This is a genomic window from Aeromonas sp. R7-4 (assembly GCF_040908055.1).
In the GTDB taxonomy this organism is placed as follows: Bacteria; Pseudomonadota; Gammaproteobacteria; order Enterobacterales; family Aeromonadaceae; genus Aeromonas; species Aeromonas sanarellii.
This window is the reverse complement of the sequence record NZ_JBFODA010000022.1, coordinates 114,016-170,756: the sequence shown is the minus strand read 5'-3', so window position 1 is coordinate 170,756 and position 56,741 is coordinate 114,016. Positions and strand designations below refer to the sequence as shown.

54 protein-coding genes and 1 tRNA gene (2 of these 55 only partly in view) are annotated in these 56,741 nt (G+C 62.9%); 29 read left to right on the top strand and 26 right to left on the bottom strand.

Annotated features, from left to right (window positions below; all coding sequences use genetic code 11):
* The 25 genes from mepA to nuoN form a co-directional block, all read left to right on the top strand.
* A protein-coding gene (mepA, locus tag AB5Y72_RS04580) for a penicillin-insensitive murein endopeptidase (RefSeq protein WP_069785143.1) crosses the window boundary here: on the top strand, positions 1-555 show its 3' portion. It extends 189 nt beyond the left edge of the window; 555 of the gene's 744 nt are visible here — the last part of the coding sequence; its start codon lies off the left edge, out of view; it ends in the stop codon at positions 553-555.
* Between the two features lie 42 nt (positions 556-597).
* Positions 598-1,203 (top strand): LemA family protein, encoded by a 606-nt coding sequence (locus tag AB5Y72_RS04575; RefSeq protein ID WP_010675022.1) that lies wholly within the window; start codon positions 598-600, stop codon positions 1,201-1,203.
* Positions 1,200-1,934, top strand: coding sequence for a YgcG family protein (locus AB5Y72_RS04570; protein ID WP_202041369.1), 735 nt, complete (start codon positions 1,200-1,202; stop codon positions 1,932-1,934). Before AB5Y72_RS04575 ends, AB5Y72_RS04570 begins: the two co-directional genes overlap by 4 nt.
* Positions 1,935-1,956: 22 nt before the next feature.
* Positions 1,957-2,574 carry a TPM domain-containing protein gene (locus tag AB5Y72_RS04565; RefSeq protein ID WP_010675024.1) on the top strand — a complete coding sequence of 206 codons (618 nt, stop codon included), beginning with the start codon at positions 1,957-1,959 and terminating at the stop codon, positions 2,572-2,574.
* A 145-nt stretch (positions 2,575-2,719) separates the two neighbouring features.
* Positions 2,720-2,807, top strand: a tRNA-Ser gene (locus AB5Y72_RS04560).
* A 137-nt stretch (positions 2,808-2,944) separates the two neighbouring features.
* Positions 2,945-4,648, top strand: coding sequence for a site-specific integrase (locus AB5Y72_RS04555; protein ID WP_268427704.1), 1,704 nt, complete (start codon positions 2,945-2,947; stop codon positions 4,646-4,648).
* Between the two features lie 30 nt (positions 4,649-4,678).
* A complete protein-coding gene (locus tag AB5Y72_RS04550) occupies positions 4,679-5,617 on the top strand; it encodes a hypothetical protein (RefSeq protein WP_268427703.1) in 939 nt (312 codons plus the stop codon).
* Between the two features lie 378 nt (positions 5,618-5,995).
* Complete coding sequence (locus tag AB5Y72_RS04545) at positions 5,996-6,133, top strand: hypothetical protein (protein ID WP_010674054.1); 138 nt, start codon at positions 5,996-5,998, stop codon at positions 6,131-6,133.
* Positions 6,134-6,244: 111 nt separating this feature from the next.
* Positions 6,245-6,787, top strand: a complete 543-nt coding sequence (locus AB5Y72_RS04540; RefSeq protein WP_104456100.1) for a recombinase family protein — start codon at positions 6,245-6,247, stop codon at positions 6,785-6,787.
* 20 nt (positions 6,788-6,807) lie between these two features.
* Complete coding sequence (locus AB5Y72_RS04535) at positions 6,808-7,317, top strand: hypothetical protein (RefSeq protein WP_049047471.1); 510 nt, start codon at positions 6,808-6,810, stop codon at positions 7,315-7,317.
* Positions 7,318-7,959: 642 nt separating this feature from the next.
* Positions 7,960-8,718, top strand: a complete 759-nt coding sequence (locus tag AB5Y72_RS04530; RefSeq protein ID WP_042076558.1) for a flagellar motor protein — start codon at positions 7,960-7,962, stop codon at positions 8,716-8,718.
* Complete coding sequence (locus tag AB5Y72_RS04525; RefSeq protein ID WP_042076559.1) at positions 8,693-9,571, top strand: flagellar motor protein MotB; 879 nt, start codon at positions 8,693-8,695, stop codon at positions 9,569-9,571. The genes AB5Y72_RS04530 and AB5Y72_RS04525 overlap by 26 nt, the downstream gene beginning before the upstream one ends.
* 260 nt (positions 9,572-9,831) lie before the next feature.
* Complete coding sequence (locus AB5Y72_RS04520; RefSeq protein WP_042076561.1) at positions 9,832-10,236, top strand: NADH-quinone oxidoreductase subunit A; 405 nt, start codon at positions 9,832-9,834, stop codon at positions 10,234-10,236.
* A gap of 29 nt (positions 10,237-10,265) precedes the next feature.
* Positions 10,266-10,940, top strand: a complete 675-nt coding sequence (locus AB5Y72_RS04515; RefSeq protein WP_042076564.1) for an NADH-quinone oxidoreductase subunit B family protein — start codon at positions 10,266-10,268, stop codon at positions 10,938-10,940.
* A gap of 38 nt (positions 10,941-10,978) precedes the next feature.
* The gene (nuoC, locus tag AB5Y72_RS04510) at positions 10,979-12,748 is read left to right on the top strand and encodes an NADH-quinone oxidoreductase subunit C/D (protein WP_209428957.1); all 1,770 of its coding nucleotides are present in this window, start codon (positions 10,979-10,981) and stop codon (positions 12,746-12,748) included.
* A 72-nt stretch (positions 12,749-12,820) separates the two neighbouring features.
* Complete coding sequence (gene nuoE / locus AB5Y72_RS04505; protein ID WP_084202673.1) at positions 12,821-13,360, top strand: NADH-quinone oxidoreductase subunit NuoE; 540 nt, start codon at positions 12,821-12,823, stop codon at positions 13,358-13,360.
* On the top strand, positions 13,357-14,742 hold the full coding sequence (gene nuoF, locus AB5Y72_RS04500; RefSeq protein ID WP_325782942.1) for an NADH-quinone oxidoreductase subunit NuoF: 1,386 nt from the start codon (positions 13,357-13,359) through the stop codon (positions 14,740-14,742). The genes nuoE and nuoF overlap by 4 nt, the downstream gene beginning before the upstream one ends.
* A gap of 57 nt (positions 14,743-14,799) precedes the next feature.
* Positions 14,800-17,529: an NADH-quinone oxidoreductase subunit NuoG gene (gene nuoG, locus AB5Y72_RS04495; RefSeq protein WP_325782943.1), complete on the top strand. Its 2,730-nt coding sequence runs from the start codon at positions 14,800-14,802 to the stop codon at positions 17,527-17,529.
* Positions 17,526-18,491 (top strand): NADH-quinone oxidoreductase subunit NuoH, encoded by a 966-nt coding sequence (gene nuoH / locus AB5Y72_RS04490; protein WP_042076569.1) that lies wholly within the window; start codon positions 17,526-17,528, stop codon positions 18,489-18,491. Before nuoG ends, nuoH begins: the two co-directional genes overlap by 4 nt.
* 10 nt (positions 18,492-18,501) lie before the next feature.
* On the top strand, positions 18,502-19,044 hold the full coding sequence (gene nuoI, locus AB5Y72_RS04485; protein ID WP_042076570.1) for an NADH-quinone oxidoreductase subunit NuoI: 543 nt from the start codon (positions 18,502-18,504) through the stop codon (positions 19,042-19,044).
* 9 nt (positions 19,045-19,053) lie between these two features.
* Positions 19,054-19,593, top strand: coding sequence for an NADH-quinone oxidoreductase subunit J (gene nuoJ, locus AB5Y72_RS04480; RefSeq protein ID WP_042076572.1), 540 nt, complete (start codon positions 19,054-19,056; stop codon positions 19,591-19,593).
* A gap of 79 nt (positions 19,594-19,672) precedes the next feature.
* Positions 19,673-19,981, top strand: coding sequence for an NADH-quinone oxidoreductase subunit NuoK (gene nuoK / locus AB5Y72_RS04475; protein WP_010675036.1), 309 nt, complete (start codon positions 19,673-19,675; stop codon positions 19,979-19,981).
* Complete coding sequence (gene nuoL / locus AB5Y72_RS04470; protein WP_325782944.1) at positions 19,978-21,825, top strand: NADH-quinone oxidoreductase subunit L; 1,848 nt, start codon at positions 19,978-19,980, stop codon at positions 21,823-21,825. Before nuoK ends, nuoL begins: the two co-directional genes overlap by 4 nt.
* Before the next feature lie 73 nt (positions 21,826-21,898).
* Positions 21,899-23,416: an NADH-quinone oxidoreductase subunit M gene (nuoM, locus tag AB5Y72_RS04465; protein WP_325782945.1), complete on the top strand. Its 1,518-nt coding sequence runs from the start codon at positions 21,899-21,901 to the stop codon at positions 23,414-23,416.
* Between the two features lie 43 nt (positions 23,417-23,459).
* The gene (gene nuoN, locus AB5Y72_RS04460; RefSeq protein ID WP_042076576.1) at positions 23,460-24,923 is read left to right on the top strand and encodes an NADH-quinone oxidoreductase subunit NuoN; all 1,464 of its coding nucleotides are present in this window, start codon (positions 23,460-23,462) and stop codon (positions 24,921-24,923) included.
* Positions 24,924-25,181: 258 nt separating this feature from the next.
* Here the strand turns inward: nuoN and purL are convergent, their stop codons facing one another.
* Positions 25,182-29,075 carry a phosphoribosylformylglycinamidine synthase gene (gene purL, locus AB5Y72_RS04455; RefSeq protein ID WP_325782946.1) on the bottom strand — a complete coding sequence of 1,298 codons (3,894 nt, stop codon included), beginning with the start codon at positions 29,073-29,075 and terminating at the stop codon, positions 25,182-25,184.
* 149 nt (positions 29,076-29,224) lie between these two features.
* On the opposite strand from purL, the gene mltF reads away from it, so the two are divergent.
* Positions 29,225-30,718: a membrane-bound lytic murein transglycosylase MltF gene (gene mltF / locus AB5Y72_RS04450; protein ID WP_042076583.1), complete on the top strand. Its 1,494-nt coding sequence runs from the start codon at positions 29,225-29,227 to the stop codon at positions 30,716-30,718.
* A gap of 323 nt (positions 30,719-31,041) precedes the next feature.
* Here mltF and AB5Y72_RS04445 read toward each other — a convergent pair whose 3' ends face one another.
* From AB5Y72_RS04445 to trmJ, 20 genes are all read right to left on the bottom strand, one after another.
* Positions 31,042-31,272 (bottom strand): zinc ribbon domain-containing protein, encoded by a 231-nt coding sequence (locus AB5Y72_RS04445; protein WP_325782947.1) that lies wholly within the window; start codon positions 31,270-31,272, stop codon positions 31,042-31,044.
* A gap of 106 nt (positions 31,273-31,378) precedes the next feature.
* Entirely contained in the window at positions 31,379-32,875 is a 1,497-nt protein-coding gene (der, locus tag AB5Y72_RS04440) for a ribosome biogenesis GTPase Der (protein ID WP_209792664.1), read from the bottom strand.
* 74 nt (positions 32,876-32,949) lie between these two features.
* The gene (bamB, locus tag AB5Y72_RS04435; protein ID WP_325782948.1) at positions 32,950-34,134 is read right to left on the bottom strand and encodes an outer membrane protein assembly factor BamB; all 1,185 of its coding nucleotides are present in this window, start codon (positions 34,132-34,134) and stop codon (positions 32,950-32,952) included.
* Entirely contained in the window at positions 34,127-34,777 is a 651-nt protein-coding gene (locus AB5Y72_RS04430) for a YfgM family protein (protein ID WP_368198633.1), read from the bottom strand. The genes bamB and AB5Y72_RS04430 overlap by 8 nt, the downstream gene beginning before the upstream one ends.
* Positions 34,778-34,780: 3 nt before the next feature.
* Positions 34,781-36,058, bottom strand: a complete 1,278-nt coding sequence (hisS, locus tag AB5Y72_RS04425) for a histidine--tRNA ligase (protein ID WP_042076595.1) — start codon at positions 36,056-36,058, stop codon at positions 34,781-34,783.
* Positions 36,059-36,196: 138 nt separating this feature from the next.
* Complete coding sequence (gene ispG, locus AB5Y72_RS04420; protein WP_042076598.1) at positions 36,197-37,312, bottom strand: flavodoxin-dependent (E)-4-hydroxy-3-methylbut-2-enyl-diphosphate synthase; 1,116 nt, start codon at positions 37,310-37,312, stop codon at positions 36,197-36,199.
* 10 nt (positions 37,313-37,322) lie between these two features.
* Positions 37,323-38,252: a RodZ domain-containing protein gene (locus AB5Y72_RS04415; protein ID WP_209792669.1), complete on the bottom strand. Its 930-nt coding sequence runs from the start codon at positions 38,250-38,252 to the stop codon at positions 37,323-37,325.
* Complete coding sequence (gene tapF, locus AB5Y72_RS04410; protein ID WP_216990447.1) at positions 38,242-39,033, bottom strand: PilW family type IVa pilus biogenesis/stability lipoprotein TapF; 792 nt, start codon at positions 39,031-39,033, stop codon at positions 38,242-38,244. The genes AB5Y72_RS04415 and tapF overlap by 11 nt, the downstream gene beginning before the upstream one ends.
* Before the next feature lie 11 nt (positions 39,034-39,044).
* The gene (locus AB5Y72_RS04405; protein WP_042076601.1) at positions 39,045-40,148 is read right to left on the bottom strand and encodes a bifunctional tRNA (adenosine(37)-C2)-methyltransferase TrmG/ribosomal RNA large subunit methyltransferase RlmN; all 1,104 of its coding nucleotides are present in this window, start codon (positions 40,146-40,148) and stop codon (positions 39,045-39,047) included.
* A 166-nt stretch (positions 40,149-40,314) separates the two neighbouring features.
* Positions 40,315-40,743, bottom strand: coding sequence for a nucleoside-diphosphate kinase (gene ndk, locus AB5Y72_RS04400; RefSeq protein WP_042076603.1), 429 nt, complete (start codon positions 40,741-40,743; stop codon positions 40,315-40,317).
* A 268-nt stretch (positions 40,744-41,011) separates the two neighbouring features.
* Positions 41,012-42,304: an aminopeptidase PepB gene (pepB, locus tag AB5Y72_RS04395; protein WP_325782950.1), complete on the bottom strand. Its 1,293-nt coding sequence runs from the start codon at positions 42,302-42,304 to the stop codon at positions 41,012-41,014.
* Positions 42,305-42,404: 100 nt separating this feature from the next.
* Positions 42,405-43,709 carry an aminopeptidase PepB gene (gene pepB / locus AB5Y72_RS04390; RefSeq protein WP_368198632.1) on the bottom strand — a complete coding sequence of 435 codons (1,305 nt, stop codon included), beginning with the start codon at positions 43,707-43,709 and terminating at the stop codon, positions 42,405-42,407.
* Positions 43,710-43,865: 156 nt separating this feature from the next.
* Entirely contained in the window at positions 43,866-44,204 is a 339-nt protein-coding gene (fdx, locus tag AB5Y72_RS04385) for an ISC system 2Fe-2S type ferredoxin (RefSeq protein WP_042076608.1), read from the bottom strand.
* A 1-nt stretch (position 44,205) separates the two neighbouring features.
* The gene (gene hscA, locus AB5Y72_RS04380) at positions 44,206-46,053 is read right to left on the bottom strand and encodes a Fe-S protein assembly chaperone HscA (protein WP_325782952.1); all 1,848 of its coding nucleotides are present in this window, start codon (positions 46,051-46,053) and stop codon (positions 44,206-44,208) included.
* Positions 46,054-46,081: 28 nt separating this feature from the next.
* Complete coding sequence (gene hscB / locus AB5Y72_RS04375; protein WP_042076613.1) at positions 46,082-46,600, bottom strand: co-chaperone HscB; 519 nt, start codon at positions 46,598-46,600, stop codon at positions 46,082-46,084.
* 133 nt (positions 46,601-46,733) lie between these two features.
* Complete coding sequence (iscA, locus tag AB5Y72_RS04370) at positions 46,734-47,057, bottom strand: iron-sulfur cluster assembly protein IscA (RefSeq protein ID WP_042076614.1); 324 nt, start codon at positions 47,055-47,057, stop codon at positions 46,734-46,736.
* Between the two features lie 14 nt (positions 47,058-47,071).
* Positions 47,072-47,455, bottom strand: a complete 384-nt coding sequence (gene iscU, locus AB5Y72_RS04365) for a Fe-S cluster assembly scaffold IscU (RefSeq protein WP_010675059.1) — start codon at positions 47,453-47,455, stop codon at positions 47,072-47,074.
* A 53-nt stretch (positions 47,456-47,508) separates the two neighbouring features.
* Positions 47,509-48,723: an IscS subfamily cysteine desulfurase gene (locus AB5Y72_RS04360; protein WP_325782953.1), complete on the bottom strand. Its 1,215-nt coding sequence runs from the start codon at positions 48,721-48,723 to the stop codon at positions 47,509-47,511.
* A gap of 52 nt (positions 48,724-48,775) precedes the next feature.
* Positions 48,776-49,279: a Fe-S cluster assembly transcriptional regulator IscR gene (iscR, locus tag AB5Y72_RS04355; protein ID WP_025327241.1), complete on the bottom strand. Its 504-nt coding sequence runs from the start codon at positions 49,277-49,279 to the stop codon at positions 48,776-48,778.
* A gap of 94 nt (positions 49,280-49,373) precedes the next feature.
* Positions 49,374-50,108, bottom strand: a complete 735-nt coding sequence (gene trmJ / locus AB5Y72_RS04350; protein WP_325782954.1) for a tRNA (cytosine(32)/uridine(32)-2'-O)-methyltransferase TrmJ — start codon at positions 50,106-50,108, stop codon at positions 49,374-49,376.
* Between the two features lie 181 nt (positions 50,109-50,289).
* Here trmJ and AB5Y72_RS04345 point away from each other — a divergent pair, with 181 nt between their 5' ends.
* Complete coding sequence (locus AB5Y72_RS04345) at positions 50,290-50,700, top strand: hypothetical protein (protein ID WP_042076619.1); 411 nt, start codon at positions 50,290-50,292, stop codon at positions 50,698-50,700.
* Here AB5Y72_RS04345 and AB5Y72_RS04340 read toward each other — a convergent pair.
* Positions 50,671-51,216 (bottom strand): SCP2 domain-containing protein, encoded by a 546-nt coding sequence (locus tag AB5Y72_RS04340; protein ID WP_368198631.1) that lies wholly within the window; start codon positions 51,214-51,216, stop codon positions 50,671-50,673. The genes AB5Y72_RS04345 and AB5Y72_RS04340 overlap by 30 nt on opposite strands.
* A gap of 164 nt (positions 51,217-51,380) precedes the next feature.
* Between AB5Y72_RS04340 and AB5Y72_RS04335 the strand changes: the two genes are divergently transcribed.
* Positions 51,381-52,376 carry a peptidase U32 family protein gene (locus AB5Y72_RS04335; RefSeq protein ID WP_325782956.1) on the top strand — a complete coding sequence of 332 codons (996 nt, stop codon included), beginning with the start codon at positions 51,381-51,383 and terminating at the stop codon, positions 52,374-52,376.
* Between the two features lie 12 nt (positions 52,377-52,388).
* Positions 52,389-53,261 carry a U32 family peptidase gene (locus AB5Y72_RS04330; RefSeq protein ID WP_325782957.1) on the top strand — a complete coding sequence of 291 codons (873 nt, stop codon included), beginning with the start codon at positions 52,389-52,391 and terminating at the stop codon, positions 53,259-53,261.
* A gap of 70 nt (positions 53,262-53,331) precedes the next feature.
* Here the strand turns inward: AB5Y72_RS04330 and nlpI are convergent, their stop codons facing one another.
* The 4 genes from nlpI to secD all read right to left on the bottom strand — a co-directional run.
* Positions 53,332-54,264, bottom strand: coding sequence for a lipoprotein NlpI (gene nlpI / locus AB5Y72_RS04325; protein WP_280136285.1), 933 nt, complete (start codon positions 54,262-54,264; stop codon positions 53,332-53,334).
* A 90-nt stretch (positions 54,265-54,354) separates the two neighbouring features.
* Positions 54,355-54,723 (bottom strand): rhodanese-like domain-containing protein, encoded by a 369-nt coding sequence (locus AB5Y72_RS04320; RefSeq protein ID WP_042076660.1) that lies wholly within the window; start codon positions 54,721-54,723, stop codon positions 54,355-54,357.
* Positions 54,724-54,828: 105 nt separating this feature from the next.
* Positions 54,829-55,776, bottom strand: coding sequence for a protein translocase subunit SecF (gene secF / locus AB5Y72_RS04315; protein ID WP_042076626.1), 948 nt, complete (start codon positions 55,774-55,776; stop codon positions 54,829-54,831).
* Positions 55,777-55,785: 9 nt separating this feature from the next.
* A protein-coding gene (gene secD, locus AB5Y72_RS04310; RefSeq protein ID WP_042076627.1) for a protein translocase subunit SecD crosses the window boundary here: on the bottom strand, positions 55,786-56,741 show its 3' portion. The gene runs 898 nt beyond the window's last position; the window shows 956 of its 1,854 coding nt (coding positions 899-1,854); its start codon lies off the right edge, out of view; it ends in the stop codon at positions 55,786-55,788.

Sequence of the window (56,741 nt, the reverse complement as noted above, 5' to 3'; positions counted from 1 at the left end):
AACCAGACCAGACTGGCCGGCATGCCGGATCTCTATATCGCCGACCTCGCCATGATGCACGGGGGGCCCTTTACCTCAGGTCATCGCAGCCACCAGACCGGCCTGGATGCCGACATCTGGTTCAGGATGGCTGACAGGCCCATCAGCCGCTGGGAGCAGGATGCCCCCAGGGAGTGGGCGCTGATCGACGAACCCAGCTACCGGATGCTACCCGGCCGATTCGGTCCCAGGCAGCTCAATCTGCTGCGCCTTGCGGCTGATCGCCCCGAGGTGGCGCGCATCTTCGTCAACCCCGTCATCAAGGCCGAGGTGTGCAAACAGGCACCCGGTGAAGCCTGGGTCGGCAAGCTGCGCCCCTGGGTCGGCCACTTCAGCCACTTTCACGTCCGCCTGCGCTGCCCGGCAAACAGTCCGGACTGCCAGTCCCAGGCTCCCATTCCCCCCGGCAATGGCTGTGGGGAGGAGCTGGCCTCCTGGCTCAAGGACAAACCCCAGCTGCCCAAGGTGTCGATGAGCTACCGCGCCCCCCTCTTACCCAGGCGTTGTGAGGGCTGACCACAAGCTGTTATGGTGAACCTATTTCCGAGAGAAATATCAATGGAGAACAACAAGATGGCCACTTCACTCTGGCAGCGTGGTACCCGTGCCCTGCTGACCCTGACCCTGCTGCTGGGTTTGACCGGCTGCGGCATGAACACCATTCCGACCCTGGATGAGCAGGTCAAGGCGAGCTGGGGACAGGTCGAGAACCAGTACCAGCGCAGGGCCGATCTCATTCCCAACCTGGTGGCCACCGTCAAGGGGTACGCCAGCCACGAGCAGGAGACCCTCAAGGCTGTCACCGATGCCCGTGCCCGAGTCGGCAGCGTGCAGGTGAGTGACCCCTCCCAGCTCAAGGCGTTCGAGGCGGCTCAGGAGCAACTCTCCAGCGCCCTCTCCCGGCTGATGGTGGTGGTCGAGCGCTACCCGGATCTGAAAGCCGATCAGCAGTTCCTGACCCTGCAGGCCCAGTTGGAAGGCACCGAGAATCGCATCGCGGTGGCCAGACGGGATTACATCGAAGCAGTACGCCAGTTCAATACCGAGATCCGTACCTTCCCCGGGGTCATCTGGTCCAAGCTGCTCTACTCCGATCTGGAAGCCAAACCCACCTTCAGCGCCAAACCCGGTGCCGATGAGGCGCCCAAGGTCAGCTTCCAATGAACGTGATGAGACGCTGGCTGGCGCTCTGTCTGCTGCTCTGTGCCACGGCGCTGCATGCCGCCCCCGATTTCCCGGCCCTGACCGGGCGGGTGGTGGACGAGGCCAATCTGATGTCCCGCAAGCAGGCCCACCAGCTCGCACAGCAACTGGCCGTCTTCGAGAAGCGCAGCGGCGTCCAGCTGGTGGTGGTCTCCATCGACACGCTGGCGGGGGATACCATCGAAGAGTACGGCTACCAGCTCGGTCGCCACTGGGGCATCGGCCAAAAAGGCAAGAACAACGGCGTTCTGCTGATCATCGCCCAGGACGAGCGCAAGGTGCGCATCGAGGTGGGTTATGGCCTGGAAGGTGCCCTGCCCGACGCCATCGCCGCCAATATCATCCAGACCCGGATCCTGCCCGCCTTCAAGCGCGGTGACATGGTGGCCGGCATCCTCGCCGGCAGCCAGGGCATCATGCAGGCCCTGGCCGGGGAGTATCAGCCCGTGGACAACACCAGCAAGGCCGACAAGCAGGGAGGTCCCTGGCTCTTCATCCTGGTGGTGATTGCGATGATCGTGCTGCACAACCTGCGCGGCGGCGGCGGTGGGCCGGGAGGACGTCGCCGGGCCGCCTACATGGCCGGTGGATTCGGTGCCGGCTCCTTTGGCGGCCGCACTGGCGGTGGTAGTGGCGGTTTCAGTGGTGGCGGCGGCAGCTTTGGCGGCGGCGGTGCATCTGGCGGTTGGTAATCAGGGAAAAAGAGACAACAAGATGATTTCGAAACAGTTTTTCCACACCTTGCAGGCCAGGGTTCGACAGGCCGAGCAGGCCACGGATGCCGAACTGGTCACCGTGCTGGCCCCGGCCAGCGATGGCTATCGCTATATCCCGACCCTGTGGGCCGCCCTGCTGGCCATGCTCACCCCCCTGCTGGTCTTCCAGCTCGGCTTCTGGCTTGGCTGGTACGAGATCCTGCTGGTGCAGTGGTCGGTCTGGTTGCTGCTGAGCCTGCTGTTCCACTGGACACCCATCAAGATGCGGCTCATTCCCAACAAGGTACGCCGTCACCGGGCCGCCCTGATGGCCCGCCTGCAGTTTGTCGAGCAGGGACTTCACCGCACCCGGGACCGGCTCGGGGTGCTCATCTTCGTCTCGGTGGCGGAGCACTATGTGGAGATCCTGGTAGACGACGGGATCGCCCAGCACATCGACAACACCCAGTGGCAGCAGATCATCGACGACTTCGTGGTTCGGGTACGCAACAAGGAGGTCGAGCAGGGGTTTCTGGAGTGCGTGGAGCGCACCAGCGCCATTCTGACCGACGCCTTCCCCGCCACCCGGGATCAGAACGAGCTGCCTGACAGCCTGATCATTCTCGACAAGCCCTGAATGGGCTTAAAAAACCGGCATTCTGTTCAAGGGATAGGCATTCGATAAAGATGATGAAAAATAAGGGGAAAAATGATTGACCCCAATCCCGCTTTCCCCTACATTACGCCCCGTTCCGGCGCAACGGCGCTGTGAGCGAAAATTTGGTGAGGTGTCCGAGTGGCTGAAGGAGCACGCCTGGAAAGTGTGTATACGGCAACGTATCGAGGGTTCGAATCCCTCCCTCACCGCCACATTGATAACCCCTGCTTTCGAGCGGGGGTTTTTCTTTATAGGTCAAAAACTTCCTGATTTCATAGCGATTTTGTGATCAACCCTTCCATCCCGACACTTCCGAGGTGGTACAAAAAGGTGGTACAAAATGAGGTCTATGAGCAATCTAATCCAAGACCGTCATGGCACGTGGTATGCCCGTGTTGTCATCCCCAAAGCACTCCGCCCTGTTATCAACAAGGGTGAGATCAAGCGTTCCCTGAATACCAAAAGTAAGCCCCATGCCCTTCGGGCTGCCCTACCTGTGCTGGATGAGCTACATCGCTTACTAGAGGCCGCCAAGATTGATCTAGTAGTGCAGCCCCTCGACCTATCCAACGCGGCGGACTGTTGGTACAACTCGATGATAGAGTGTCTTGACGAACCGGATGTACGTGCTCGTTTCATCCCCCTACAGGATGCAGGTTCTACCATCGAGCCAGCAGATATCTTGCAGACCTTACTGGCCGATGTTGAAAGACGCCAACCGGGTATCTCTAACAAGGACAGAGCCGCAAGGCTCACCCGTTTCCTCACGTGGATGAAGCCTTACACTGACGAGGCTCTTCGTGCATCAGGCCTCTGCCTGTTCGTCGGGTCGGCCAACTATCAGGCTCTCGCTCTGCTTCTTGCGGGTAAATTCCTACAGCTGTCGGTGGCCGTCCAGCAGAATACCCGCACTAACGCCATGCAGAGACGCATCGGCCAACCTGAGATCCCCCTCGTACCAACTGGAGTCACCACCGCCCCGCTCATGGGGACGCGTGGACTTCGCCTGTCAGCCTTGTTTGAACGCTACAAGACCACTGTCCGGCGGCGAGAACCGAAGAAGGCCGAGGGACGCATCCTTGAGTATCAGGTGGCCGTTGATCGGTTTGTCGAACTGCTAGGCGATAAAGGTATCGAGGAGATCCATAAGAGGGACGTTGCCGAGTTCCGTAATCTAATGGAACAACTGCCAACCCGTCCCAAGCAAGATGTGTCGGCCATGCCGTTACGACAGCAGATTGCCTATGCCCAAGAGCACAACCTGCCTTGCCTGTCGGCTGCCACGGTCAAAAAGCTGGGACGAGCCTTGTCAGCCGTGTTAGGGCTTGCGGTTGAAGATGGACTGTTAGAGTACAATCCGGCTCACGGGCTCACTTATGCAGATACGGCGGTCAACCCACTGGCCGAACCGGAACGCCCGTACACCGCGACCGAGCTGGCGACCGTGTTCGGTTCCCCCTTGTTTGTGAGACGTACCCAGCATACCCGATTCGGGGAGGCTCACTACTGGGTGCCGCTGATGCTCTACTATACGGGGGCTCGAGCCGAGGAGATTTGTCAGCTCTACGTGGCAGACTTGATGCAGCAGGATGGCGTCTGGTCCTTCCGAGTGGCGGAGTTGCGGGAAGATCAGAGTGTGAAGAACCGCAGCAGTAACCGGGACATTCCGGTGCATCCCCATCTGCTAGCACTTGGTCTACTGGACTATGTTCGCACCTTACCTGCTGATGGCCGCCTGTTCCCCCTGTTGCATCCCTCTGGCCCCAAGCAGAACTACCATGTGCGGCTGGGTGTGTGGTGGCAGCGCTACTTACGTGAAAAGCTCAACATCGTGCGAGAAGATATTCAGCCGTTCCATAGCTTCCGGCACACCTTTATCAATTTCATGCGGGATGCAGGGGCTCGTGAGGATATCCAGAACGCCATCACGGGTCACAGCCAACACGGCGAGAGGACAGCGACAGGGCGAAATTATGGAACCTATACGTTGAGCCAAAAGCTAGCTGCTGTTGAAGCCATCCCATTGGCCCCCATCCCGGCTGATGCCGGATAAAAGGAAGCAAAGAGGCCGTAGGAGGCTGCATTGAACGTTACAGACATTTTTATCGGGCCTCCTGCACAAGGGCTTATCGATCCACGGGGTACGCTCTCGCAGATACCCGGCTTCAATGGGCGGTACAGTCAGTACGTCAGGCGGGCAATCAGCAACATCCGGCAGGTACAGGGACTTGACCTGCCAGAGGTTCCCGAACCTGATAATGGATTAGGGATGTGGACTCCCTTGCAAGCCTTGGCTGTGCTGACCTATGGCCCCAGCTCTCACCTGAACGCAGCGTTGATAGCGGAAATCGAGCGGTTGACCGGACAATCATTACCACGAGTGGAAGGTCAGAGTCGCTATGAGGCAGCGTTTTACACAGAGTACCTAGTTTCGTTGCTTGCTTGTTTTGAAGAACAGCAGCCAGGTTTGCAAATGCAGGTGATCCCGCAATTCTCTTGCGGCCCTTACCGAATAGATTTCCGAGTCGATTTGCAATGGTTCGACCCGGACGGAAAGTATTTTGACAAACCGATTCGGCAGGAGGCGTACTTGCTGGAGTTTGACGAAGCCTATCATCTGGAGCCATCGAACCGCCAAGCAGACCAGCAGCGTGATGCCTACATCGAGCAGCAGACGGGCCTCAGGCCGCTCAGGATTCGGCACGAAGAACAAGAGCTGTGGGCCACCATCTGTCGTGCTCAGGGACGCATCCTAAGCGTGGAGGAGTACCTGCAAGGGCTGTTGGTGGCTATGGCAGAGCCGGGCGATGGCCGACATCTTGATATCACGCGAGATTCTGCCCAGAGTGCTTATACCTGCGATCCAGCCGGGTATCTACGATATCCAGCCCAGCCGGGAAGAGACCTTAAAGCGATTGCAGAGCGGCTTGGCTGGCGGTTGAGTCAGAGGCATAGCGGCAATCTGGCCTATCACCGTTTAACCCCGCCGCGAGTGACGACCAATCGACACATTTCGGGGTGATGTGTCTGGTCAATTTGAGTCTCATCGACACATCCAACAACGTGTTCATGGGCTTTTCGGCTGCATGTGTCTGATGTGTCGCCTGTTCCAGCCCGATATAGATACCCGTTTTGTTACTCAGAGACTTATCTATTTACTGCACCGAGGGGGGAGCCTACAAGCCACCCGAAGAAGACAAATCAAGATGATGGCAACGATCTTGCCCGGTTGATTGCCCGGCAAAAACAATCCCAAACCCCACCAGCACAAGGAAAACGAGCAGGCAACATTCAGACCAAACGCCGGTATAAGCCAGATGAGACCAACACCATAGGAGAATCCCATGGAATACATCACATCTGGCCCCTTGTCGGGAGCCATCCAGCAAGGAGCAGGCGTATGAATGAGCAGCAAGGAAACCCGTTACTGAAAGCGTTGGAGGCGGCACTGCTGGCAGCCTTGGGCGTCCTCATTAAGGAAGCCGTCAACTCGATGCAGACACCGCCGCCTCCGCCGAAGGAGCCGGACGCTCAATAGACCATGCCTGTGTGACAGACCGGAAGCCCCCCGGCAACCCCTGTCACACGGGTTGGTTTTCGAGTTTTGACACGTTTTTCTTGCAGGGTCTTGAACCTATTGGAGGCCATCATGGCAATCATCGGGTATGCCCGTGTCTCGACCACGGGGCAATCGCTGGAGCAGCAACTGATAGCTCTGGCGGAGTGTGAAAAAGTTTTTCATGAGCAGGTCAGCGGTAGCAAGACGGATAGGCCGCAACTACAGGCAATGCTCGAGTTCGCCCGGTCTGGGGACGTGCTAAAAGTCACCAAGCTGGATCGTCTGGCCCGGAACACCCGGCACTTGCTGGAGATCACAGACCAGCTACACGCCAAAGGGGTAACATTACAGATCCAGAATCTGGGCATCGACACGGCCACTCCGACAGGCAAGCTGATGCTGACGATGATCGGAGCCATCGCCACGTTCGAGCGGGAAATCATGCTGGAGCGTCAGGCGGAAGGGATCGCCTTGGCGAAGGCCAAAGGGGTCTACAAGGGCCGGAAGCCGACAGCGATGGAGAAGCGGGACGAAGTGCTGCATCTTCTATCGCAAGGCATCGCTAAAGCATCAGTGGCAAAGCGGTTGGGTATCAGCGTGTCGAGTGTCCATCGTATCAGTACAGCATCATGACCTATACGAGTGGGGAACAAATGGAACAAGAAGTAGATGACAGCCTTCACTCTTCGCATTCTTCTTTCCGGGAAAAATTGCTAGAGCATCTGTTCATTGCGGAGCTACTCAAGAAATCTTGGAAAACAGGGCGTTGTGACATCGAGGTGGCAAAGTCTGAGGTGGATAGTAAAGGGTATGACCTCATCGTTGAAGCTGAGGGGATCTTACGGCATATTCAACTGAAGTCGACTAAGCTGGGCGGAAAAGCCGCCAATCAGAAAATCCACCAATCGTTGTCTTCAAAACCATCTGGATGTGTTGTGTGGATGTTCTTTGATGATGTGTCACTGCAAGTAGACCATTATCTATTCTTTGGCGGGGCTCCGGGTGAAAAATTACCTTCTCTCGGGGATAAAGTTGCCAAGCACACCAAGGGAAATGCAGATGGTAAAAAGCTTGAACGCCCGATGATCAGACAATTGCCGAAGGGGAGCTTTACCAGAGTAGACACATTCGAACAGCTGTATGAAAGGCTGTTTGTACTATAAATGTGGTACAGATAAGTGGTACAGAAGTAAGATTTGTATCTATGATTATCGCAATGAAATCAGTGGGTTACTGAGTGGCAGATAGTATCGAGGGTTCGAATCCCTCCCTCACCGCCAAATAAAGTACAAGGGCCTGTCGCAAGACAGGCCCTTGTACTTTATTTGGCGATGGGCGGCTCGGTTCTAACCCTGGGCAGGACAGCCCCTTTGGACAACCGCAGGCTGCCCGCAGGGCGAGCGCCAGGGACGGCGCGAGTCAATCCCGACCCAGCACCAGATTATAAAGAACCGACCTCAGGGTCGGTTTTTTGCTTTCCACACCGGCCTGCCCGCACATGCCGCAAGGGGAAAGCCAACCCCCTCATCGGGTGCGGGCAAGGCGACTGGCCTCAAAACGCAGTCCACAACCCCCCTTTCGCTTTCCAGCGCGGCACAAGCCCGCCCTCGCCCCATCGCGCCCGATGGACAAGCCCGTCATCCTCGTTTTCCTGCCCTTATGATCTTCCCGTTCTGGCCGACACAGGGAGGTGTCCCCCTGTCGGTGCAGCCCCCCGGATATTTGCTCACCGATTGGATATCGTTTTGAAAAACTGATAGTTAAATAGCTACACTAGCCACACACATCGCATAGGATATGGACAAATGAGTCTGATTGGTCTGCTGCTGGCCCTGGCTGCCATCCTGGGCGGCAACATCATCGAAGGGGGACATCCCAGCGCCCTGCTCGATCTGCCCGCCTTTCTTATCGTCATCGGCGGGACCGTGGGGGCGGCGCTGACTCAATTCCCCTTCTCGGTCGTCGGCAAAACCTTCAAACGCTTCAAGTGGCTCATCTCTCCCCTGCGCCTCGACATGCTGGAGCAGGCCCAGCTGCTCGAGACCCTCGCGGGCAACGCACGGCGCAGCGGCATGCTGGCGCTGGAGGGGATGATCGACGACATCAAGGATCCCTTCCTGCAGAAGGGGGTCCAGATGATGGTGGATGGTTACGAGAAGACCAAGATCCACGAGGTGCTGGAAAACGAGATCGAATTCGAGCAGGAAGATCTCGAGCAGACCGTCAAATTCTACGAGGCCATGGGGGGCTACTGCCCGACCATGGGGATCGTCGGGGCCGTGTTCGGCCTCATTCACGCCATGGGGCTGCTGGATGCGCCGGACAAGCTGGGGGGCGCCATCGCGGTGGCCTTCATCGCCACCATCTACGGGGTGGGCGCCGCCAACCTGATCTTCCTGCCCTTTGGCAACCGCTACAAGGGCTTCGCCCACCAGATCCGCCACTACAAGGAGATGACCCTGACCGGCATCCTCTGCATCGTGGACGGCGAGTCACAGCAGCGGCTGCAAGTGACCCTTGAACCCTACCTCGGAGGCCATGGTGGCGAAAAAGAAAAAGGCTGAGGCGCCGGAGAACCATGAGCGCTGGCTGGTCTCCTACGCCGACTTCATGACCCTGCTGTTCGCCCTGTTCGTGGTGCTCTACTCCTTCGCCATGGCCAAGCAGTCGGAGACCCGGGTGCTGATCCAGGGCTTTATCGAATCCCTCGGCAAGATAGGCCTCATCTCCCTGCCCGCAGGCTCCCCCGTGATGCAGGGGGGAACCGGCATCCTGGAGCCCGAGTCCAAGACCACACCGGGGACCTCCGACAAGGAGAAGGTGCTCGAGACGGAAGCCCCCGCGTCGGCCGCCGATCCCTTCAACGAGACCATAGGCGCGTCCGAGAAACCCAGCGCGACCGAATCCTGGCCGCACAAGACCAAGGAGCAGGACTGGACCACCAGCACCAAGCAGAAGCTGGAGCAGCAGCTAAAGAGCCAGATCGAGTCCAAGGAGATCGAGGTGGAGCAGCTCGGCAGCCAGCTGGTGATCCGCATCGGCGAGAAGACCCTGTTCCCGGCGGATTCGGCCTTCCTGCAGCCCCAGTTCATCCCCCTGGTCAACAAGGTCTCCGACGTGCTGGCGGACATCCCCGGCATGGTGGTGGTCACCGGCCACACCGACAACTCCCAGGCCCCGGTGGAGCTCTACCGCAACAACTGGGAGCTCTCGGTGCTGCGGGCCGCCACCATAGTCCACACCCTGCTGACCAACCCCAAGCTCGACTCCCGCCGGGTCATCGCCCAGGGTGTGGCCGACACCCAGCCCCGCTATCCCAACGACACCCCGGCCCACCGCCAGGCCAACCGGCGGGTGGAAATAGTACTCTCCCAGGGCAAGGCCGCCGAACAGGCGCTTCCCCTCCTCACCCCCTGACAACAGACCCCGCCCTGGCGGGGTCTTTCATTTGCGCTGATTAGTTTATTTTTCAAACGTTCTCGCGATTTCCCGCACCTCATGGTCGTTATTGAAAATGACTCTCAAATGGGAAACTTGACCCCGCTAGCAAAACCAGATTTTCATCTTGGTGATTAATAATTAATCCTTTGAAATGACATGTAAATCAGTACGAAAGTGGCATACTACGTAACACCCTTGTTAAGTCACATGATTAATTTGGTTAGGGAAAAACCTATATGTTTGCTGATATTGCCGTCCAGCATTGGGCTTTTGCTGTCTACATCATTGGCGCCATCTGTATCTGCCTGACCATGATAGGCCTGGCAGCCTTGCTGGGGGGGCGAGCCTATGGTCGAGCCAAGAACAAACCCTTCGAATCCGGGGTGGATTCTGTCGGCAACGCCCGCCTGCGCTTCTCCGCCAAGTTTTATCTGGTCGCCATGTTCTTCGTCATCTTCGATGTCGAGGCGCTCTACCTGTTTGCCTGGTCCGTCTCCGTGCGCGAGAGCGGCTGGGTCGGCTTCATCGAAGCCACCATCTTCATCACCTTGCTGCTGGTAGGCCTCATCTACCTGTGGCGCATCGGCGCCCTCGACTGGGCCCCGAAGAAGCGTGTCCTGACTGACAAGAAACCAGACTGAACTACCGATTATCTCTTTGAGGTTGCACCATGAAGTACACCCTGACCCGGATTGACCCGGATGCGCCCGTCGAGCGCTACCCCCAGGAACAGCGCCAGACCGTCGATGATCCACTGGCGCAGCAAGCGACCCGCGGCATCATGATCGGGCGTCTCGAAGAGGTGCTGCAAGACACCGTCAACTGGGGCCGCAAGAACTCCCTCTGGCCCTACAACTTCGGCATCTCCTGCTGCTATGTGGAGATGTGTACCGCCTTCACCTCCCCCCACGACGTGGCCCGTTTCGGTGCCGAAGTCATTCGCGCCTCGCCCCGTCAGGCGGACTTCATGGTGATCGCCGGTACCCCCTTCATCAAGATGGCCCCCGTCATCCAGCGACTCTATGAGCAGTTGCTCGAACCCAAGTGGGTCATCTCCATGGGTGCCTGCGCCAACTCGGGCGGCATGTATGACATCTACTCAGTCGTTCAGGGTGTCGACAAGTTCCTGCCGGTCGACGTCTACATCCCGGGCTGCCCGCCCCGTCCCGAGGCCTTCCTGCAGGCCCTGATGCTGTTGCAGGACTCCATCGGCAAGGAGCGCCGTCCCCTCTCCTGGGTGGTCGGCGATCAGGGGATCTACCGTCCCCAGATGCAGGCCGAGAAGGATCGCAAGCGCGGCGAGCGCATCCAAGTCACCAACCTGCGCACGCCGGATGAGATCTGACCATGAAACTGACTCGAGAATTCCCAAGCAACTACACCATGGCCCAGTGGCAGACCTCAGATCATGGCGATGCCCAGGTGGTCGGCGAGCTGTTCGCCCACTTCGGGGCCGAACGCTTCACCGTGCAGAGCACCCGCACCGGCGTGCCTGTCATCTGGCTCTCCCGCGAGCTGCTGCTGGACGTGATGGGCTTCCTGAAAAAGCTGCCCTCCCCCTTCGTGATGCTGTTTGACTTGAGCGCCACCGACGAGCGAATGCGCAGCCATCGCCACGGCCTGCCGGACAGCGACTTCACCGTCTTCTATCACCTCATCTCCATCGACCGCAACGCCGACGTCATGCTGAAGGTGCCGCTCAAGGAGGGCGATCTGAACCTGCCCACCGTCACGCGCCACTTCCCCAACGCCAACTGGTACGAGCGGGAGGTCTGGGATCTGATGGGCATCACCTTCGAGGGTCACCCCCATCTCACCCGCATCATGATGCCCAAGAGCTGGCAGGGCCACCCGCTGCGCAAGGACTATCCGGCACGGGCTACCGAATTCGACCCCTTCATGCTCGATGCGGTCAAGCAGGATCAGGAACAGGACAACCTGCTGTTCAAGCCGGAAGAGTGGGGCATGGCCCGGGGCAACGAGAACGAGGACTACATGTTCCTGAACCTCGGCCCGAACCACCCCTCCGCCCACGGCGCCTTCCGCCTGGTGCTGCAGCTCGATGGCGAGGAGATCCGCGACTGTGTGCCCGACATCGGCTACCACCACCGCGGCGCCGAGAAGATGGGCGAGCGCCAGTCCTGGCACAGCTACATCCCCTACACCGACCGGGTCGAGTACCTGGGGGGGGTGATGAACAACCTGCCCTATGTGCTGGCGGTCGAGAAACTGGCAGGCATCAAGGTGCCGGCCCGGGTCGACATGATCCGGGTCATGATGGCGGAGCTGTTCCGCATCCAGAGCCACTTGCTGTTCCTCGGTACCTACATCCAGGACGTGGGGGCCATGACCCCGGTCTTCTTCACCTTCACCGACCGGCAGAAGATCTACACCATCATCGAGGCCATCACAGGCGCGCGCATGCACCCGGCCTGGTTCCGCATCGGCGGCGTGGCCCACGATCTGCCGGTGGGCTGGGCCCGCCTCATCCAGGACAACCTGCTGAGCTGGCTGCCCAAGCGGCTGATGGAGTATGAGAAGGCGGCCATGCGCAACAGCATACTGCGCGGCCGTACCATAGGCGTCGCCGCCTACAACACGGCCCAGGCGCTGGCCTGGGGCACCACGGGAGGCGGTCTGCGCGCCACCGGCCTCAACTTCGACGTGCGCAAATGGCGCCCGTACTCCGGCTACGATCAGTTCGAGTTCGAGGTGCCGGTGGGCGCCAACGGGGATGCCTACGACCGCGCCACCGTGCGCATCGAGGAGATCCGCCAGAGCCTGCGCATCATAGAGCAGTGCATGAAGAACATGCCGGAAGGGCCGTTCAAGGCGGATCACCCGCTCACCACTCCGCCCCCCAAGGAGCGCACCCTGCAGGACATCGAGACCCTGATCACCCACTTCCTGCAAGTGTCGTGGGGCCCGGTGATGCCGGCCGCCGAGTCCTTCCAGATGATAGAGGCGACCAAGGGGATCAACAGCTATTACCTGACCAGCGACGGCTCCACCATGAGCTACCGGACCCGGATCCGCACCCCGAGCTTCGCCCACCTGCAGCAGATCCCCTCGGTGATCCGCGGCCAGATGGTGTCGGATCTCATCGTTTACCTGGGCAGTATCGATTTTGTTATGTCAGATGTGGATCGTTGAGTCCTCTCGCCCCGACCGACGGGGCGAAGGGCAAGACGCGCAGTAAAGGGAAAAGCCACAAAAGGTCAAGTCATGAGCCAATGTCAGTGTCACAATAACCAGACCCCACAAGGGCAAGGGGCATGCAGCAGCAAACAGGGCGATTTCGTCCTGAGCCAGGCTGAACGCGATGCCATCGAACACGAGAAACACCACTACGAAGATCCCCGTGCCGCCAGCATCGAAGCGCTCAAGATAGTGCAGCAGGCCCGCGGCTGGGTGCCCGACGGCGCCATCCACGCCATCGGTGCCGAACTCGGCATCCCCGCCAGCGACGTGGAAGGGGTCGCCACCTTCTACAGCCAGATCTTCCGCCAGCCGGTGGGTCGCCACATCATCCGCGTCTGCGACAGCATGGTCTGCTATATCAACGGCCACGAGCAGCTGCTGGCCGGTCTGAAAGAGGTCGTCAATCTGGCCCCCGGCCAGACCTCCCCGGACGGTCGTTTCACCCTGCTGCCCGTCTGCTGTCTCGGCAACTGCGACAAGGGGCCGGCCATCATGATCGATGACGACACCTACGGCGGGCTCGACGCCGTCAGCCTGCTCAAGACCCTGGAGGCCTACCCATGAGCATCCAGCCAGGCAAGACACTCGCCTCCCTCGGCACCGCCAACCGCATCCCTCGCGCCGCCGAGACTCACCCGCTCACCTGGCGCCTGCGGGACGACGGCCAGCCGGTCTGGCTCGAGGAGTACCAGGCCAAGCAGGGCTACGAGGCCGCCCGCAAGGCGCTGGGCCAGATGAGCCCGGACGACATCGTCAGCACCGTCAAGGACGCCGGCCTCAAGGGGCGCGGCGGCGCCGGCTTCTCCACCGGGGTGAAGTGGGGCCTGATGCCCAAGGACGAGAGCATGAACATCCGTTACCTGCTCTGCAACGCCGACGAGATGGAGCCCAACACCTACAAGGATCGGCTGCTGATGGAGCAGCTGCCCCACCTGCTGATCGAGGGGATGATCATCTCGGCACGGGCCCTCAAGGCCTACCGCGGCTACATCTTCCTGCGCGGCGAGTACGTGGATGCCGCCATTCACCTGCGCCGCGCCGTGGAAGAGGCCAAGGCCGCGGGGCTCCTCGGCAAGAACATCCTGGGCTCGGGGTTTGACTTCGAGCTGTTCGTCCACACCGGCGCCGGTCGCTACATCTGCGGCGAAGAGACGGCGCTTATCAACTCCCTAGAAGGACGCCGCGCCAACCCGCGCGCCAAGCCCCCCTTCCCCGCCGTCTCCGGCGTCTGGGGCAAGCCCACCTGCGTCAACAACGTCGAGACCCTGTGCAACGTGCCCGCCATCATCGGCAACGGTGTCGAATGGTACAAGGGACTGGCGCTGCCTGGCTCCGAGGATCACGGCACCAAGCTGATGGGCTTCTCCGGCAAGGTGAACAACCCCGGCCTCTGGGAGCTGCCCTTTGGCATCACGGCCCGCGAGCTGTTCGAGCACTATGCCGGCGGCATGAAGCCCGGTTATCGCCTGAAAGCCTGGCAGCCTGGCGGCGCCGGTACCGGCTTCCTGCTGCCCGAGCACCTGGATGCCCAGATGTATGCCGGCGGCATCGGCAAGGTCGGCACCCGAATGGGAACGGGCCTCGCCATGGCGGTGGACGACAGCATCAACATGGTGAGCCTCTTGCGCAACATGGAGGAGTTCTTCGCCCGCGAATCCTGCGGCTGGTGCACCCCCTGCCGCGACGGCCTGCCCTGGAGCGTCAAGCTGCTGCGGGCGCTGGAGCGGGGCGAGGGCCAACCCGAGGATCTCGCCACCCTGGAGCAGCTGGTCAGTTTCCTCGGCCCGGGCAAGACCTTCTGCGCCCATGCCCCCGGCGCCATCGAGCCCCTTGGCAGTGCGATGAAGTACTTCCGGTCCGAATTCGAGGCCGGGGTCAAGGCGCCCCACGACAATCACAAGCTGTTCAAGGGTATCCAGCCCAACCTGCTGGGCGAGCGCTGGTAAGCGCCAGGACGCATCGGGCAATAGCCGATTTCACAAAACAGGTTTCAGGGAAGTTGTATGGCAACCATTCATGTAGACGGTAAAGAGTACGAGGTAGACGGGGCAGACAACCTGCTGCAAGCCTGTCTGTCGCTGGGTCTGGACGTCCCCTATTTTTGCTGGCACCCGGCGCTGGGTAGCGTCGGTGCCTGCCGCCAGTGCGCGGTCAAACAGTATCAGAATGCCGACGACAAGCGCGGCCGCCTGGTCATGTCCTGCATGACCCCCTCCACCGATGGCACCTATATCTCCATCGAGGACGAAGAGGCGAAGGAGTTTCGCAAGACGGTGGTGGAGTGGCAGATGACCAACCACCCCCACGACTGCCCGGTGTGTGAAGAGGGCGGCGCCTGCCACCTGCAGGACATGACGGTGATGACCGGCCACAACAGCCGCCGCTACCGTTTCACCAAACGCACCCACCAGAACCAGGATCTGGGCCCCTTCATCAACCACGAGATGAACCGCTGCATCGCCTGCTATCGCTGCGTGCGCTACTACAAGGATTACGCCGGTGGCGAGGATCTCGGGGTCTATGGCGCCCACGACAACGTCTACTTCGGCCGGGTCGAGGATGGCACCCTGGAGAGCGAGTTCTCCGGCAACCTGGTGGAGGTCTGCCCCACCGGCGTCTTCACCGACAAGACCCACTCCGAGCGCTACAACCGCAAGTGGGACATGCAGTTCGCCCCCAGCATCTGCCAGGGGTGCTCGGTCGGCTGCAACATCAGCCCGGGTGAGCGCTACGGCGAGCTGCGCCGCATCGAAAACCGCTTCCACGGCGCCCTCAACCACTACTTCCTGTGCGATCGCGGCCGCTTCGGCTACGGTCACGTCAACCTGGCCGACCGCCCCCGCCAGCCCCTCTTGCAAGATGGCGGCGACAAGCTGGCCATCACGGTGGACGGTGCCCTGAACCGCGCCGCGGACGCCCTGCGCACCGCCAGTGGCGTCATCGGCATCGGCTCGCCCCGGGCGTCGCTTGAGAGCAACTACGCCCTGCGCGAGCTGGTGGGCGCCGCCAACTTCTACTCTGGTGTTGAGCAGAGCGAGTGGGCCTGCCTGCAGAAGATGCTGCAGATCCTGGAGCAGGGCGGTGTGCGCACCCCCAGCCTGCGCGACATGGAGGAGGCCGACGCCGTGCTGGTGCTCGGCGAGGACGTCACCCAGACTGCCGCCCGCATCGCCCTGGCCCTGCGCCAGGCGGTCAAGGGCAAGGGACGCGAGATCGCCCGCAAGCTGAAGGTGGATCTCTGGCAGGTCGCAGCGGTGCAGACCCTGGCCCAAAACGAGCGCTATCCCCTGCTCATCACCAGCCTGGACGCGACCCGTCTGGACGACGTGGCGAGCGGCACCCTGCACGCCCCTCACGCGGATCAGGCGCGCCTCGGCTTTGCCATCGCGCACCTGCTTGACGGCACCGCCCCGGCGCCGACGGATCTCGCCCCCGAGCAGCAGGCCCTGGCAGCCCGCTGGGCCGAACTGCTGGGCAGCGCCAGGAAGCCCCTCATCATCGCAGGCAATGGTGCCCGTTCACTGGCGCTGATCGAGGCGGCCAGCAACATCGCCCGCGCCCTCAAGGGCCGCGGCCAGGCCGTGGAGCTCGCCCTGGTGGCCCAGGAGGCCAACAGCCTGGGGCTGGCCATGCTGGCCCGGGATGCCGCCCCGCTGGAGAGCGCCCTCGAGCGTATCGAAGGGGAGGAGCAGCTCGCCCTGGTGGTGCTTGAGAACGATCTCTACCGCCGTGCGCCGCGCAGCCGGGTGGATGCCGCCCTGGATCGCCTGCAGCACCTGCTGCTGGTGGACCACCAGGACACCCAGACCGCCAAGAAGGCGAGCCTGATGCTGCCCGCCGCCAGCTTCGCCGAAGGCGACGGGACGCTTATCAACATGGAAGGCCGCGCCCAGCGCTTCTTCCAGGTCTATTCCCCCGCCTTCTACGACGCCGACATCCAGGTGCGCGAGGGCTGGCGCTGGCTGGCCGCCCTGCAGGGGACGCTGGCGCGCAAGCCCCTGCGCTGGAGCACCTTCGACGACGTGAGCACCGAGTGCGCCGCCAGCACCCCGCAGCTCAGCACCATGCGCGAGCCTGCTCCCAACGCCGGCCTGCGCATCCGCGGCATGAAGCTCGCCCGCGAGCCGCACCGCTACAGCGGCCGCACCTCCATGCTGGCGGATCAGAACGTGAGCGAGCCCAGGGTGGCGCAGGATCCCGACTCCCCGTTCGCCTTCTCCATGGAAGGCTACGCCGGTGCCCGCCAGCCCCTCTCCCAGGTGCCCTTCGCCTGGGCACCGGGCTGGAACTCGCCGTCTGCCTGGAACAAGTTCCAGGACGAGGTGGGTGGCAACCTGCGCGCCGGGGATCCCGGCCGTCGCCTGCTGGAGCCGGGCGAGGATAGCCTCGGCTGGTTCAATGTCATCCCCGCCCCCTTCCACGCCCAGGCAGCCCTGCAGGTGGTGAGTTACGATCAGCTGTTCGGCGGCGAAGAGCTCTCCGCCCGCAGTCCGGTCATCCAGGCCCGCATGGGCGAGCCCGCCCTGGTGCTGAACCCGGCCGACGCGGCGCGTCTGGCCCTGGGCGCCGGCAGTCAGGTCGCCTTCTCCTGGGGTGGCAACCACTGGCGCCTGGCCCTGCGCCTGAGCGACAAGCTGGCCCAGGGTCTGGTGGGGCTGCCGCTCGGCGTCAACGGCCTGCCGACCGCGCTGCACCACGCCCTTCTCGATAACCTGCAGGAGGTGATCGCATGAGCGATGCGCTGATTGATCTGTTGCTGGAAATCGGCAAGGCCCTGATCGTGCTGGTGGGGATAGTGGGGGCCGGTGCCTTCATGAGCTTCATCGAGCGCCGTCTGCTGGCACTCTGGCAGGATCGTTACGGCCCCAACCGGGTTGGTCCCTTCGGCTTGCTGCAGCTGGCGGCCGACATGGTCAAGATGTTCTTCAAGGAGGACTGGATCCCGCCGTTCGCGGATCGCCGGATCTTCGTGCTGGCCCCCATCATCGCCTTCACCGCCTTCATCCTGGCGTTTGCGGTGGTGCCCATCACCCCCACCTGGGGCGTGGCGGATCTCAACGTGGGCCTGCTCTACATCCTGGCCATCGCGGGGCTGGCGGTCTACGCCGTGCTGTTCGCCGGCTGGTCGAGCAACAACAAGTACTCATTGCTCGGCAGCCTGCGCGCCTCGGCCCAGACCCTCTCCTACGAGGTATTCCTGGGACTGTCGCTCATGGGCATCGTCATCCAGACCGGCAGCTTCAACCTGCGTGACATCGTCGAGGCCCAGGCCGGCATGTGGAACGTGATCCCCCAGATCCTGGGCTTCGTCACCTTCCTGTTCGCCGGGGTCGCCGTCACCCACCGCCACCCGTTCGATCAGCCGGAAGCCGAGCAGGAGCTCGCCGACGGCTATCACATCGAGTATGCGGGCATGAAGTGGGGTCTGTTCTTCGTGGGCGAGTACATCGGCATCGTGCTGATCTCTTCGCTCATCGTGACCCTCTTCTTCGGTGGCTGGCACGGCCCCTGGCTGCCGCCCTTCATCTGGTTCGCCCTGAAGACCGCCTGTTTCATGGTGTTCTTCATCCTGCTGCGGGCCTCCCTGCCCCGCCCGCGCTTCGACCAGGTGATGTCCTTTGGCTGGAAAGTGTGCCTGCCCCTGACCCTGCTCAACATGCTGGTCACAGGCGCAGTCGTGCTGCTGAACATGTAATGAGGCACCAATGAAAATTACGAGCATTATCAAGGGTGTCGGCACCCAACTGCGCAGCCTGGGGATGGTCTTCTCCCATGCCTGGCGCCCTCGCGAGACCCTGAGCTACCCGGAACAGCCGGTCTATGCCGCCCCGCGTTTTCGCGGCCGCATCGTGTTGACCCGGGATCCTGACGGCGACGAGCGCTGCGTGGCGTGCAACCTGTGCGCCGTCGCCTGCCCGGTCGGCTGCATCTCCCTGCAGAAGGCGGAACGGGAAGACGGCCGCTGGTACCCTGAGTTCTTTCGCATCAACTTCTCCCGCTGCATCTTCTGCGGCCTGTGCGAGGAGGCCTGCCCCACCACCGCCATCCAGCTGACGCCGGATTTCGAGATGGGGGAGTATCGCCGCCAGGATCTGGTGTACGAGAAGGAAGATCTGCTGATCAGCGGCCCCGGCAAGTACCCGGACTACAACTTCTACCGCATGAGCGGGATGGCCATCGACGGCAAGCCGAAAGGGGATGCCGAGAACGAAGCCAAGCCCATCGATGTCAAGAGCCTGCTGCCCTAGGAGTCAATCATGGAACTGGCATTCTATGCCGCGGCCCTGGTCGCCGTTTACAGCACGCTGCGGGTGATCAGCACCAGCAACCCCATGCACGCGCTGCTCAATCTCATCATCTCCCTCATCGCCGTGGCCATGATCTTCTTCTGCCTGGGCGCCGCCTTCGCAGGGGCCCTGCAGGTGATCGTCTACGCCGGCGCCATCATGGTGCTGTTCGTGTTCGTGGTGATGATGCTGAACCTGGGCTCGGCCCAGGATCAGGAGAAGAAGTGGCTCACCCCCACCACCTGGGGCGGACCCGCCCTGCTCTCCCTCGTCCTGCTGGGTTTCCTGGCCCAGGGCATCCTCGGGGTGACCGGCGGCACGCTTGGCCAGACCGACGTCAGCGCCAAGGAGGTCGGCATCGCCCTGTTCGGTCCCTACGTGCTGGCGGTGGAGCTCGCCTCCATCCTGCTGCTGGCGGGCCTGGTCACCGCCTATCACCTGGGCCGCGAGGACAAGAGCGGGGAAGTGCTCTCCGTGCCCCGCACCACACAAGAAGGAGGTCAGCAATGAGCGGCATTCCCATGGTGATGCATGGCCTGCTGCCGGCGGCCTGCCCCCTTTCCATCCAGCAAGCACAAGGAGAATGGCGATGAGTGGAATACCCATGGAGCATGGCCTCCTGCTGGCGGCCATCCTGTTCGCCATCGGCCTGTGCGGCTTGCTGATACGCCGCAACCTGCTGTTTATCCTCATGAGTATCGAAATCATGATGAATGCGTCCGCCCTGGCGTTCGTGGTGGCGGGTAGCCGCTGGGCCCAGGCCGACGGTCAGATCATGTACATACTGGTGATTTCTCTGGCGGCAGCGGAGGCCAGTATCGGCCTCGCCCTGTTACTGCTGCTCTATCGTCGTTACCACACCCTGAACGTGGACACTGTGAGCGAGATGCGCGGATGAGCCTCCTATACCTGACTTTTCTGTTCCCCCTGTTGGGATGGCTGCTGCTGGCCTTCTCCCTCGGCCGCCTCGGTGAGCGCACCTCGGCGCTCATCGGCGTCGGCAGCATAGGCCTGTCGGCCCTGACCACTGTCTGGGTCGGGTTCGACTTCCTCAATCACCCGCCGGAAGGTGGTGTCTATACCCAGACCCTGTGGCAGTGGATGACGGTGGGCGAGTTCCAGCCCGCCTTCCGCCTCTCCCTGGACGGGCTGTCGCTGACCATGCTGGGGGTGGTGACCGGGGTAGGCTTCTTCATCCACCTGTTCGCCTCCTGGTACATGCGCGGGGAAGAGGGGTATTCCCGCTTCTTCACCTACACCAACCTCTTCATCGCCAGCATGCTGTTCCTGGTGCTGGCAGACGATCTGCTGTTCGTCTACCTGGGGTGGGAAGGGGTGGGCCTGTGCAGCTACCTGCTGATCGGCTTCTACTACCGCAACCCCGCCAACGGGGCGGCCGCCCTCAAGGCGTTCGTGGTGACCCGGGTCGGTGACGTCTTCCTCGCCATCGGTCTGTTCGTGCTCTATCGCGAGCTCGGCACCCTCAACATCCACGAGCTGCTGGTGCGGGCCCCGGCCATGTTTGCCGAAGGCTCCCCTGCCCTGTCGTTCGCCTGCCTGATGCTGCTCGGCGGCGCGGTCGGCAAGTCCGCCCAGCTGCCGCTGCAGACCTGGCTGGCGGACGCCATGGCGGGCCCGACCCCGGTCTCCGCGCTGATCCACGCGGCCACCATGGTGACGGCGGGGGTCTACCTCATCGCCCGCACCCATGGCCTCTTCCTGCTGGCCCCCGAGATCCTGCATCTGGTGGCGCTGGTCGGCACCATCACGCTGGTGCTGGCAGGCTTCGCGGCCCTGGTGCAGACCGATATCAAGCGGATCCTGGCCTACTCCACCATGAGCCAGATCGGCTACATGTTCCTGGCCCTGGGTGTCGGTGCCTGGGAAGGGGCCATCTTCCACCTGATGACCCACGCCTTCTTCAAGGCACTGCTGTTCCTCTCCGCCGGTGCCGTCATCGTCGCGACCCACCACGAGCAGAACATCTTCAAGATGGGGGGCCTGCGCAAGAGCCTGCCCCTGGTCTATGCCTGCTTCCTGGTGGGGGGCTCGGCCCTGGCCGCGCTGCCGCTGGTGACCGCCGGCTTCTACAGCAAGGACGCCATCCTGTGGCAGGTGCAGGCCAGCGGCCAGAGCGCCCTGCTGTGGGCGGGTCTGGGCGGGGCCTTCCTGACCTCCCTCTACACCTTCCGCCTCATCTTCATCGCCTTCCACGGCAAGGTGCAGACCGAGGCTCACGCCGGTCACGGCCTGGCCCACCAGCTGCCGCTGCTGGTGCTGCTGGTGCTCTCCACCGGGGTCGGCGCCCTCATCGTGCCGCCCCTGGCAGGAGTACTGCCGGCGGGCCCGGGGGATCATATCGAGGAGGGCCGTCACGCCCTGGAAATAGCCTCCGGCGTCATCGCCGTGGCGGGTATAGCGCTGGCCGCCTTCCTGTTCCTCGGTGAGCGTCGCCTGGCCAAGGGGATCGCCGAGAGCGGGCCTGGCCGTCTGCTGAGCACCCTCTGGTTCAATGCCTGGGGCTTCGACTGGCTCTATGATCTGGTCTGGGTCAAGCCCTACCTGCTGGCCACCCGGCTGCTCGGCAAGGATCCGCTGGATCGGGCGATGAACCTGCCGGCCGTGCTGGCACAAGCCGGCCACCAGCTGCTGGCCTGGACCGTCTCCGGCAAGCTGCGCTGGTACGCCGCCTCCATGGGGATGGGCGCCGCCCTGATCCTGGCCCTGCTGCTGCTCGGTTGATCCCATGGCATTTCAATTTCACGCAGGCCTGCGGGCCTGCACAACGACCAGAACATAGACGAGAGCTGATATCGTGACCTTACTCTGGATCTTGCTAATTCCCTTTATCGGCGGCTTGCTCTGCTGGCAGATGGAGCGGCTCGGCGGACAATTCGTCCGCTGGGTGGCCCTCGCCTCCATGAGCGCCTGCCTGGTGCTCTCCAGCGCCATCTGGCTCGGCGGTGACTTCACCCTGGCCAACCCCGGCCTGCCCGTCTGGGCCGCCGAGTGGCAACAACCCTGGATCCCCCGCTTCGGCATCTCATTGCATCTGGCGGTGGACGGCCTGTCGCTGCTGATGGTGATGCTCACCAGCTTCATCGGCGTGCTGGCCATCCTCTGCTCCTGGAAGGAGATCGTGCAGCGCATCGGCTTCTTCCACCTGAACCTGCTGTGGATCCTGGGGGGCGTGCTCGGCGTCTTCATGGCGGTGGACCTGTTCCTCTTCTTCTTCTTCTGGGAGATGATGCTGGTCCCCATGTATTTCCTGATCGCGCTCTGGGGCCACTCGGTCACCGACGGCAAGTCGCGCATCAACGCCGCCACCAAGTTCTTCATCTACACCCAGGCGAGCGGCCTCATCATGCTGGTGGCCATCCTGGGCCTGGTGCTGACCCACCACGCCACCACAGGCGTCTTCACCTTCAACTATCAGGAGCTGCTGAACACCCACATGAGCAGCACGGTCCAGTGGCTGCTGATGTTGGGCTTCTTCATCGCCTTCGCGGTCAAGATGCCCCTGGTACCCCTGCACGGCTGGCTGCCTGACGCCCACAGCCAGGCGCCGACCGCGGGCTCCGTGGACCTGGCGGGCATCCTGCTCAAGACCGCCGCCTACGGCCTGCTGCGCTTCACCCTGCCGCTCTTCCCCGAGGCCTCCGCCGAGTTCGCCCCCTACGCCATGGGCCTCGGCCTCATCGGCATCGTCTACGGCGCCCTGCTGGCCTTCGCCCAGACCGACATCAAGCGGCTGGTGGCCTACACCAGCATCTCCCACATGGGCTTCGTGATGATCGCCATCTATTCCGGCAGCGAGCTCGCCCTGCAGGGCGCCGTGGTGCAGATGATCGCCCACGGCCTCTCCGCCGCCGGCCTCTTCATCCTGTGCGGCCAGCTCTACGAGCGCCTGCACACCCGGGATCTGCGCCAGATGGGCGGCCTCTGGGGACGCTTGCGCTACCTGCCCGGGGTCATGCTGTTCTTCTCGGTCGCTTCCCTCGGGATGCCGGGCACCGGCAACTTCGTCGGCGAGTTCCTGATCCTCATCGGCAGCTTCCAGGTGGCCCCCGTCATGACCGTCATCGCCACCTTCGGCCTGGTGCTGGCATCGGTCTACTCCCTCATCATGCTGCAGCGCGCCTGCTTCGGTACCCCCAAGGAGGAGAGCGTGCTCAAGGGGCTGGACAAGCGGGAGCTGGCCATGATGCTGACCATAGCCGGCCTGCTGGTACTGCTCGGCCTCTATCCCCAGCCGGTGCTGGACACCGCCAGCAGCAGCCTCTTGAGCGTGCTGCACTGGTATGCGCTGCCAGACACGGGAGCGCTGCAATGATGCTTTCTCTTTTGCCTTCCATGTCCATGTCGGGAGCCCTGTCATGACGTTTACTGTTTCTCAACTGCTGGCCCTGCTGCCCCTGTTGCTGACCACAGGGGCCATGGTGGCCCTGATGCTGGCCATCGCCTGGAAGCGCTGCGACGACACCGCCTTCGTGGTGACCATCGCCGGTCTCAACCTGGCGCTCTTCTCCCTGCCCGTCGTGATGGCCCAGGGGGATCAGGGGGTCACTCCCCTGCTGCAAGTGGACAGCTATGCGGTCTTCTACATGGGGCTGGTGCTCATCGGCGCCCTGGCCACCTGTACCTTCGGCCGCACCTGGCTCAAGGGCTACCCGGACAACCGGGAAGAGTTCTACCTGCTGCTGCTCATCGCCACCGCCGGTGGTCTGGTGCTGGCGGGCTCCCGTCATCTCGCGTCGCTCTTCATCGGGATCGAGATGCTGACCCTGCCCATGTTCGGTCTGGTGGGCTATGCCTATCGCGAGCGCCATTCGCTGGAGGCCAGCATCAAGTACATGGTGCTCTCCGCCAGCGCCACCGCCTTCCTGCTGTTCGGCATGGCGCTGCTCTACGCCCAGGCGGGGAGCCTCAGCTTCAGCGATCTCGGCCTGACCCTGTCCCAGAGCCCGGCCCATCACCCGCTGCTGATGGGGGGCTTCGGCCTGATGCTGGTGGGCTTCGCCTTCAAGTTGTCGCTCGCCCCCTTCCACCTCTGGACCCCGGACGTCTACGAGGGTGCCCCTGCACCTGTGGCCACCTTCCTCGCCACCGTGAGCAAGATCGCCGTGTTCTGCGTGCTGCTGCGCTTCTACTTGGCGGTGCCGGCCACCTCGGATCCCATGATCCACTGGCTGCTGGCGGCCATGGCGGTCATCTCCATCGTGGTCGGCAACCTCCTGGCGCTGATCCAGACCAACATCAAGCGGATGATGGGTTACTCCTCCATCTCCCACTTCGGCTATCTGCTGGCGGTGGTGGTGGCGAGCCGCCTCGGCCAGATCCCGGTGGAAGCGGCGGGGGTCTACCTGCTGATGTACCTGTTCACTAGCCTGGGGGCCTTCGGCGTCATCAGCATGATGTCCAGCCCCTACCGCGGCAAGGATGCGGACTCCCTGCACAGCTACCGCGGCCTGTTCTGGAAGCGCCCTTATCTCACGGCGGTGATGACGGTGATGATGTTGTCGCTCGCGGGTATCCCCATGACCCTCGGCTTCATCGGCAAGTTCTACCTCATCGGCGTCACCGTCGAGGCGCAGCTGTGGTGGCTCTCCGGCGCAATCGTGCTCGGCAGTGCCCTGGGTCTCTACTACTACCTGCGCGTCATGGTCACCCTCTACCTGCGCGAACCCGGCATGCAGCTGCGCGATGCCAGGGCCGACTGGGCCTTCTCCTCCGGGGGCCTGGTGGTGCTGCTCTCCGCCATCCTGGTGGTATTGCTCGGCATCTACCCCCAGCCCGTCATCAGCCTGGTGCAGGGCTTCCAGCACGTGGTGCTGCGTTAAGCCTCAGGCACACAACAAAAACCGGCCCCCGTGGCCGGTTTTTTTATTCCCTATCCGAGACGATATTCATCCTGCTCCAGCCGGTAATGTGCGCCCTCCCCTTTTCCCCTCGCCATCCCCTCCTCATCCAGAGTCAAAGCACCGGGGCTGCTACATGCTGAGTCCTGAATCAGGATCATTCACGCAACGCTTATGCTGCGCCCATAAAAAAACCGGCCTGTTGGCCGGTTTTCCATGGTTGCTGTGTACGCGGAGGGATTAACCCAGGCGCACCCGGGCGTTTCTGAACATCCGCATCCAGGCGCCATCCTCGCCCCAGTGGTCCGGGTGCCAGGAGTTCGCCACGGTGCGGAACACCCGCTCCGGGTGCGGCATCATGATGGTGGCGCGCCCGTCCGTGGTGGTCACCGCTGTGATGCCCGCCGGTGCGCCGTTCGGGTTGGCCGGATACTGCTCGGTCACGTTGCCACGGTTATCGACGAAACGCAGCCCCACCAGGCCGCTCTGTTGCAGCGCCTCCAGATGGGCGGCGTCGCGCACCTCCACCCGCCCTTCCCCGTGGGAGACGGCAATGGGCATCACCGAGCCCGCCATGCCGGCGAAGAAGGCGGACGGGGAGTCTTGCACCTGCACCAGGCTGAAGCGCGCCTCGAAGCGCTCGGAGCGGTTGCGCACGAAGCGCGGCCACAGATCGGCGCCCGGGATCAGGGTGCGCAGGTTGGACATCATCTGGCAACCGTTGCACACGCCGAGCGACAGGGTGTCGCCGCGCTCGAAGAAGCGCTGGAACTGCTCGCGGGCGTTGTCGTTGAACAGGATGGACTTGGCCCAGCCCTCGCCCGCCCCCAGCACGTCGCCGTAGGAGAAACCGCCACAGGCCACCAGGGTCTGGAAATCATCCAGCTTGATGCGACCGGAGAGGATGTCGCTCATATGCACATCGACGGCGGTAAAGCCGGCGCGGTCGAACGCCGCCGCCATCTCCACGTGGGAGTTGACCCCCTGCTCGCGCAGCACCGCCAGACGGGGGGAGACCCCGCGGGCGATATAGGGGGCGGCCACGTCCTCGGACGGGTTGTAGGTCAGTCTGGCCTGCAGACCCGGATCGGTGGCGTCCTGGCGCGCGGCGTGCTCCTGATCCGCGCACTCGGGGTTGTCACGCAGGCGCTGCATCTGCCAGCTGGTCTCGCCCCAGAGGGTGCGAAGGGCGGTGCGGCTGGCGCGATACACCTCTGTCCCGGCACGCTGGAACAGGATGAGGTCGTCTTCGCGCACCGTGCCCAGCACGTGGGAGCAGGCCGCCAGGCCGTGGCCGGCCAGCAGGGTCAGCACCGCCTCCTTGTCGTCGCGGCGCACCTGGATGACGGCGCCCAGCTCCTCGTTGAACAGGGCCGGCAGCAGTTCACCGCCGATGCGGTCGAGCTGCAGGTCGAGACCGCAGTGACCGGCGAAAGCCATCTCCACCAGGGTGACGAACAGGCCGCCGTCGGAGCGGTCGTGGTAGGCAATCAGCTTGCGATCCGCCACCAGCGCCTGGATGGCGTTGAAGAAGCCCTTGAGCTGAATCGGGTTGTCCAGATCCGGGGCACTTTGCCCCAGCTGGCGATAGACCTGGGCCAGGGCGGAGGCGCCGAGGCGCTGCTTGCCGTTGCCAAGGTCGATGAGGATTAGATCGGTCTCACCGAGATCGGTCCGCAGTTGCGGCGTGACTGTATTGCGCACGTCCTCGACCCGGGCGAAGGCGGAGATGAGCAGGGAGAGCGGCGAGGTGACGCTGTGCTCCTTGCCATCCTGCTGCCAGCGGGTCTTCATGGACATGGAGTCCTTGCCCACCGGGATGGTGATGCCAAGGGCCGGGCAGAGCTCCTCGCCCACGGCTTTCACGGCTTCGTAGAGACCGGCATCTTCACCCGGGTGACCGGCGGCAGACATCCAGTTGGCGGAGAGCTTGACCCGCTTGAGGGAACCGATGTGGGCCGGGGCCAGGTTGGTCAGGGCCTCGGCCACCGCCATGCGGGCCGATGCGGCGTGGGAGAGCAGCGCCACCGGGGTGCGCTCCCCCATGGACATGGCTTCGCCGTGGTAGCTGTCATAGGTGGCGGCGGTGACGGCGCAGTCGGCCACCGGGATCTGCCAGGGACCGACCATCTGGTCACGGTTGACGAGGCCCGTCACGGTGCGATCGCCGATGGTGATGAGGAAGGACTTCTCCGCCACGGTCGGCAGGCGCAGCACCCGCTCGGCCGCCTCGGATAGGGTGACGCCATCGAGCGCCAGCGGCTTGCCCTGGGCCGGCAGACTCTGCACGTCGCGGTGCATCTTGGGCGCCTTGCCGAGCAGCACGTCCAGGGGCAGGTCGATGGGCTGGTTGTCAAAATGGGCATCCGAGAGGGTGAGGTGCTTCTCTTCGGTGGCCGTGCCGATCACGGCATAGGGCGCGCGCTCGCGCTCGCACAGCGCCTTGAACAGGGGCAGCTTGTCCTGGGCCACGGCCAGCACGTAACGCTCCTGGGATTCGTTGCACCAGACTTCCAGCGGGCTCATGCCCGGCTCGTCGTTCGGAATGGCGCGTAAGGAGAAGCGACCGCCGCGATCCCCGTCGCTCACCAGCTCCGGCATGGCGTTGGAGAGGCCGCCCGCCCCCACGTCGTGGATGAAGACGATGGGGTTGTCGTCCCCCAGTTGCCAGCAGCGGTCGATCACTTCCTGGCAGCGGCGCTCCATCTCGGGGTTGTCACGCTGCACCGAGGCGAAGTCGAGATCTTCGGCAGACTGGCCGGAGGCCATGCTTGATGCGGCGCCGCCCCCCAGGCCGATGTTCATGGCCGGGCCACCCAGCACGATGAGGGCCGCCCCCACCGGGATCTCGCCCTTCTGAACGTGCTCGGTGCGGATGTTGCCAATACCGCCCGCCAGCATGATGGGCTTGTGGTAGCCACGCACCTCGACGCCGTTGTGGCTCGGCACCTGCTCTTCGAAGGTGCGGAAGTAGCCGAGGATGGCCGGACGGCCGAATTCGTTGTTGAAGGCGGCGCCGCCGAGCGGCCCCTCCTGCATGATGTCGAAGGCGCTGACGATGCGGCTCGGCTTGCCGAAATCCTGCTCCCAGGGCTGCTCGAAACCGGGGATCCGCAGGTTGGAGACGGAGAAGCCCACCAGGCCCGCCTTGGGCTTGGCGCCACGGCCTGTCGCACCCTCGTCGCGGATTTCGCCGCCGGAGCCGGTGGCGGCCCCCGGGAAGGGGGAGATGGCGGTCGGGTGGTTGTGGGTCTCCACCTTCATCAGGATGTCGACGCGCTCCTGGTGATACTGGTATTCGCCGCTGGCGGGGCTCGGGAAGAAGCGGCCCCCCTGGCTCCCTTCCATCACGGCGGCGTTGTCTTTGTAGGCAGACAGGACATGATCCGGCGTCTGCTCGAAGGTGTTCTTGATCATCTTGAACAGCGACTTGGGCTGCTGCTCACCGTCTATGGTCCAGTCGGCGTTGAAGATCTTGTGGCGGCAGTGCTCGGAGTTCGCCTGGGCGAACATGTAGAGCTCGATGTCGTTCGGGTTGCGGCCAAGGCGGGTGAAGTTCGTCACCAGATAGTCGATCTCGTCGTCCGCCAGGGCCAGCCCCAGGGCCACGTTGGCCTCTGCCAGGGCGGCGCGACCGCCACCCAGCACATCCACCTGGGTGAAGGGACGCGGCTCGTGGTGGGCAAACAGGGCAGCCGCCTCGTGCATCTCGCCGAACACCACTTCCATCATGCGGTCGTGCAGCAGGGCCGCGACCTCGCCGCGCTGTGCCGCGCTCAGCTCACCCTTGGCCTGCACGTAGTAGGCGATGCCGCGCTCGAGTCGCTTGACCTGGCTGAGGCCGCAGTTGTGGGCGATGTCGGTTGCTTTGGAAGACCAGGGGGAGATAGTGCCGGGGCGGGGGGTAACGAGGAACAGCTGACCGCTGGGGGTGTGTTCCGGAATGGTCGGGCCGTAGCGCAGCAGCTGGCCCAGGGTCGCTCGCTCCGGGGGCGACAGCGGGCTCGTCAGCTCGGCAAAATGCACGTATTCGGCATAGACGCTTGCTATCTCTACTCCTCTCTGTGCGCAGCTCTGCAGCAGCTTGTGGACACGAAACTCAGACAGTGCTGGGGCACCACGCAAGATTTCCATATACCTTTCTCACCAAGTTTTAGAGTGTGGGGGGATTTGAGACGCGCGTATTATAGGGATCAGGCCCAGCCCGAACAAACGTTTTTCTCGCCCCGCACGATGTGACTCCCTCCGGACTCTCTGGTATAAAGGGGCCTCTCTTTTGACAAATGCCGATTTTTTCAACAAGGGTACTCACCTACTTGCGCTGCATTTTTCGACTGCTTACCGGGATGATGTTGACGCTGGCCCTGGCCGGTTGCGACTTCCATACCCCCTCCAGCCAGCTGGAACAGATCCGCCAACGGGGCGAGATCCGGGTCGGCACCCTCTATGGCCCCACTTCCTACTACCAGCGTGACGACGTCGCCCAGGGCTTCGACTACGAACTGGCGCAGCTCTACGCCGACTGGCTGGGGGTCAAGCTGACCATAGTGCCTGCCTACAGCACCGCCGAACTGGTCGAGCAACTGCAAAAGGGCAGGCTGGACTTGGCCGCGGCGGCCATCGTCGTGACCCCGGAGCGGCGCAAGCTGTTCCGCTTCGGCCCCGGCTTCTATCAGGTCTCCCCCAAGCTGGTCTACCGTAACGGCGCCCCCAGGCCCAAGGATCTGGGGGACATCAAGGGCAGCATAGTGGTACCGGCTGGATCCACCGGCGAGGATCTGATGAAGGAGCTGGCCAAGCAGCATCCCAACCTGAACTGGAGTACCAACCGGGACGCCGACGTGGAGGAGCTGCTCAAGCAGGTGGCCGATGGCGAGGTGGACTACACGGTGGTGCAGGACACCATACTGGCCCGCACCCAGCGCTACTACCCCGAGCTCACCGAGGGGCTGACCCTCGCCAACAAGCAGACCGTGGCCTGGGCCATGACCCGGTTGCCCGATGACAGCCTCTACGCCAGCGTCATCGACTTCTTCGGCCAGCGCTTCATGGACGGCGCCATCGCCAAGCTGGACGAGAAGTACTTCGGCCACGTGCAGAACTTCGATTTCGTCGACACCCGCACCTTCCTCAAGCGCGCCAAGAGCCTGCTGCCCAAGTACCAGGCGATGTTCCAGACCCACGCCAGGGAGATCGACTGGCGGCTGCTGGCGGCCATCAGCTATCAGGAGTCTCACTGGGACCCCCAGGCCCGCTCCTACACCGGGGTGCGCGGCATGATGATGCTGACCGAGCCCACCGCCAAGGCGATGGGGGTCAGCGACAGAACCCATCCGGAGGAGAGCATCAAGGGCGGTGCCCGCTACCTGGAGGAGATGATGGAGAAGGTGCCGGACTCGGTACCGGCCGACGAGAAGGTGTGGTTCGCCCTCACCGCCTACAACATCGGCTACGGCCACATGATGGATGCCCGTCGGCTGACCAAGGAGCTCGGCAAGAACCCGGACGCCTGGAGCGACGTGAAGGAGGTACTGCCCCTGCTGCAGCAGTCACGCTGGCATCGCAAGGTGCGCTACGGCTATGCCCGGGGCGGCGAGGCACGCAACTATGTCAACAACGTGCGCCAGTACTACCAGAGCCTGCTCTGGCTCGACAACGAGCAGCAGAAGGCCCACCGCCGCGAGGAGCTGGATGAGGACGACAGCAGCGAGCCGGCCGCCCCGGCAGAGCGTCCCGCCATCATCGCCGAGGTGGTCAAGCAGATCATCACCCCCTAGCCCTGGGGGGTGTGTTTTCCCGGCAGATTCTCTGTTAACATCCAACCAGATCCGAGGGACGCGAGTCTGGCTTATTGCAATGTATTCATCACGTTGCACTACCTGCCCAGCCGCCCTTCGGCCGAGGAGACCAGGGAGGAGAACAAGATGCGAGCACGCAGAAGAGCCATGTTGGCCCGAAAAACCAAATGTGCCTGGAGCCCGAGACGCAAGCTCAAACTGGCCGACATGAAGCGCAAGATCTGGCACAGAAACCGCTCCTTCACGCTGCTGATAGCGGAGCACACAGTATAAACCCGGCATCCGCCGGGTTTTTTATTCCCTCACGCCCCCGCCGCCAGCGCCTCGAACTGTACCCTGCGCTTGGAGACAAGGGTGTTGCAGTGGTTGCAGAAATAATCCACGGCGCCACAGGCCCGAAGCCGCTCCAGCGCCTGCTGGCAGGTCGGACACAGGGCCCGGATGCGATAACGGATCTGGCACTGGCTGCAACAGGTCTCGTCACTGCGGCTGTCCAGCTCCCCCTGGCAGGCCGGGCAGACAAGATGGCTCATGATTGGCTCCTCGCAAAGTGAATGTGTGCTGGGTGGGCCCACTGCACATTCCCCTCCTCCATCGACCCCAAGAAAAACGGCTGCCGGTGAGGGCAGCCGCAGGGCCTTACTTCTTCGCCTTGGCCTTGAGCAGACGCTTGCGCTGACGCTCCTGGCTCAGGGTCAGGGTGTTCTTCTTGCCCTCGAACGGGTTGACCGACTCCTGGAACTCGACCCGGATCGGGGTGCCCATGATCTTCAGGGACTTGCGGAAATAGTTGATGAGATACCGCTTGTAGGAGTCCGGCAAGTCGTTCAGCTGGTTGCCGTGGATCACGATGCGCGGCGGGTTGTAGCCACCGGCGTGGGCATACTTCAGCTTGACCCGGCGACCATTCACCATGGGCGGCTGGTGATCTTCCTGGGCCATCTGCATGATCCGGGTCAGCATGGCGGTGCTGGTGCGGCGGGTGGCGGACTCGTAGGCCTCGTTGATGGACTCGAACAGGTGGCCGACGCCGCTGCCGTGCAGGGCGGAGATGAAGTGGATGCGGGCGAAGTCGATGAAGCCCAGACGACGGTCCAGCTCGTTCTTGACGTCCTCTTTGACCTTCTGATCCAGGCCGTCCCACTTGTTCACCACCAGCACCACGGAGCGGCCGCTGTTGAGCACGAAACCGAGGATGCTCAAGTCCTGATCCGTGATGGTCTCACGGGCGTCGATCACCAGCAGGCAGACGTTCGCATCTTCAATCGCCTTGAGGGTCTTGATGACGGAGAATTTCTCCACCGTCTCGTGCACCTTGCCGCGGCGGCGCACGCCGGCGGTGTCGATGACCACGTACTTCTGCTCGTCGCGCTCCATGGGGATGTAGACGGAGTCGCGGGTGGTGCCCGGCATGTCATAGACGATGACCCTATCTTCACCCAGCATGCGGTTGGTCAGGGTGGACTTGCCGACGTTGGGGCGACCGACGATGGCAAACTTGATGGGCAGGTCGGCGAACGGCGTCTCCTTGGTGTCTTCCTTGGTATCCAGCTCGCCCGTGGCCAGCATGCGCACCAGCGCCTCTTCGTCGAACTCCTCCTGCTCCTCGTCCGCCGCCTGTTCGGCCGCAGACTCCACCAGGGTCTCCAGATGGGGGGCCAGCGCCAGCTCCAGCAGGCTCAGCACGCCGCGACCGTGGGCGGCCGCCATCTGGTAGACCTCCCCCAGGGCCAGGCCGTAGAACTCGGACACCGCGGAGTCGCCGTCGATGCCGTCTGTCTTGTTGGCCACCAGAAACACCTTCTTGTGGCTCTTGCGCAGGTGCTCGGCGATAGCCTGATCCGCCGCGGTCAGGCCGGCGCGCGCATCCACCATGAAGAGCACCACATCGGCCTCTTCGATGGCCAGCAGGGACTGCTCGGCCATCTTCAGCTCGATCCCCTCCTCGGTGCCATCGATACCGCCGGTATCGACCACGATAAATTCCAGCTCGCCCAGCTTCGCCTGGCCGTATTTACGGTCCCGGGTCAGGCCGGGGAAGTCGGCCACCAGGGCATCCCGGGTACGGGTCAGGCGGTTGAACAGGGTGGATTTCCCCACGTTGGGGCGGCCCACCAGGGCTACTACAGGAGTCATAAAAGCCTCATTCTCAAGACGACAAAGGCTCCGGGTCCGAAGACCAGGAGCCGGAGATTCATATTAACGGGCGATCAGGGACGCTTGATAGCGTACAGCTTGCCGCCACGGCTCTGCACATACAGGGTGTCGCCATCCACCAGGGGGGCGGCGTACAGACCACTGCTGTCGAGCTGCTGCATGGCCTTGATGGAGCCGTCGGTACGGTCCAGCCAATACAGGTAACCTTCCACATCCCCGACCACCACATAGTCACCCAGGATGACGGGGGCGGTCACGGTGCGGTTTTCCAGCTGGGTGTTGGACCACAGCTCGAGCCCGTTGCGACGGTCCACCGCAAACAGGTGGCTGCGGCTGTCGGTCAGCACGATGGCATTGCCAGTCACCGCCATGTCGCGGTAGCCGGAATACTTGCGCTTCCACACCTCGTCGCCGCTCATCAGCTTGCGGGCCATCAGCTGGCCATTGTAGGCGATGGCATAGAGCTCGTCGCCGGCGATGAGGGGGGCGGCATCCACATCCACCATGCGATCCAGCTCGGTGGCACCGCGCGGGTCGGCCACCTTGGACTGGCGCACCGGCTGGCCGTTGCTCAGCAGGGCGATGCCCACCTTGCCATCGGCGCGGCCGTACAGCACGGCGCCGTTGGTGATGACGGGGGCACCGGCACTGCGCAGGGTCAGGGGCGGTTGCTCTTCGGACAGGGTCCACTGCAGCTTGCCCTCGTCGGTATCGAGCGCCACCAGGCGGCCCGAGGTGGTCAGCACCACCACACGGCCATCCTCGACGGCGGGGCTCGCCACCACCTCACCCGGTACCGTGGTCTGCCACAACACCTCCCCGTTCTCCGCGTTCAGGGCGTAGACCACCCCGTTCTCGGAGCCGAGGAACAGCTTGCCGTAGCGGGAGACCAGGCCGCCGGAGAGACGGGCGCTGCGCTTGTCGGCGTTGATGGGCAAGTCAGCCAGATCCACGCTCCACAGCTCCTTGCCGCTGTCGCGCTCGAAGGCGGTCACGTCACCATCCCGGGCCGCCGCATAGATGCGGTCCTCTTCCACCACCGGCTTGAGCTGGGAGTAGAAGTCGCCGATGCCATCCCCCACCGAGGAGGACCAGGCGGTGTCGGCCGTGAACGCGGACTCCACCGTGGGCAGGGGCGCCATGGGGTTGAGATCTTCTTCGGAACTGAACAGGGAGCACCCCTGCAGGGCCAGGGAGACGGCCGCCCCCAGCACCACTCGCTTATACAGATTACGCATCCGGAGCCTCGCCCGCAGTGACCGCTGGCAGCGCCAGATCGTCCATCTTCAGCTTGAGTTCGCTGCTCGACTGCAGGCCGCCGGCATCGGCCGCCGCCTGGTAGGCATCGCGGGCCTCTTCGGCCTTGCCCTGCTTCTGCAGGATGTCGCCGCGCACTTCCGCCACCTGGGCCTTGAAGGCGTCGTTGCCGATCTTGCCAAGCTGGGCCAGGGCCTCGTCGGCCTTGCCCTGATCGTTCAGGACGCGGGCCAGGCGCAGGGCGGCGATGGGCTTGATGCTGTCGTCACCGTTTGCGGCGACCTGGGTCAGCTGCTCGGCGGCCAGATCCAGCTTGCCCGCCTTGACCGCGGCTGCGGCCAGCTGCAGGGAAGCCAGCTCGGCATAGGCGTCGCCCTGATGGGCGGCGATGAAGCTCTTCGCCTGCGCCAGGGCGGCGTCGTCACCCTTGGCGAGCTGGGCAGTCATGGCGTTGTAAGCCTGGGAGGCGGCTTCCTGGTTGCTCTGCTGCATCTCGTTGTAGTAGCGCCAGCCAAACAGCCCCACCAGACCGATCACGGTCCCGGCGATCACCGAGGTGCCGTTCTCTTTCCACCAGCTCTTGATGACCTCAACCTGTTGTTCTTCGGTGGTATAGACTTCCACAGCTTACTCTCCTTTAGCTGCCAGCAGGGCGATGGCGGCATCGACCGAGACGGTCTGTTGCTCGGCCTGGCCACGCAGATATTTGATGGTGATCTCCCCGCTTTGCACCTCGGTCTCGCCGAGGATCAGGGCAATGGCCGCGCCGCTCTTGTCGGCACGCTTGAGTTGTTTCTTGAAGTTGCCGCCGCCGCAGTGACTCATCAGGCGAAGGTCAGGCAGGGCATCGCGCAGCCGCTCGGCCAGGGCAAAGCCCGCCTGCTCGGTCCCCTCGCCCACCATGCAGAGATAGACATCCACCGCCGGGCGGATGTCGGCGTTGAGCTCCAGGGTCTCCAGCATCAGTACCAGACGCTCCATCCCCATGGCAAAGCCCACCGCCGGGGTCGGCTGGCCGCCGAGCTGCTCCACCAGGCCGTCGTAGCGACCGCCGGCACAGACGGTGCCCTGGGCACCCAGGCTGTTGGTGACCCACTCGAACACGGTGAGGTTGTAGTAGTCGAGACCGCGTACCAGACGCTCGTTCACCTCGAACTGTATGCCGGCGGCCGTGAGCAGGCGCTTGAGCCCTTCGAAGTGAGCCAGGCTCTCTTCGCCCAGGTGATCGAACAGGCGCGGCGCCCCGACCAGGATGGCCTGCACCTTCTCGTCCTTGGAGTCCAGCACCCGCAGGGGGTTGCTGTACATGCGGCGCTGGCTCTCTTCGTCCAGCTGATCCTTGTACTGCTCCAGGTAGGCCACCAGGGCATCGCGATAGGCGGCGCGCTCGGCACTCTGACCAAGGGTATTGAGCTGCAGGGTGACGTGATCCTGGATGCCGAACAGACGCCACAGGCGATGGGTCAGCATGATGAGCTCGGCGTCGATGTCAGGCCCGTTGATGCCGAACAGCTCGACCCCGAACTGGTGGAACTGGCGATAGCGGCCCTTCTGGGGACGCTCGTGGCGGAACATGGGGCCCATGTACCACATCCGGCGCTCCTGGTTGTAGAGCAGGCCGTGTTCGATGCCGGCGCGCACGCAGCTGGCGGTCCCTTCCGGACGCAGGCTCAGGCTGTCACCGTTGCGATCTTCGAAGGTGTACATCTCTTTTTCGACCACGTCGGTCACTTCACCGATGGCGCGCTTGAACAGATGGGTCTGCTCGACGATGGGCATGCGCACTTCGCTGTAGCCATAGCTGGCCACGACCTGGCGCAGGATCTGTTCCACTTTCTGCCATACCGGGCTCTGCTCCGGCAGGCAATCATTCATACCGCGAATCGCTTGGATCTGTTTTGCCACGTTGATACTCGAGAAAAAGAGGTAAAATTTGGCCGCATTATAGGGATTTTCGACCCCGAGGTAAAATCGGGTGCCCGGATGCGGGATTCAAAATCAATAACCTAAAGCCGGGGCCACCCCAGGTGGCCCCTTCATGGTTCAACCTTTGTCCACCTGGATCTGGTTGGCCGGATCCAGCATGGCCGCCCGGGCACGGATGCGTCGCTCCAGGGTCGGCACGAGATCCTTGTTATCGAGCCGGTCGACCCGCTGGCCCCCCTCGTAGAAGGCGCTCTTGTTGGCCGCACCGGCGAGGCCCAGATCGGAGACCAGCGCCTCCCCCGGGCCGTTCACCACGCAGCCGATGATGGAAACATCCATCGGGGTGATGATGTCTTCCAGCCGCTCTTCCAGGGCATTGACGGTGCCGATGACGTCGAACTCCTGACGGGAGCAGGAGGGACAGGCGATGAAGTTGATGCCGCGGGAGCGGATACGCAGGGATTTCAGAATGTCGAAGCCCACCTTCACCTCCTCCACCGGATCGGCGGCGAGCGAGATGCGCAGGGTGTCACCTATGCCCTCGCTCAGCAGCATGCCGAGGCCGATAGCGGACTTGACCGCACCGGCTCTGAAGCCGCCCGCTTCCGTGATACCCAGATGCAGGGGTTGATCGATCTGCTTCGCCAGCAGGCGATAGGCACCGACGGCGAGGAAGACGTCGGACGCCTTGACGCTCACCTTGAAGTTGTCGAAGTTGAGGCGATCCAGATAATCCACGTGGCGCATGGCCGATTCCAGCAGGGCCTCGGGAGTCGGCTCGCCGTACTTCTCCTGGAGATCTTTCTCCAGGGAGCCGCCGTTGACGCCGATGCGGATCGGGATGTTGTAGTGACGGGCGCAGTCGACCACGGCGCGCACCCGCTCCTCGTTACCGATGTTGCCCGGGTTGATGCGCAGGCAGTCGGCACCGTACTCGGCCACTTTCAGGGCGATGCGGTAGTCGAAGTGGATGTCGGCGACGATGGGAATGCGGGTCTGCTGCTTGATGAGCCGGAAGGCCTCCGCCGCCTCCATGGTGGGTACGGAGACCCGGACTATGTCGGCACCGACCCGCTCGATCCGCTGGATCTGCTCGACGGTGGCGGCCACGTCCGTAGTCTTGGTGTTGGTCATGGTCTGCACCGTGATGGGGGCATCGCCCCCGACCGGTACGTTGCCGACCATGATCTGCCTGGATTTGCGACGAACGATGGGAGATTCGTGTGCGGACATGGCGAACAGATTACTCCTGCGGCAGTGAGAAGCGGGCAGTTCGGCCGTTGTTGTAACGGCTCATGTCGAAGGACTTGCCCTGGTATTCGAGATTGACCGCCATGGGCGCGCCAATGATGAATTTGAGTGGCTCGGGTCCTTCCAGCACAAGCTCGTCGTTCGCCTTCTTCAGGCCGCTGAACAGGGTCTTGCCGTTGGCATCCTTGACATCCAGCCAGCAGTCGGCGGTGAAGCTCATCTTGAGCTGCGGCGCCTTGGCCGGCTCTGTGGTCGCGCTCTCGGCAGGGGACGCTGTCGCCACCGCGGCAGAGGCATCCGTCGTCACGGCGGCGCTGGGCGCGGCCACGGCGACCGGCACAGTGGCGACGGCATCGCTCACCGCAGGCGCGGTGGAGACGGCATCAGAGGTGGCGGGCAGCACGGGCGCGGCGACCTCGACCGCAGTCGGGACGGCGGCGCTCGGGGTGTTGTCGATGCCGCTCATCTCGGTGGCGGCCAGGGCCTCGTCACCGGCGGAGCGGCGCGCCGTGCTCTGCCACCACCAGGCGACGGAGAGGGCGATCAGCACCAGGATCACCAGCCAGGTCACCACCTTGAGCCGGCTGTCGTTGGCCTGCTGGCGGGAGCGGCGGGAGAAGCTCTGCATGTCGATGTTGTCGGGAGGCGTCAGTCCCAGCTTGTCGTAAGCGGCGAGGATTGTCTCCTCGGGAATGCCGACGAGCTTGGCATAGGCGCGCAGATAGCCACGAATGAAGGTGTGGGACGTGTGCTTGTCGTAGGTATCCGCCTCGATGGCGGCGATCAGGGTCAGACGAAGGTGAATGCGGGACGCAACCTGTTCCCGGGTCCAGCCGAGCTGTTCACGGGCGTTGCGCAGCAGCTGGCCTGGGCCCGCTGCCTGGGAGTCGTCTTGGAAATCGTGTGGCTGTTCAGTAGTCATTGGCTAAGTAACGCTTGGCTTGTTGCGAAGTGGGATATTGCCTTACCAGCTCAGTCCCGAATTGGTGAAGTAATGCCGGTTTGTCCATGGCCTGGGCCAGCCGCAGCCGGAGCCAGAGGCTCTCCTCGTTTTCCTCCGCCACTTCGGCAAAGCGAACGAGGTAAGACTGAACATCAGGCAGCTTGCCATCTTTCATGGAAAGCTCCGCCATGTCCAGCAATAACCTAGGATTGCGGGGATTATACCCCAAGGCCAGGCGATAATACTCACTCGCCTTGTCATTTCTGTGATTTTGCATCGAGCAGAGCGCCGCATTCTCGTAGGTATCGGCGATTTTCACGTAATCGGGCTGGCTGACCGCCTGCAGGAAGGCTCTCTCCGCCTCCTCGAAACGACCGCGATTGCAGAGGAAGGCGCCGTAGTTGTTCATCGCGTCAGCATTGGTCGGGTCCATGGCCAGCGCTTTCTTGTAGTTCTCCTCGGCCGCCTTGAAATCCGACACCTGTTGGTAGAAATAGGCGAAACCGATATAGACCTGAGGGTTGCCGGGATCGTACTGGAGGGCGCGGTCGAGGTTGAATTTGGCCTGCTCGGCATTGCCCTGACGCAGGTACTGGATCCCCAGATCGAGGCGAGTCTGGGCGGCGGCCTTGAGATCGGGACCCACCTCGCGCTGGGTCGAATTCTGCCCGGCATAGGTGGTCTCGGTGACACAGCCTGGCAGCGCGCAGAGCGCTGCCACTACGATCAATGTACGGATATCCATTTCCTGTCTATACAATGGCTTAGGAGTTAAACCATTTTGACGGAAATCCCATCCTGTTGCATCCGATTTTTCATGGTGCGCTTGGTGCGGTCGATCACCTCCCCCACCAGCTGGCCGCAGGCGGCGTCGATGTCATCGCCGCGGGTCTTGCGCACTATGACGGTCAGGCCGTATTCCATCAGCACCTTGGAGAAGCGGTCGATGCGGCTGTTGCTCGGCTTGCCGAACGGGTTGCCCGGGAAGGGGTTGAACGGGATCAGGTTGATCTTGCAAGGGGTTTCCTTGAGTACCTTGGCCAGTTCATGGGCATGCTGCATGTCGTCGTTGATGTGATCGAGCAGCACATACTCCACGGTGACCCGACCGCCGTTGGCGTTGGACTTGGCCAGATAGCGGCGCACCCCGGCAAGGAAGGACTCGATGTTGTACTTGTCGTTGATCGGCATGATCTCGGAACGCAGCTTGTCGTTCGGCGCATGCAGGGAGATGGCCAGGGCCACGTCGATCTGATCCCCCAGCATGTCCAGTGCCGGCACCACCCCGGAGGTGGAGAGGGTGACGCGGCGCTTGGAGATGCTGAAACCGAAGTCGTCCATCATCAGCTTCATGGCCGGCACCACGTTGGCCAGGTTCAGCAGCGGCTCGCCCATGCCCATCATCACCACGTTGGTGATGGGACGCTTGCCGCCCACCACTTTGGCGGCACGCCACACCTGGCCGATAATCTCGGAGACTTTCAGGTTACGGTTGAACCCTTGCTGGGCGGTGGAGCAGAAGGTACAAGCCAGGGCGCAGCCTACCTGGGAGGATACGCACAGGGTAGCGCGGTCCGCTTCCGGAATGTAGACGGTCTCCACTTCCTGATCGCCGACCTGCAGGGCCCACTTGATGGTGCCATCCGCGGAGCGCTGCTCGCGGCTGATCTCGGGGGCACGGATCTCGGCGATGGCCTTGAGCCGCTCGCGCAGCGCCTTGTTGACGTTGCTCATCTGATCGAAATCATCACAACCGAAGTGATAGATCCACTTCATTATCTGGTCTGCCCGGAACGGCTTCTCGCCCAACTCGACGAAGAAGGCACGCATGGCATCCCGGTCGAGATCCAGCAGGTTGGTTTTTGTTTCGCTCATCAGGGGCCTCAGCTCACACACTTCATAAATTATCGGCTGACCTACGTCAGGGGGCGGCATTGTACAAATAATGGGTCCGGCTTTCCACCTGGAGAATAAGAGGTTATTGGGCGGAGGGCCAAAAAACAAAAGGGAGCCGAGGCTCCCTTGGTCACACCTGACAATATCAGCCGCGCGGGCAGATCTCGTCGTCGGAGAAGAAGTAGGCGATTTCACGGGCGGCAGAGGCCGGGGCATCGGAGCCGTGGACGGCGTTGCGATCGATGCTCTCAGCGTAGCAGGCGCGCAGGGTACCGGCCAGGGCCTCTTTCGGGTTGGTGGCGCCCATGATTTCACGGTGGCGGCGGATGGCGTCTTCCCCTTCCAGCACTTGCACCATGACGGGACCCGAGGTCATGAAACCGACCAGAGCATCATAGAAAGGCTTGCCCTGGTGCTCGGCGTAGAAACCGGCGGCCTGCTCGCTGCTCAGGTGCAGCATCTTGGCGGCAACCACTTTCAGACCCGCGCTCTCGAAGCGGCTGTAAATGGCACCAATCAGGTTCTTGCTGACCGCATCCGGCTTGACGATGGAGAAGGTACGTTCGATAGCCATTGAGTTCTTTCCTTAACTACAGAGTTTTATTGTAGGAATCCATGTTCGGCGGCGATTATACGTAAACAAAAAACGAAATAACACACAAAAAATCAACTTTTTGTTAAACAAAAGAATCCTTGAAACAACATGGTGACTCATCTTGTACCGGGGCGTTAAGAAAAAATGTGCGCTTGCGCACGATCATCATGCTAATGCCTCAAAACGCCATCAATTGCTCACCAAACCAGCAGTTGTGAGAAGGGCACCCTGGGGTGCCCTTCCGCCGTCAGGTGGCCGAACGCGTCTCCGCCAGCAGGGCGTGCGCTATGGTGCGCATTCCCAGGGTGTTGGCCCCGGGGGCCCAGAAATTGTCACCGTTCTCGCTGAAGCAGGCGGCCAGATCCACGTGCAACCAGCCCCTCCCCTCATTGGGGACGAAGCGGGAGAGGAAGCCCGCCGCGTTGGAGGCCCCCCCCGGTCCGCCGCCCGGCACGGGGCGGCTGTTGGCGGTGTCGGCATAGTGGGACGGGCACTGCTGGCGGTGCCAGGGTTCCAGCGGCAGGGGCCAGGCCGGCTCCTGCTCCGCATCCGAATAGGCCATGGCGCGGCTCACCAGCCCCTTGTCCAGACCGAACAGGGCATTGTAGCGCCCCCCCAGCGCCATCACGGCCGCGCCAGTGAGCGTGGCGGCGTCGATGATGAGGGGGGCACCGGACTCCCCGGCAAGCTGCAGACCGTCCGCCAGCACCAGCCGCCCCTCGGCGTCGGTGTTGACTATCTCCACCGTGGTGCCGTTCTTGTAGGTGAGGATGTCACCCAGCTTGTAGGCATGACCGGAGACCAGGTTCTCGGCGCAGCAGAGGATGAGTTTCACCCGCTTGTCGAGGCCGCGCAGAATCGCCAGCGCCAGGGCGCCGGTCACGATGGCGGCGCCCCCCATGTCGTGCTTCATGGTGAGCATGCCCTGGGAGGTCTTCATGGAGTAGCCGCCGGAGTCGAAGGTGATCCCCTTGCCCACCAGGGCCGCGGCCACGGGGGCCTTGGGGTCACCGCAAGGGTTGAAGTCCAGCTCCAGCATCACGGGCTCGCGCTCGCTGCCACGGCCGACCTGATAGAGACCGACCCAGCCGGCCTGTTGCAGCGCCTCTCCCTTGAGGATGCGATGGCTGATCTTGTCCGGCGCCAGCTCGGTGAGGAAGGCGGCGGCTTCCACCGCCAGCTCCAGCGGCCCCAGCTGCTCCGGGGTGGCATTGGTCATCTCCCGCACCCAGCGCCCGCACAGCCAGCGCGCCTCCAGCTCCTCCCTGTCCTCCTCGGACGAGGTGGCCCACTGCAGCACCACCTCCGCCTTGGGCGTCTGCAGCCCCTGGGCGAAGGCCCACTGCTGCTCGCGCTCCCAGTGGCCGGCCAGGACTACCTGCTGGATCCCCTGGCTGCACAGGCGCCGCGCCGCCTGCTGGATGTCCAGCAGTGGAGTGGCGGTCACCAGGTGGATCACCATACCATCGGCGCGGTGGGAGATCAGCGCCCCCTCGCCCCACTCGGGGGCGGCAAATTCACGGCTCAGCCAGACGTTCATGCCGCCACCTCCGCAAGCCAGCGGGTCATCATGGATGCGCAGGCCTGGCCTGCTGGCATCTGGTGCACTTCACGGCTCCACTCGTGATTCAAACAGATCTTCATTTAGCCACCTCCTGCAGCCAGCGGGCTATGGTGCGCAGGCCATGGCCCTTGGCACCGGTCGCCCAGAGATCGTTGCCGGACTTCTGATAGGAGGCAGCCAGATCCAGGTGTACCCAGCCTTTGCCCTCGTCACGCACGAAGCGCGACAGGAAGGCGGCGGCCGTGGTGGCGCCGGCGGTGCCTTCGGCGGAGGCCACGTTGCCCAGATCGGCGAAGGCCGAGGTGAGCTGGCCCGCGTGCCAGGACTCGAGCGGCAGGGGCCAGGCCTTCTCGTGCTCGGCACGGGCGGCGGCGAGGGCGCGCACCTGCTCTGCCTCATCCAGGGCGAAGACGGCGTTGTAGTCCCGGCCCAGCGCCGTCTTGGCGGCGCCGGTCAGGGTGGCCGCGTCGAGGATATGGGCGGCGCCGCTCTCGCTCGCGGCCAGCAGACCGTCCGCCAGCACCAGGCGACCCTCAGCGTCGGTGTTCTGGATCTCCACCGAGATGCCGTTGCGATAGGTCAGGATGTCGCCGAGCTTGAAGGCGTGGCCGGAGACCAGGTTTTCCGCACAGCAGAGGATGAGCTTGACCCGCTTGTCGAGGCCCCGGCTGATGGCCAGCGCCAGGGCACCGGTCACCATGGCGGCTCCCCCCATGTCGGACTTCATCGGCAGCATGTTGTCGGAGGACTTCATGGAGTAGCCGCCGGAGTCGAAGGTGATCCCCTTGCCCACCAGGGCCGCCACCACGGGAGCGTTGGCATCCCCGGTCGGGTTGTAGTCGAGCTCCAGCAGCACGGGCTCGCGCTCGCTGCCGCGCCCCACCGACCAGATCCCGATATGGCCGGATTCGCGCAGGGCCTCCCCGGCGGTGATGCGGGCAGTCACCCTGTCACCGGCGAGGCTGCGGATGAGCAGCAGGGCGGACTCCGCCAGGCTCATGGGGTAGATGGCCTCCGGGCAACCGTTGGTCACCTCGCGCACCCAGTGGGTCGCCTTGAGCAGGGCCGCCAGCTCGCCGGCCTCCTGGCCGTTCTGCTCGCCGAAATCGAGCTCGCGCACGCCCTTGGCGGCATAGAAGCCCTGGGCAAAGGCGTAACGACGTTCCAGATCCCACCCTTCTCCGACCAGTCTGACCTGCTTGATGCCGGTCGACTCGAGCCGACGCGCCGCACGCTGGACGGTGCGCAGCACGTCCTGCTCCTGAAGGACGCCGCCCAGATGGATCAGGGCCTGGTCACCACTGAAACTGAGTTGGGCCCCCTCCCCCCAGACGGCAGCGGCAACCTGGGTGGATAACTGTACGTTCATCATGTCAGCCATGTTCTCTTGCTTCCTTTTTATTGGCACTTCATCAACGAATAGGGAAATCACGGGCACAAAAAAGGCCGCGCCCTCAAGGGTCACGGCCTTCACCATATCACTACTTCACCGCCGAGTGCTGCATGCGCATTTCACTCATGTGTAATCAGGCGGCCGTCAGTGGCGTTCGGAGGCAAGGTTGATGGTGTATTTTGGCAGCTCCACCACCAGGTCCTCGTCCGCCAGCCTGGCCTGGCAGCTGAGACGGGATTCCGGCTCCAGTCCCCACGCCTTGTCCAGCATGTCGTCCTCCAGCTCGTCGCTCGGCTCGAGGGAATCGAAGCCTTCGCGCACTATGCAATGGCAGGTGGTACAGGCGCAGGACTTCTCGCAGGCGTGCTCGATCTCGATGCCGTTGCGCAGGGCCACATCCAGAATGGTCTCGCCGCTCGCACCTTCGAGGGCCGCGCCGTCAGGACAGAGCTCGGGATGGGGCAGAATAATCAGTTTTGGCATATCACACCTTGTTGACGTTTTGTCCGGTCAGCACCTTGCGGATGGAGGCGTCCATCCGGCGGGCTGCAAATTCGCCACTGGCGGCATCCGCCGCCTCGATGGCCGCTTTGATTTGATCGGTTGTTCCCGCGTTACGCATGGTCAGCAGATGGGCGATGGCAGCATCAATCTCGGCCCGCTCGGCGGCGTTCAGCAGCGCCTCGCCATCGGCGGCCAGGGCGGCATTGAGGCTCTCGACCACCCGATCGGCTTCCACCTGCTGCTCCGCCAGCATGCGGGCATCCATGTCCTGCTGGGCGTTGGCGATGGAGGCGCTCAGCATGCTGAGGATGTCCTCCTCCGCCAAGCCATAGGAGGGCTTGACCTGGATCTCGGCCTGCACGCCGGAGGATTTTTCCATGGCGCTGACCGACAGGAGACCGTCCGCATCCACCTGGAAGGTGACGCGAATGTGGGCCGCCCCCGCCGCCATGGGCGGAATGCCGGTCAGGGTGAAGCGGGCCAGGGAGCGGCAATCCGCCACCAGCTCGCGCTCCCCCTGCACCACGTGGATCGCCATGGCAGTCTGGCCATCCTTGAAGGTGGTGAACTCCTGGGCGCGGGCCACCGGAATGGTGGTGTTGCGCGGGATCACCTTCTCGGCAAGACCGCCCATGGTCTCAAGCCCCAGGGAGAGCGGGATCACGTCCAGCAACAGCATCTCGGCATCGGGCTTGTTGCCAACCAGAATGTCGGCCTGGATAGCGGCACCGATGGCCACCACCTTGTCCGGGTCGATGCTGGTGAGCGGCGGACGCTGGAAGAAGTCCCCCACCAGCTCGCGCACCAGGGGCACCCGGGTCGAGCCGCCGACCATCACCACCTCCAGCACCTCCTCCTGTTCAAGGCCGGCGTCGCGCAGTGCGCGGCGACAGGCCAGCAGGGTGCGCTTGACCAGGGGGGTAATGAGGGCGTCAAACTGGCTGCGGGTCACAGTGCCCTGCCAACCGGCGAAGGCGCAAGGGACGCAGTCTGCATCGGTCAGGCCGTGCTTGACGCTGGCGGCCAGGTCCAGCAGCTCGCGCTGGGTGCGGGCGTCGAGTTGGCCGGACAAACCGGCTTGTTCTTTCAGCCAGTCCGCCAGCAGGTGATCGAAGTCATCGCCGCCCAAGGCGGAATCACCGCCGGTGGCCATCACCTCGAACACGCCGCGATGCAGGCGCAGGATGGAGATATCGAAGGTGCCGCCACCGAGATCATAGACGGCGATCACCCCTTCCTGACCGGAGTCGAGGCCGTAGGCGATGGCCGCGGCAGTGGGTTCGTTCAGCAGGCGCAGCACGTGCAGGCCGGCCAGGCGGGCCGCGTCCTTGGTGCCCTGGCGCTGGGCGTCGTCGAAATAGGCGGGCACAGTGATGACCACGCCGTCGAGATCGCCCCCCAGGGTACGGGCGCCGCGCTCGGCCAGGGCTTTGAGGATCTCGGCCGAGACCTGCACCGGGTTGACCAGCCCCTGGCGGGTCTGCAACTGGGGCATGCCGTTGTCGGCGGCCACGAATTCATAGGGTTGCTGACGGGTATCCATGTCCGCCAACGCCTTGCCCATCATCCGCTTGACCGAGACGATGGTGTTGTGGGGATCGAGGGCGGCTTCACGCTTGGCATCGAAGCCGACACGAATGGCTGCATCCTGGTAGTGCACCACCGAAGGCAGCAGGAAACGCCCCTGCTCGTCGCAGAGGGTATCGGCCTGGCCGCTGCGCACGGCGGCAACCAGGGAGTTGGTGGTGCCGAGATCGATGCCGACGGCCCGTTTATGCTGATGAGGCGCGGCGCTCTGGCCTGGCTCGGCGATTTGCAGTAATGCCATGGGTAATCACAATTCCTGCGTTAGAGGGTCAAGACTCGAACAGCGAGTCTTCGAATCGTTCCAGCTCCTCGAGGAGCTTGTCGACAAACTTGAGCTTGCGGACGCAATCCGCGGCGATCAGATCCTCACCCGAGGTGAGAGCCTGGGTCAGCCGTTGCATCAGAGACTGGTGATCATGCCTGATCTCGCGACGAAAATCTTGGATCGCCCCCTCAGGATCCGCCTCTCCTTTCAGCTCGGCCAGGCGTTCACGCCACTCCAGCTGCTGCATCAGGAAGACCGGATCTTGCAGCGTCTGCTGTTCGCCACGCAGTTCGGTACCGCGCAGGGAGAGCAGGTATTCGGCTCGGCGCAGGGGCGCCTTGAGGGTGGTGAAGGCATCGTTGATCTGGGCGGCACGCTGCACCGCAGCCAACTGCTCCCGTTCGGGGGCGGTGGCAAAACGATCGGGGTGGAACCGGGCTTGCAACTGACGGTAGGTGTCAGCCAACTGGCGAGTATCGAGCTCGAAGCCCTCTGCCAGCCCGAACAGCTCGAAATGATTCATCGTACGTCCTCAGACAATACCGCTGGTACCGCAATCACACTCGTCTTGAAGAGAGCGGTGGCATGAGCGGGCGCCCATGCCACCGTGTTGATGAGCAAGGCATCAGGCACTGACACCTGGCCGTCAGGCCCGCCTACACGCTGAAACTTTCGCCACAACCGCATTCGCCTTTCGCATTCGGGTTGTTGAACTGGAAACCCTCGTTGAGGCCTTCCTTCACGAAGTCCAGCTCGGTGCCATCCAGGTGGATCAGGCTCTTGGCATCCACGATGATCTTGACACCTTTCTGCTCGAACACCTGATCCTCGGCGGCCAGCTCATCCACGAACTCGAGCACATAGGCAAGGCCCGAACAGCCGGTCGTCTTGACGCCGAGGCGCAGGCCTATGCCCTTGCCCCGGTTGGTCATGAAGGAGGAAACCCGTGCCGCTGCGGCATCTGTCATGGTTATGGCCATACTGCTCTCCGGACTTAAAGACCTTTCTTCTGCTTGTAATCGGCGATGGCGGCCTTGATGGCATCCTCCGCCAGGATGGAGCAGTGGATCTTCACCGGCGGCAGCGCCAGCTCTTCGGCGATGTCGGTGTTCTTGATGCCGGCCGCTTCGTCCAGGGTCTTGCCCTTGACCCACTCGGTCACCAGGGAGCTGGAGGCGATGGCGGAGCCGCAGCCGTAGGTCTTGAATTTGGCATCTTCGATGATGCCGTCGTCGCTGATCTTCAGCTGCAGCTTCATCACGTCGCCGCAGGCCGGCGCACCGACCATGCCGGTGGCGACGCTGGGGTCATTCTTGTCGAACCCACCGACGTTGCGGGGATTCTCGTAGTGGTCGATTACTTTTTCACTGTAAGCCATATCTAACTCCTGCTAATTCCGTTGTTCACCAAACACTTGCCAATTGGCAAGGATCAGTGATGTGCCCATTCGACCGTGTTCAGATCGACGCCGTCCTTGAACATCTCCCACAGGGGGGACATCTCGCGCAGACGACCGATGGAGTCGCAGATGAGCTTGATTGCGTAGTCGATTTCCTCTTCCGTGGTGAAGCGGCCGATGCTGAAACGGATGGAGCTGTGTGCCAGCTCGTCGTTCAGGCCCAGGGCGCGCAGCACGTAGGAAGGCTCCAGGCTGGCAGAGGTACAGGCCGAGCCGGAAGAGACCGCCAGATCCTTGAGCGCCATGATGAGGGATTCCCCTTCCACGTAGGCGAAGCTGACGTTCAGGTTGCCCGGCACACGGTGGTCCAGATCCCCGTTGATGTAGACTTCTTCGATGTTCTTGATGCCATTCCACAGGCGCTGACGCAGGGCCATGATGTGCTGGCTCTCGCCCGCCATCTCTTCCTTGGCAATGCGGAAGGCTTCGCCCATGCCGACGATCTGGTGGGTCGGCAGGGTACCGGAGCGCATGCCGCGCTCGTGGCCGCCACCGTGCATCTGGGCTTCCAGGCGTACACGGGGCTTGCGACGCACGTACAGGGCACCGATCCCTTTCGGGCCGTACACCTTGTGGGCGGACATGGAGAGCAGGTCGACCTTGAGTGCTTCGACGTCCACCGGGATCTTGCCCACGCTCTGGACGGCGTCCACGTGCAGCAGGATCTTGCGGGAGCGGCACAGTTCGCCGATGGCGGCGATGTCCTGTACCACGCCGATCTCGTTGTTGACGTGCATGATGCTGACCAGGATGGTGTCATCGCGCAGGGCCCCTTCGATCTGTTCCAGCGTGAACAGGCCGTTGGGCATGGGCTCGAGGTAGGTCACCTCATAGCCTTCGCGCTCCAGCTGGCGGCAGGTATCCAGAACGGCCTTGTGTTCGGTCTTGGAGGTGACGATGTGCTTGCCCTTGCCTGCGTAGAAGTGGGCGATGCCCTTGATGGCCAGGTTGTTGGACTCGGTCGCGCCGGAGGTGAAGACGATCTCGCGCGGGTCGGCACCGATCAGCTCTGCCACTTGATTACGGGCCAGATCCACCGCCTCTTCGGCCTGCCAGCCGAAACGGTGGGAACGGGAGGCAGGATTGCCAAACAGGCCGTCCATGGTGAGGCACTGCATCATTTTTTCTGCGACACGCGGGTCCACCGGACAGGTTGCCGAATAATCAAGGTAAATAGGCAGTTTCATCTTTTTCTCCGTTACGACGGGGTCACACAGCGACTCGTCGTGGAAAGCACGTTTATAGTTGGACTTTCAAGCTCACATCACCGCGTTCCGCCCGGTCAACCAGGGACAACACGGTCTTCATTTGTTCATCTTGCTTGCCGGCAATGCGGCGCACGTCGGCCTGACCGACCAGCTCGGCCAGGGTGATGTCCCCCAGGAAGCTGGAGATGCGCTCGCTCAGATCGCGCCACAGGGAGTGGGTCAGGCACTGGGTACCGCCGTGGCAGCCCCCTTTGCCGAGACACTTGGTGGCGTCCACCGACTCATCGACCGCGGTGATCACCTGACCGACCGAGATCTCGCCGGGGGCCAGACCGAGGCGATAACCACCGCCCGGGCCGCGTACGCTGCTCACCAGACCATGCTTGCGCAGACGGGCAAACAGCTGTTCCAGATAGGACAAGGAGATGCCCTGGCGCTCTGAAATATCGGCGAGGGGAACGGGCCCCTGCTCTGCATGCAACGCCACGTCGAGCATGGCTGTCACTGCGTAACGTCCTTTTGAGGTCAGTCTCATATGCCTTACCGTCTAGCAAACCAATCAATATAAGGCACATGGTCACATACCCGACTAAATCAGTCAAGTATATGCTTGAGTAAATCAGTCGGGATTAATCCTGCGGCCTGGGTTTCTGGACCGAGGTGAGGATGCCGCGCAGGATATTCAACTCGGCGGCTTCCGGCCGTGCCCGATTGAACAGGCGGCGCAGCTTGCTCATCACGTGACCGGGGTGGTCATCGGCAATGAAGCCCGTCTTTTGCAGCGTCTGCTCCAGGTGTTGATAGAAGCCTTCCAGTTGAAGGGCGCTGGGATAGTCCACCCGCTCCGCGTCCGATTCCGACGAAACCTGCTCCCGCACCGCCAGCCAGCGCATCCGCACCTCGTAGCAGAGGGTCTGCACCGCCATGGCCAGATTTAGCGAGCTGTACTCCGGGTTGGCCGGAATGGCCACGTGGTAGTGACACTTCTGCAGCTCGTCGTTGGTGAGGCCGGTGCGCTCGCGGCCGAACACCAGCGCCACAGGATGCTGCATGCCCTCGGCAACCAGCTTCTCGCCCGCTTCGCGGGGATCCAGCATGGGCCAGCTCAGGGTGCGGGAGCGGGCACTGGTACCGATCACCAGGCCGCAGTCGGCGATGGCCTCATCCAGCGTCGACACGATACGGGCGCCGGCCAGGATGTCGCTGGCTCCCGCCGCCAGGGCGACGGCCTCCTCGTCTGGCAAGGCTTGCGGATCGACCAGTACCAGCTGGGTCAGCCCCATGGTCTTCATGGCCCGCGCCGCGGATCCCATGTTGCCGGTGTGAGAGGTGTTTACCAACACGATACGAATCTGATCCAACATGCCCAGTCAATCTTCAGTCAAAAATGGCGCGCAATTGTAACATAACCAATCGCTATTTTGGCACCGCTTCTGGCCCTGCATTTCAGAACAAAAAAGGCTCTTCGTATAACCAACCGGCCTTAGAGAGGAGATCCCACGGGCTAACCTTAACAGGATGGAGCCGCAGTCACGGAGCCCGCCCATGCTTCCTCCCTGGATCTACGAACAGTTGCCGCAGGCTTATCTGCTTCTGGCCGCCCTGCTCTGGCTCTTGGCCCACTCTCCCCTGCTCTGGCTCGCGGCCGCCCTGCTCTTCGTGGTGGGGGCTCTCATCTGGATGATGCGATCCAATTACAGGCGCACCGATCTGGTCATCTTTCCGGCCAAGCGCTGGCTGCAACCAGAATGGTTCTATGAGGCGCAGCCCTTTCTGTGGCTGGCGCTGGGACTGACGCTGCTGCGCCTGCCGGACACCACGCCGCTGCTGGCACTGCTTCCCTGCCTCTGGGGCTGCCGCTGTCTGTGGGCACGGCGCCTTCACCGCCACCATGCCAGAGGCCTGGCCAGGCAACTGAAACGCGGCTCAGACCGCAGGCGCCGGCTCCCGCACTGATTGTCCGTCGGCACGGACGCGCTCTATCAGGCTCGCCAGATCCATCAGGGGATACTTCATCAACCCCAGCCCGTCGAGATCCAGGCTGTCCATCAGGTTTTTCACCTCCAGACCCAGCTCGGTATCCCCCTCGATCTTCAGCCTGCGCTGGAAGAAGAGGGAATCGGGGTCTTCCTTGCGTCCGGCAATCAGGATGAGATCCTGGCTATTGCCACTGAAGCAGACATGGGGTCGCTCGCACTGGCGAGCCACCACCAGCTTCCCGTCCCATTCGCTGATAAACCAGCAGAGATCGAGATCCGTCACCTCGACCTTGAGCCACTTGCCCGCCAGGAACGCGAAGTCCCCATCCGCAATGGCCTCTCTGAAAACCTGTGCCAGCAGGGCTTCCATCAGGTTCTGCTGCAGGGTGAAGGGCACCAGCCTGAGGGGGCGGCGCAAGAGACGGGGGGCCTGTTCGACCAGGTGGCGTTGCAGTTGTTGAAACACGATAAACTCCCAGTTTTTTTTGCGCATTCAAGCACAGCCCCTTCATCAAGATCCTGTTGAAAATCAAACTTGTGCCCACTTACCTCGAGAAGGGTAAAGCCACCTAAAGCTGCCTCAGGTCAAAAAGTGGGGACGCAAGCATGAATACAATCGGGCCACTTTTGCATTTTTGCCCTCTCGGAGCGTACCCGATGGAATTACTCTGCCCGGCAGGCAGCCTGCCGGCACTGAAGACAGCCGTGGATAACGGGGCCGATGCCGTCTATATCGGCTTCAAGGATGACACCAATGCCCGCCACTTCGCCGGTCTCAACTTCACCGACAGCAAGCTGGAAAAAGCGGTCGACTACGTGCACCAGCATGGCCGCAAGCTGCACATCGCCATCAACACCTTCGCCCACCCGGGCTCCGACGCCCGCTGGAAACAGGCGGTGGACAAGGGCGCCGCGCTGGGCGCCGATGCCCTGATCATCGCCGATCTCGCCGTGCTCGATTACGCCAGCCGCCGCCATCCCGACATGGAGCTGCATGTCTCGGTCCAGGCCAGCGCCACCAATGCCGCCGCCATCCGCTTCTACCAGCAGCATTTCAACGTCGGCCGGGTGGTGTTGCCGCGGGTGCTCTCCATGCACCAGGTCAGGCAGCTCGCCCGCGAGACCGACGTCGGCCTTGAGGTCTTCGCCTTCGGCAGCCTCTGCATCATGGCGGAGGGGCGCTGCTACCTCTCCTCCTACATGACGGGTGAGAGCCCCAATACCGTCGGCGCCTGCTCCCCCGCCAAGTTCGTGCGCTGGAATGAGACCCATGAGGGTCTCGAGTCGCGGCTCAACGAGGTGCTGATCGATCGCTACGGCCGGGGCGAGAACGCCGGCTACCCGACTTTGTGCAAGGGGCGTTTCGAGGTGGATGGCCAGACCTATCACGCCCTGGAGGAGCCCACCAGCCTCAACACCCTCGGCCTCTTGCCCGAGCTGTGCCAGACCGGGATCCAGTCGGTCAAGATAGAGGGGCGCCAACGCAGCCCCGCCTACGTGGAGCAGGTAACCCGGGTCTGGCGCGCCGCCATCGACGCCTATCAGGCCAACCCGGACGCCTACCAGGTCAAGGGCGAGTGGGATGCCCAGCTCGCCCGCGTCTCCGAGGGGAGTCAGACCACCCTCGGCGCCTACCATCGCCAGTGGCAATAAGGAGCCCTGCCCATGAAATTCTCTCTCGGCCCCCTGCTCTTCTACTGGCCCAAGGCCGACACCCAGGCCTTCTACGAGGCCGCGGCCCAGAGCCAGGCCGACATCGTCTATCTGGGGGAGACGGTGTGCAGCAAGCGCCGCGAACTCAAGGTGGATGACTGGATTGCCCTGGCTCGCCAGGTGGCGAGTTCGGGCAAGCAGACGGTGCTCTCCACCCTGGCGCTGATCTCGGCCCCGTCGGAGCTCAGGGAGGTCAAGCGACTGGTGGACAACGGCTCCTTGCTGATCGAGGCCAACGATCTCGGCACAGTCCAGCTCGCCCGTGAAGCCGGCCTGCCGTTCGTCTGCGGCCCGGCCATCAACGCCTACAACGCCGAGGTGCTGCGCCTGCTGCTTAAAAATGGCATGCAGCGCTGGGTGATGCCGGTGGAACTCTCCCGGGACTGGCTGGTGCAGCTTGCGCAGGATCTGGGCAAGGAGCGCCAGCAGTTCGAGGTGGAGGTATTCGCCTACGGCCACCTGCCGCTCGCCTACTCGGCGCGCTGCTTCACCGCCCGCTCCCTCGACAAGCCCAAGGACAACTGCGAGCTCGCCTGCATCCACTACCCCACCGGCCGGCTGGCCAACAGCCGCGAGGGGCAGAAGGTGTTCAACCTCAACGGCATCCAGACCCAGTCCGGCTACTGCTACAACCTCGGCAACGAGCTTGCGGGCATGGACGGCCTGGTGGACGTGGTGCGTCTCTCCCCCGAGGGGATGGAGACCCTGGAGATGCTGGCCCGCTTCAAGGCCAATCAGCACGGCCAGGCACCGCTTCCCCTGCAGCAGGAGCGGGACTGCAACGGCTACTGGCGCCAGATCCCGGGCATGAGCCTGGTGGAATAAACCGGCGCCCAGACCGCAGACAGCAAAAAGGCCTCGCAATGAGGCCTTTTTCACAGGGGTGACAGATGTATCACGCCTTGCCGCTCTTGCCCTGGGCACCCGGCGGCAGGGGCTTGCGCGCCATCAGCTCCAGCTCCAACAGGGCATAGCGGTGCTCGATGAAGTCATAGACGTTGTTGGCGAGCGCCAGCTTGAAGTAGCTGATGGCCTCCTTGCGGTTGCCCTTGGCCAGCTCGAACTTGCCCAGGTAGAAGTAGGTCTCGCACAGGCGCTCGGCAAGCTCCCGGTTGTCCTTGACCCCCTTCACCACGTTGCTCATCAACTGGGTGGCATTGATCTCGCCGGTATAGAGGCGCACCAGATCCCAATTCCAGGCGTCGTCGTCATATTTGTTGAGCCGCTCGCGCATCCTGCTCATGGCCGCCGGCCCGTTGAGCTTCTGCTCGGCCAGGTAGAGCCAGAGCACCCGGTAGGGATCTTCCGGCTGCGCCTCGTAGAAGCGCTTCATGTCGGCCGTGGCCAGCTCGGGGCGGTTGCCGTAATAGAGGGCGATCCCCCGGTTCAGATAGGCGTAGTCGTAATCCGGGGCCAGCTCCAGCGCCGAGTCGAACGCCTCGTAGGCCTCGTCATAGTTCTGCTGCTGCACCAGATAGACGCCGATGAAGTTGTAGGCCTCGGCAAAGTCGGGCTTCTCCCGCAGGGCGCGGTTGAAGTCGAGCCGTGCGAGGGAGCGCAGGCCCACCCGGTCAAACACCACGGCGCGCTCATAGAAGAGTTCGGCCCGCTGTTCTGTCGTCAATTCCATTTCACTGAGCATCTGCCCGAGTCGCGCCAGCGCCAACTCGCTCTGGTAGGAGACCTGCAAGGGGGTCGCCAATACCAGTGAAGCGGGTTGCGGCTTGGGAACTTGAGGCGCTTGTACCTGACTGCTACTGCTGCAACCCCACATGGGGAGCAACAACAGGATACCCGTGAGGTATCCAATCCCTATCCTGACGTTCAATGAACACTCCGACGCTTACGCTTGACCCCGCATATGGTAAAGATCACGGGGCCGTTTGTCATGTGGCGCAACCCCTATCCCTCAAATAAATCAGGATTCGACAGGGTATCCGGCCTCGCTCCAGCCACGAAAGCCTCCATCGACGCTGACGACCCGGGAATACCCCATCTTCTGCAGGTTTTCCGCCACCAGAATGGAGCGAAATCCCCCACCACAATAGAGGTAGAGCTCGGTGTCAGGGTCCGGATAGCGCGTCTCTATGTCCCGCTCTATCACCCCGCGGCCAAGGTACTCGGCCCCCGGCAGATGGCCCCTGGCCCATTCGCTCTCCTCGCGCACGTCGACGAGGTGAAAGGCGCGGCCCTCGTCCTGCCAGCGCTTGATCTGGTGCACGTCTGTCTCCTTGACCCGGGGGCGGATGGCCTCGACCAGTGCCAGAAAACGGGGATTGTGCTGCATGCCTTGCTCCTTGTGTTGATTGATGCCACTCATCTTGCTCATGGTGAGAGCATCATGGCGCAGTCCGGCCATAAGAGAAAGGGCGCCTTGCGGCGCCCTTGTCTGTTACGGCAGGATCTCTTGCTGATCCGCCCCCTCTTTTTCCACCTGGGTCGGCAGCATGTGCTCCCGCTTGACCCCGAGGTACATGGCGGAGGCGCTCGCCACATAGATGGAGGAGTAGGTCCCGAAGGCCACCCCGATCACCATGGCGATGGAGAAACCGTGGATGAGCGGCCCGCCCTTGAGCAAGAGCGCCACCACCACCACGAAGGTCAGACCGGAGGTGATGATGGTCCGGCTCAGGGTCTCGGTCATGGAGAGATCCATGATTTCGGCGGTATCCCCGCGGCGTACCTTGCGGAAATTCTCCCGCACCCGGTCGAACACCACTATGGTGTCGTTCAGGGAGTAACCCACCAGCGTCATCAGCGCCGCCAGCACGGTCAGATCGAACTCGTACTGGAAGTAGGCGAAGATGCCGAGGGTGATGATGACGTCGTGGGCCAGGGAGAGGATGCCCCCCGTGGCCAGACGCCACTCGAAGCGCACCGCCACGTAGATCAGGATACAGAGGATGGAGGCCAGCATGGCCAGGGCACCGTCGGTCGCCAGCTCGTCACCCACGGAGGGGCCGACGAACTCGACGCGCTTGAGCACGGCGTCCTGGTCGATGAGCTTGGCCGCCGCCAGCACCTCGTTGCCCTGCTGCTCCACCTTGATCCCCTCTTTCGGGGCCATGCGCACCAGCACGTCGCGGCTGGAGCCGAAGAATTGCAGGGTCGCCCCCTCAATCTTCTGCTGATCCAGCGCCTCGTGCATCTTGTCCAGGCTCACCGACTGCTGGAACCCCACCTCTATGGTGGTGCCACCGGTGAAGTCCAGGCCCCAGTTCAGGCCGCGATCGAACAGGATGTAGAGGGCGAACACCGTCACCAGCGCAGAGAAGACCATACCCAGCTTGGCGAAGCGCATGAAGGGGATGGGCTTTTCAAAATGCAGAATTTGAAACATGTCTCTTCCTTAGATCGGCAGCTTGTCGATGCGCCGTCCGCCCCAGGCCAGGTTGATGATGGCGCGGGATACCGTGATGGCGGTAAACATGGAGGCGGTCAGACCGATCCCGAGCGTCAGGGCGAAGCCCTTGATGGCGCCGGTGCCGATACCGAACAGGATCACGCAGGTGATGAGCGAGGTGACGTTCGAGTCGGCGATGGTCGAGAAGGCGCGGTCAAAGCCCATGTGAATGGCTTGCTGCACCCCGCGACCGTTGCGGATCTCTTCACGAATGCGCTCGTAGATCAACACGTTCGCATCCACCGCCATGCCCAGCGTCAGGACGATACCGGCGATGCCCGGCAGGGTCATGGTGGCCCCCGGGATCATCGACATGATGCCGACGATGAGCACCAGGTTCATGGTCAGCGCCAGGTTGGCGACCCAGCCGAAGGCACGGTAGTAGATCCCCATGAACAGCACGATCACCAGCATGGCCCAGCCGATGGCTTCCATGCCGCTGTCGATGTTCTGCTGACCCAGGCTCGGACCTATGGTGCGCTCTTCCACGATCTGGATCGGGGCGATCAGGGCACCGGCACGCAGCAGCAGCGCCAGGTTGTGGGCTTCGTTGGCGTTGTCGATGCCGGTGATGCGGAACTGGCTGCCCAGGCGCGACTGGATGGTCGCGACGTTGATCACCTCTTCCTGCTTGCGGAACTTGCGCTTGCCGTCCGGACCCGGCTGACCCACAGGCTTGTACTCGATGAAGACGGTGGCCATGCCCTTGCCGACGTTGTCCTTGGTAAAGTTGGCCATCTTGTTGCCACCCTGGCCATCGAGCTTGATGTTGACCTGGGGGCGGCTGTACTCATCGAAACCGGACTGGGCACCCACGATGTGGTCACCGGTCAGGATCACGCGCTTGTGCAGCACCACGGGGCGTCCGTTGCGATCGTTGTAGACCTTGGAGCTCGGCGGCA

Coding starts and splice junctions, on each gene's coding strand:
- AB5Y72_RS04575 (WP_010675022.1), top strand. CDS start 598: ATGGAGAACAACAAGATGGCCACTTCACTCTGGCAGCGTGGTACCCGT.
- AB5Y72_RS04570 (WP_202041369.1), top strand. CDS start 1,200: ATGAACGTGATGAGACGCTGGCTGGCGCTCTGTCTGCTGCTCTGTGCC.
- AB5Y72_RS04565 (WP_010675024.1), top strand. CDS start 1,957: ATGATTTCGAAACAGTTTTTCCACACCTTGCAGGCCAGGGTTCGACAG.
- AB5Y72_RS04555 (WP_268427704.1), top strand. CDS start 2,945: ATGAGCAATCTAATCCAAGACCGTCATGGCACGTGGTATGCCCGTGTT.
- AB5Y72_RS04545 (WP_010674054.1), top strand. CDS start 5,996: ATGAATGAGCAGCAAGGAAACCCGTTACTGAAAGCGTTGGAGGCGGCA.
- AB5Y72_RS04540 (WP_104456100.1), top strand. CDS start 6,245: ATGGCAATCATCGGGTATGCCCGTGTCTCGACCACGGGGCAATCGCTG.
- AB5Y72_RS04535 (WP_049047471.1), top strand. CDS start 6,808: ATGGAACAAGAAGTAGATGACAGCCTTCACTCTTCGCATTCTTCTTTC.
- AB5Y72_RS04530 (WP_042076558.1), top strand. CDS start 7,960: ATGAGTCTGATTGGTCTGCTGCTGGCCCTGGCTGCCATCCTGGGCGGC.
- AB5Y72_RS04525 (WP_042076559.1), top strand. CDS start 8,693: ATGGTGGCGAAAAAGAAAAAGGCTGAGGCGCCGGAGAACCATGAGCGC.
- AB5Y72_RS04520 (WP_042076561.1), top strand. CDS start 9,832: ATGTTTGCTGATATTGCCGTCCAGCATTGGGCTTTTGCTGTCTACATC.
- AB5Y72_RS04515 (WP_042076564.1), top strand. CDS start 10,266: ATGAAGTACACCCTGACCCGGATTGACCCGGATGCGCCCGTCGAGCGC.
- nuoC (WP_209428957.1), top strand. CDS start 10,979: ATGGCCCAGTGGCAGACCTCAGATCATGGCGATGCCCAGGTGGTCGGC.
- nuoE (WP_084202673.1), top strand. CDS start 12,821: ATGAGCCAATGTCAGTGTCACAATAACCAGACCCCACAAGGGCAAGGG.
- nuoF (WP_325782942.1), top strand. CDS start 13,357: ATGAGCATCCAGCCAGGCAAGACACTCGCCTCCCTCGGCACCGCCAAC.
- nuoG (WP_325782943.1), top strand. CDS start 14,800: ATGGCAACCATTCATGTAGACGGTAAAGAGTACGAGGTAGACGGGGCA.
- nuoH (WP_042076569.1), top strand. CDS start 17,526: ATGAGCGATGCGCTGATTGATCTGTTGCTGGAAATCGGCAAGGCCCTG.
- nuoI (WP_042076570.1), top strand. CDS start 18,502: ATGAAAATTACGAGCATTATCAAGGGTGTCGGCACCCAACTGCGCAGC.
- nuoJ (WP_042076572.1), top strand. CDS start 19,054: ATGGAACTGGCATTCTATGCCGCGGCCCTGGTCGCCGTTTACAGCACG.
- nuoK (WP_010675036.1), top strand. CDS start 19,673: ATGAGTGGAATACCCATGGAGCATGGCCTCCTGCTGGCGGCCATCCTG.
- nuoL (WP_325782944.1), top strand. CDS start 19,978: ATGAGCCTCCTATACCTGACTTTTCTGTTCCCCCTGTTGGGATGGCTG.
- nuoN (WP_042076576.1), top strand. CDS start 23,460: ATGACGTTTACTGTTTCTCAACTGCTGGCCCTGCTGCCCCTGTTGCTG.
- purL (WP_325782946.1), bottom strand. CDS start 29,075: ATGGAAATCTTGCGTGGTGCCCCAGCACTGTCTGAGTTTCGTGTCCAC.
- mltF (WP_042076583.1), top strand. CDS start 29,225: ATGCCGATTTTTTCAACAAGGGTACTCACCTACTTGCGCTGCATTTTT.
- AB5Y72_RS04445 (WP_325782947.1), bottom strand. CDS start 31,272: ATGAGCCATCTTGTCTGCCCGGCCTGCCAGGGGGAGCTGGACAGCCGC.
- der (WP_209792664.1), bottom strand. CDS start 32,875: ATGACTCCTGTAGTAGCCCTGGTGGGCCGCCCCAACGTGGGGAAATCC.
- bamB (WP_325782948.1), bottom strand. CDS start 34,134: ATGCGTAATCTGTATAAGCGAGTGGTGCTGGGGGCGGCCGTCTCCCTG.
- ispG (WP_042076598.1), bottom strand. CDS start 37,312: ATGTCCGCACACGAATCTCCCATCGTTCGTCGCAAATCCAGGCAGATC.
- AB5Y72_RS04415 (WP_209792669.1), bottom strand. CDS start 38,252: ATGACTACTGAACAGCCACACGATTTCCAAGACGACTCCCAGGCAGCG.
- AB5Y72_RS04405 (WP_042076601.1), bottom strand. CDS start 40,148: ATGAGCGAAACAAAAACCAACCTGCTGGATCTCGACCGGGATGCCATG.
- ndk (WP_042076603.1), bottom strand. CDS start 40,743: ATGGCTATCGAACGTACCTTCTCCATCGTCAAGCCGGATGCGGTCAGC.
- pepB (WP_325782950.1), bottom strand. CDS start 42,304: ATGAACGTCTGGCTGAGCCGTGAATTTGCCGCCCCCGAGTGGGGCGAG.
- pepB (WP_368198632.1), bottom strand. CDS start 43,709: ATGGCTGACATGATGAACGTACAGTTATCCACCCAGGTTGCCGCTGCC.
- fdx (WP_042076608.1), bottom strand. CDS start 44,204: ATGCCAAAACTGATTATTCTGCCCCATCCCGAGCTCTGTCCTGACGGC.
- hscA (WP_325782952.1), bottom strand. CDS start 46,053: ATGGCATTACTGCAAATCGCCGAGCCAGGCCAGAGCGCCGCGCCTCAT.
- hscB (WP_042076613.1), bottom strand. CDS start 46,600: ATGAATCATTTCGAGCTGTTCGGGCTGGCAGAGGGCTTCGAGCTCGAT.
- iscA (WP_042076614.1), bottom strand. CDS start 47,057: ATGGCCATAACCATGACAGATGCCGCAGCGGCACGGGTTTCCTCCTTC.
- iscU (WP_010675059.1), bottom strand. CDS start 47,455: ATGGCTTACAGTGAAAAAGTAATCGACCACTACGAGAATCCCCGCAAC.
- AB5Y72_RS04360 (WP_325782953.1), bottom strand. CDS start 48,723: ATGAAACTGCCTATTTACCTTGATTATTCGGCAACCTGTCCGGTGGAC.
- iscR (WP_025327241.1), bottom strand. CDS start 49,279: ATGAGACTGACCTCAAAAGGACGTTACGCAGTGACAGCCATGCTCGAC.
- trmJ (WP_325782954.1), bottom strand. CDS start 50,108: ATGTTGGATCAGATTCGTATCGTGTTGGTAAACACCTCTCACACCGGC.
- AB5Y72_RS04345 (WP_042076619.1), top strand. CDS start 50,290: ATGCTTCCTCCCTGGATCTACGAACAGTTGCCGCAGGCTTATCTGCTT.
- AB5Y72_RS04340 (WP_368198631.1), bottom strand. CDS start 51,216: ATGCGCAAAAAAAACTGGGAGTTTATCGTGTTTCAACAACTGCAACGC.
- AB5Y72_RS04335 (WP_325782956.1), top strand. CDS start 51,381: ATGGAATTACTCTGCCCGGCAGGCAGCCTGCCGGCACTGAAGACAGCC.
- AB5Y72_RS04330 (WP_325782957.1), top strand. CDS start 52,389: ATGAAATTCTCTCTCGGCCCCCTGCTCTTCTACTGGCCCAAGGCCGAC.
- AB5Y72_RS04320 (WP_042076660.1), bottom strand. CDS start 54,723: ATGCAGCACAATCCCCGTTTTCTGGCACTGGTCGAGGCCATCCGCCCC.
- secF (WP_042076626.1), bottom strand. CDS start 55,776: ATGTTTCAAATTCTGCATTTTGAAAAGCCCATCCCCTTCATGCGCTTC.